The organism is Actinomadura sp. SCN-SB (genome assembly GCF_043906805.1).
GTDB lineage: Bacteria > Actinomycetota > Actinomycetes > Streptosporangiales > Streptosporangiaceae > Spirillospora.
Genome location: NZ_JBIMPP010000045.1, coordinates 1 through 55,222, shown reverse-complemented (window position 1 = coordinate 55,222; position 55,222 = coordinate 1). Strand labels below are relative to the sequence as shown.

The following is a 55,222-nucleotide window of genomic DNA, read 5'->3' as shown; positions in this document are numbered from 1 at the left end:
CGACCGGCCGGGCGAGTACTTCTTCATGGAGATGAACACCCGGCTCCAGGTCGAGCACCCCGTCACCGAGGAGGTCACCGGCCTCGACCTCGTCGAGCTGCAACTCCGGGCGGCGGCCGGTGAGCCGCTCCCCTTCACGCAGGACGAGGTGCGGCTGAACGGCCACGCGATCGAGGCCCGCGTCTACGCCGAGGACCCGTCCCGCGGCTTCCTGCCCACCGGCGGCCGGGTCCTGCTCCTGGACGAGCCGTCCACCGGCGGCTCCGTCCGGGTCGACTCGGGGCTGGCCGAGGGCACCGAGGTGGGCGGGTCGTACGACCCCATGCTGGCCAAGGTGATCGCATGGGGGTCGGATCGCGCCGAGGCGCTGCGCCGCCTGGACAGGGCGCTCGCCTCGTACACGCTGCTGGGCGTCCCGACCAACGTCGCCTTCCTGCGCGAGCTGCTGCGCCACCCCGAGGTGGTCGCCGGACGCCTGGACACCGGCCTCGTCGAACGCTCCCTGGACGAGCCGGCACCGGCCTCCGCCGTCCCGCCGGAGGCGTTCGTCGCCGCCGCGCTGGAACGCATGCTCGCCCTGGAGACCGGCGATCCCGACCCGTGGGCCGTCCCGGACGGCTGGCGTCCCGGCGCCCCGGCCTGGACGTCCTGGATCATCACGCCGGCCGGAGGGGACCCGGTGGAGGTCCGCGTCCAGGGCCGCGCGCACGACGCGCTCGTGACCGTGGGCGGCGAGGCACCGGTGCGGGTATCACTGCGCAAGGGCGGTCCCGCGTCGCTCGTCCTCACCTACGGGGGGCGCACCGTCACGTTCGCGGCGGCGCGCGAGGACCGCACGCTGTGGCTGGGACGGGACGGGAACGCCTGGGCGCTGGCCGAGCACGTCCGGGCCGACGATCCGGCGGCGGCGGTCGTCGCCGGGGACGGGGTGCTGCGCAGCCCCATGCCCGGGACGGTGCTCGCCGTTAAGGCGGCCGAGGGCGACCGGGTGACGGCGGGCCGGCCACTCGTGGTCGTCGAGGCGATGAAGATGGAGCACACGGTCACCGCGCCGATCGCCGGCGTGGTCACGCGGCTGCCGGCCCGCGCCGGCGCCCAGGTCGCCCTGGACGCCGTCCTGGCCGTCATCGAGGGGGAGGCATGAGGGTCCCGATGGAGGGCCTGCCGGAGCGGGTGACGATCTACGAGGTCGGGCCGCGCGACGGGCTGCAGAACGAGAAGACGATCGTCCCGGTCGCCGACAAGGCCGAGTTCGTGGTGCGCCTGGCCGACGCGGGGCTCCGCACGATCGAGACCACGAGCTTCGTCCACCCCGCGTGGGTGCCGCAGCTCGCCGACGCCGAGGACCTGCTGGGCGCGCTGCCGCGCTCGCCGTCGGCGCGCTACCCCGCGCTGGTGCCGAACGAGCGCGGCCTGGACCGGGCGCTGGCCAACGGCGTGACCGAGATCGCCGTGTTCGCCAGCGCCACCGAGTCGTTCGCGCGCCGCAACCTCAACCGGACGGTCGAGGAGTCCCTGGCGATGTTCGCGCCGGTCATCGAGCGCGCCCTCGCCGACGGCCTGTGGGTGCGCGCGTACGTCTCGATGGTTTGCGGCGACCCGTGGGAGGGCGAGGTGCCGATCGACCGGGTCGTGTCCGTCGCGTCCCGTCTCGCGGAGCTGGGCTGCTCGCAGATCAGCCTCGGCGACACCATCGGCGTCGGGACGCCCGGCCAGGTGACCGCGCTGATCGAGGCGATGGTCGCGGCCGGTATCGGCGCCGAGCGGCTGGCCGTCCACTTCCACGACACCTACGGCCAGGCCCTCGCCAACACGCTCGCCGCGCTCCGCGCCGGGGTGACGACCGTGGACGCCTCGGCGGGCGGGATCGGCGGCTGCCCGTACGCGGAGAGCGCCACCGGCAACCTCGCCACCGAGGACCTGGTGTGGATGCTGCACGGGCTCGGCATCGAGACGGGCGTCGACCTGGACAGGCTCGTCGCCACCAGCCGCTGGATGGCCGGGCGCCTCGGCCGGCCCAGCCCGTCCCGCGTCGTCCAGGCCCTGTCCCCGGCGGACGACGGCGGAAGAACGAGTACCGGGGCGAGCACGTGACGGGGGCCGCGACCATGGACGGAGTGCACTCATGATCGACTTCACGCTCACCGAGGAGCAGGAGGAGCTGCGGCGGACGGTCGAGCGGTTCGCCCGGGAGTCGGTGGCCCCGGTGATCGGCGACCTGTACGAGCGGGCGGAGTTCCCGTACGAGATCGTCGCGGCGATGGGGAAGATGGGGCTGTTCGGCCTGCCGTTCCCCGAGGAGCACGGTGGCATGGGCGGGGACTACTTCGCCCTTTGCCTGGCCCTGGAGGAGCTGGCCCGGGTGGACTCGTCGGTGGCGATCACGCTGGAGGCCGCGGTGTCGCTGGGCGCGATGCCGATCCACCGGTTCGGCTCGGAGGCGCAGAAGGCCGAGTGGCTGCCGCGGCTCACGTCCGGCGAGCGGCTGGCGGGGTTCGGGCTGACCGAGCCCGGCGGCGGCTCGGACGTCCCCGGCGGCATGCGCACCACCGCCCGGCTGGACGGCGACCACTGGGTCATCAACGGCTCGAAGTCCTTCATCACCAACGCCGGGACCGACATCACCGCGTTCGTCACCGTCGCGGCGCTCACCGGCGACGGCGAGATCTCCACGATCCTCGTCCCGAACGGCACCCCGGGCTTCACGGTCGGCAGGAAGTACTCCAAGGTGGGCTGGTCTGCGTCCGACACCCGCGAGCTGTCGTTCGACGACGTCCGGGTGCCCGCGGAGAACCTGGTCGGCGAGCGGGGCCGCGGCTACGCGCAGTTCCTGCGGATCCTGGACGAGGGCCGCATCGCGATCGCCGCGCTGTCGGTCGGGCTGGCCCAGGGCTGTGTGGACGAGTGCCTGCGGTACGTGCGGGAGCGGGTCGCCTTCGGCCGGGAGATCGGCCGTTACCAGGCCATCCAGTTCAAGATCGCGGACATGGAGCTGCGCGTCCACACCGCGCGGCTGGCCTACTACGCCGCCGCCGCGCGGATGCTCGCGGGCGAGCCGTTCAAGAAGGAGGCGGCGATCGCCAAGCTGGCCGCGTCCAACGCCGCGATGGACAACGCCCGCGAGGCCACGCAGATCTTCGGCGGCTACGGCTTCATGAACGAGTACCCGGTGGGCCGCTTCTACCGGGACGCCAAGATCCTGGAGGTCGGCGAGGGCACGTCCGAGGTCCAGCGGATGCTGATCGCGCGCGCCCTGGGCCTGCCCGCCTCCGTCTGAGACCCCACGCACGCTCCTCGTGACGCCGCGGCCATATCGCCGCGGCGTCACTGTGTTGCGGCGTCACGGCCACATCGCGCCAACAGACCGGTCGCGCACCGATGAGTTCTCGGGTCAGGATGGGTCTATCCGCATGTAGACGGAAATCGACGATATCGGGGGAATGTAAGGTGTGTCACACTCGCGCGGCACCCGCCTGACCAGGGCCGGAATCCGGCCCTCAACCGGGGGCGATCGGCGGATTGTCGGTGGCTGACGGAATACTCGTCACCAGACAAACCGTTCGCAGTCTCGTCAGCGACTGCAGTACCTTGCTGGCGCACCCCAGCCCTCTGACCTTGCAAGCCTGCCCGCATGTCCGGGCACGACGATTGGAACACACAGTTGAAGGGACCCGCGTCACCACACGCGGCGGACGGCCCCAAGGTCCAGGACTCCGACGGAGGGCTTGATCGCGGCGTGCTCGCAGTGGCCATGGTCGTCGTCCTCGGCGCCATCATGTCCATCCTGGACATCACGGTCGTCAACGTCGCGCTCAAGCACCTGACGGAGGACTTCGACGCGCCGCTGTCCACGATCCAGTGGGTGGCCACCGGCTACACCCTGGCGCTCGCCACGGTCATCCCGGTGACCGGCTGGGCCTCCGCCCGTTTCGGCACCAAGCGGCTGTACATGATCTCGATCGGCCTGTTCGTGGCCGGTTCGGCGCTGGCCGGCATGGCCTGGAGCGCCGAGTCGCTGATCCTGTTCCGGGTGCTCCAGGGCCTCGGCGGCGGCATGATCATGCCCGCCGGCATGACGATCCTGACCCAGGCGGCGGGCCCGTCGCGGGTCGGCAAGGTGATGAGCATCGTCGGCATCCCGATGCTGCTCGGCCCGATCGCCGGCCCGATCCTGGGCGGCTGGCTGGTCGACGACGTCTCCTGGCGCTGGATCTTCTACATCAACGTGCCCCTCGGCGCGCTGGCCCTGGCGCTGGCCTGGCGGATCCTGAAGCGGGACGAGCCGCGCCCGGCCGAGCGGCTGGACTTCCCCGGCCTGCTGCTGCTGTCCCCCGGCCTCGCCGGGCTGATCTACGGCCTGGCCACCGGTGCCGAGAAGTCCGACTTCGGGCGCACCGACGTGCTGATCACCACGATCGGCGGTGTGGTCCTGGTGCTGGGCTTCGTGATCAGGGCGCTGCAGCGAAGCAACACCAACCCGCTGATCGACCTGCGGCTGTTCCGGCGGCGCTCGGTGGCGGCGGCCTCCGGCACGATGGTGCTGTTCGCCTGCGCGTTCTTCGGCGCGATGCTCATCCTGCCGCTGTACTACCAGGTGGTGCGGGGCGAGTCGGCGTTCTCCGCGGGCCTGCTGCTGGCTCCGCAGGGCTTCGGCGCGATGGTCACGATGCCGATCGGCGGTCAGCTCACCGACCGGGTCGGTCCCGGCAAGGTGGTCCTGGGCGGGCTGTCGATCGTGGTGGCGGGCGTGGCGCTGTTCGCCTCGCAGCTCACCGTCGACGCCTCGTACTGGGGCCTGGGCGGCGCGCTGTTCGTGATGGGCCTCGGCATGGGCATGACGATGATGCCGACCATGTCGGCGGCCATGCAGACGCTGGCGCACGACGAGGTGCCGCGGGCCAGCACGGCGCTGAACATCATCCAGCAGGTGGCGGGCTCGATCGGCACCGCGTTCATCGCGGTGCTGCTGACCGCGCAGATGGAGAGCCGCGGCCTCGGCGGTGGCGGCGGGGGCATGGCGGCCGAGGTGCCGTCGGGCGCCCAGATCCCGCCGCAGATGATCGCGGACATCATGAACAAGATGGCCGACGCCTTCCAGACCACCTACTGGTGGTCGCTGGCCCTGCTGGCGCTGGCGTTCCTTCCGGCGCTGCTGCTGCCGCGCAGGAGGCCGGTCGCGAGCGACCTGGACGGCAAGGACGACGCCCCGGTCGACGCCCCGGTGATGATGCACTAGAGGCGGCCGTACGGGCATGCGCCCCGTCCCCTGGAACGAGCTCAGGGGGCGGGGCGCTTCGCCTTTCTCGCCGGTGCCGTCCGCCGACGCCGTCCGTCGGTGCCGTCACCCCGGCGGCCGGTGCCCGCCGTCCGGGCTCTGCCGGGCCTCAGGAGGGCGCTGGGGCGCGATCCGCAGGCCCGGCTTGGCCTGGGTGGTCCTTCCAGTACTCGTCCCGTAGCAGGCGCTTGTAGAGCTTTCCGGTGGGGTGGCGGGGCAGCTCCTCCCGGAAGTCGACGCTGCGGGGGCACTTGTAGTGGGCCAGCCGCTCCCGACAGTACGCGATCAGCTCGTCCGCCAGCTCCGGGCCCGCGGCGGCCGGGTCCTGCGGCTGGACGACGGCCTTCACGGCCTCGCCCATCTCGGGGTCCGGCACCCCGATCACGGCCACGTCGGCGACCGCGGGATGGACGGCCAGGACGTTCTCGGCCTCCTGCGGGTAGATGTTCACCCCGCCGCTGATGATCATGTAGGAACGCCGGTCGGTGAGGTAGAGGAAGCCCTCCTCGTCCACGTAGCCGACATCGCCCAGCGTGGTCCAGCCGTGCCCCCACGGGTCGCGGGACGACTTGGTCTTCTCCTCGTCGCCGTGGTACTCGAACGTGGGCCCGTTGCCGAAGTAGAGGGTCCCCGGGGTGCCGGGCGGCTGCTCGTTGCCCTCGTCGTCGCACACGTGGATCTCGCCGAGCAGGGGACGTCCCACGGTGCCCTTGTGCGCGAGCCAGTCCTGCGAGCCGGTGTAGACGAAGCAGTTGCCCTCGGTGCCGGCGTAGTACTCGTGCAGGATCGGGCCCCACCAGTCGATCATCTGCTCCTTCACCGGGACCGGGCAGGGCGCCGCCGCGTGCACCGCGCACCGCAGGCTCGACAGGTCGTACCGCGCCCGGGTCTCCTCGGGGAGCTTGAGCATGCGGATGAACATGGTCGGCACCCACTGGCTGTGGGTGACCTTGTACTTCTCGATCGCCGCCAGCGCGCCCTCCGCGTCGAACTTCTCCATCACCACGATGGTCGCGCCGATGCGCTGGAAGGTGAGGCAGTAGCGCAAGGGGGCCGCGTGGTAGAGCGGCGCCGGTGAGAGGTAGACCGAGTCCCCGTCCGGCTGGAACAGCAGCGAGATGAGCTGGTAGAGGGGCCCGGCCTCCCCGAGCGGCGCCAGGGACAGCGGTGGCTTGACGCCCTTGGGGCGGCCCGTGGTGCCCGAGGAGTAGAGCATGTCTCCCCCCTCGCACTCGTCGGCGATAGGGGTCACTGGCTGCCGGGCCACTTCTTGCTCGTAGGGCAGGAAGCCCGGCGCGGCGCCGTCCACCATCAGGCGCAGCCGGACATTGGGCGTCCGCTCGGCGATCGACACGGCCGTACGGGCGAGCGCGTGACTGGTGATGAAGACCTTGGCTTCACAGTTGTCGACGATGTAGGCGAGTTCCTCGGGCTGTAGGCGCGAGCTGATGGCCGTGTAGTAGAGCCCCGACCGCTGTGCCGCCCAGGCGATGGGGAGGAACAGCGGATGGTTCTCCAGCATGAAGGCGATGTGGTCGCCGGGTCGCAACCCCTGGGCCCGCAGCAGGTGCGCCAGCCGGTTGGACTCCTCGTCGAGCTCTCGGTACGTGATGACCCGCCCGGAGCCCGCCATGATCACGGCGGGCTTGCCGGGGGCCTGTTCGGCGATCTGCCCCGGATGCATGAAAGTGCACGCTACCGGGCGGATCGCCGAATTGGAATGAGATTCGGTTTACCGATGGACCGAACGGGCTCACACCAGGATGTGATCGAAGTCACCGTCCTTGGCGCCACCGACGAACGCCTCGACCTCCTCTCGCGTGTAGATCAGGACCGGCCCGTCCGGGTACCGGGAATTGCGCACGGCGATCTCCCCCGTCGGGAGCTCCGCCATCTCGACGCAGTTGCCACTCGGGTTGCTCCGGCGGCTCTTCTGCCAGGCGAGCTCGGCCCGGCGGACGTCCGACAGCTTGGCGCCGTCCATCAATCTGCCCCCTCTAAGGCGTACTCCGCCTCCCCGCAGGGAGGCCGCGATCTCGCCCCACCCCAACGCCATGGTACGAGATGCACGTGCATTCGTTCTTGCATTCGTCCATGCAGACGGTCTTGCATCTGCACGACATGGGGAGCAAGATAGCGAACGCCCGCCACGTAACGACCCGCACGCCACTGGGGTTTGACAATGATCGTTGACCAGGCAGACGACGTGGCGGCTCCGGCCGCCCCCAACGGCCAGCGGCATCCTGGCCCGCACCCGCTGCCGGACCACGCTCCCCTGCCGGAACCCCGCACGTCGTTCGCCGAGGACGCCCCGCAGGGCGCTCCCGCGGTCGTGCCAGGGCTGGCCGGCTTGTGGCCCGCGCCGCCGTCGGGCGTGCCGCGCACCGCGCGGCAGGTGCTGCCGGCCGAGAACAGCTCACCCCGGCAGGCGCGCGCGTTCACGCAGGCCACGCTGCGCGAATGGGGCCTGGACGCGACCGCGGAGGACGTCGTCGCCGCCGTGTCCGAGCTGGTCACCAACGCGCTCCAGCACGGGCTGCGCGGGCTGCCGAGGCCGCTGCCGGCAGGCCCGATCCAGCTCGTCCTGCTCGGTCACCCCCGGCGCGTCGTCGCGGCCGTGACCGATCCCGGAGCCCGCACGCCCGAGCCGATCGCGCAGGAGCCGGGCCGTTTCGGCGAGGGCGGGCGCGGCCTGCTGGTCGTCGGCGCGGTCAGCGCCTCGTGGGGCTGGGCCCCGCTCGCCACCGGCGGCAAGGCCGTCTGGGCGGCGTTCGACGTGCGCTCCGCCGCGCCGCGGCCGGTCTGACCCGCGCCCGCGAGGCGTCCCGGGGCGGGTTTCCGTCCCCGGGACGGGCCCCATCGGCTGCACGCGGTTTTCACATGGTGGCGAAACGTGTCCGCCGAAGCCCGGGCGGCCGGTGGCGCCTGCACGCAGGGACAAGGCCCGGAAACCGCACTTCCCACGAAAAACCCGGCAATCCGGACGCCTCGCATCGGCGCCCCGGACGCCCCTCAACTCCGGCCTGGGCCGTCGGGCGCTGGTCATCGTCAGGGCTCCGGGCCCGTCCGCGCCGGCCGCAATATTCAGCAAACATTCAGCGAAGGCCCCGGCCGGCGGCGTCAGCTCATGGCGGCCGGGACCCCGTGGCGCCGCTGCGCCTCCTCCAGTGAGGTCAGGAAGTCCTGCGCCCAGCGATCGACATCGTGCTCGATCACCCGCTTGCGCATGGCGCGCATCCGGCGGGCCTGCTCGGTGGGCCCGGCGTTCAGCGCGGTGAGCAGCGTGTCCTTGAGGCCGTCGATGTCGTACGGGTTCACCAGGTAGGCGCGGCGCAGCTCGGCCGCGGCACCGGTGAACTCACTGAGCACGAGCGTGCCGCGCAGGTCGGAACGGCACGCCACGTACTCCTTGGCGACCAGGTTCATGCCGTCCCGCAGCGGCGTCACCACCATGACGTCGGCGGCCAGGTAGAGCGCGACCAGCTCGTCCCTCGTGTAGGAGGTGTGCATGTAGTGCACCACCGGGAAGCCGATCTCGCCGTACTCGCCGTTGATCCGGCCCACCTGCTGCTCGATCTGGTCGCGCAGGAGCTGGTACTGCTCGACGCGCTCGCGGCTGGGGGTCGCGATCTGCACGAACACGGCCTGGCCCGGCTTGAGGTGCCCGTCCCGGAAGAGCTCGCCGAACGCCTCCAGGCGCTGGGTGATGCCCTTGGTGTAGTCGAGCCGGTCCACCCCCAGCAGGACGGTGGTGTCGCCGAGGTCGGTGCGGAGCTCCTCCGCGCGCTCCCGCACCGACGGGCGCGTGATGAGCTCGTTCAGCTCGGACACGTCCACGGAGATCGGGAACGAGCGGGCGCGGACGACGCGGTTCTCCCAGTACACGTCCTGCTTGTTGTAGCGGGCGTCCAGCAGCCTGCGGCACAGCCGGACGAAGTTGGAAGCGGCGCCGGGCAACTGGAAGCCCACCAGGTCGGCGCCCAGCAGCCCCTCCAGGATCTGCCGGCGCCAGGGCAACTGCCAGAACAGCTCCAGCGGCGGGAACGGGATGTGCAGGAAGAAGCCGATCCGCACGTCGGGACGCAGCCGCCGCAGCATCGCCGGGACGAGCTGGAGCTGGTAGTCCTGCACCCACACGACGGCGCCCTTCGAGGCCACCTCGGACGCGGCCTTGGCGAACCGTTCGTTGACCCGGACGTAGGCGTCCCACATCTCGCGGCTGTATACGGGACGCGCGACCACGTCGTGGTAGAGCGGCCACAGGGTCGCGTTGGAGAAGCCCTCGTAGTAGTACTTCACGTCGTCGGCGGACTGTGGCACGGGGTGGAGGTTCAGCCCGTCGGTCTCGAACGGTTCCAGGACCTCGTCGGGCGCTCCGTGCCAGCCCACCCAGGTGCCCTGCCTGCGCCGCATCACCGGCGCGATGGCGCTCACCAGGCCGCCGGGGCTTCTTCGCCAGGCCGCCCCATCACCGGTCCCGGTTCCGGGGACCCGATCGACCGGAAGCCGGTTGGCCACCACAACGAACTCACTGCCGTGCGACACGCGCGACCGCCTCCTGAAGTAGTAACGACCTCCATGCCCAGAACTACAGCTGTTAGGCCATTGTGTCAGAGTGACGTTAACCGCCGGTTTCCGGATCACGAAAGCCGCTAAGGGACACGCCCTCAACACGACGGTAGAACCTGGTCACGCAGCGTGGCGCGGATGGCCGCCCACCGCCACCGACATCTGGCCCCGAGGTTACGGTCGCGGTCCACTCCCGCACCGTCCCGATGAAGCGACGCACTGACCAGTGCATTCACCGACCATCCATTTCGGACATCATCAATCCCGGATAGGGCACCAGCCAATGGTCGTCGATCACCCTGCGCTACCGTGCCGGCGGGCTTGGGTCGGACCGGTTCATTACAAAGAGCCATCCCCTGGCCGCGCGGTAGCGTGCTGAGTTATGCAGGATTTCGGGGGAAGTGCTGTTGGTGCGCCGCAAGAAGTGGTGCGTCCCACATCCGCCGGTGAGGTCGCCTCCACGCTGCTGCGCGCGGACGGGCGAACCCCTGTGGTCCCTCGTGGACGCGGTCATTCCACCGATGGGCGATCCCTGACCGGCGGCATCTCTATCGACATGCGCGGCCTCGCCACCGTCCACGAGGTTCGGGATGCCGGCGTGAGCGTGGACGCGGGCGCGACCTGGCGCGAGGTGCTGGAGGCGACGCTGCCGCACGGCCTCACCCCTCCCGTCCTCACCGACTACCTCGACCTGACCGTCGGCGGGACCCTGTCCGCCGGGGGCGTGGGCGGGACGTCCCACGTCCACGGCACCCAGGCGGGCAACGTGGCCGAGCTGGAGGTCGTCACGCGGGACGGGCGGATCGCGCGGTGCTCGCCCTCGCTCGATCGGCGGCTGTTCGACGCGGTGAGGGGCGGTTCGGGACGGCACGGGATCATCACCAGGGCGGTCCTCCGGCTCGTGCCGGCCCCGCGCGACGTCCTGGTCTGCACGGTGCCGTGTCAGGACGCCACGGCGCTCCTGCGCGTCCAGACCACGGCACCGGCCGACCATCTCTCCGGCCAGGCCAAGCCGTCCGAGACCGGGTGGCGGTACGAGGCGAAGGCGGTGCTGTTCGACGGGAAGGAGCCGCCGCGAGGGCTCGGCCCGAGCGAGGTCGAGACGGCGACGTACCGGGAGTTCGCCGACCGGATGACCCCGGACGTGGACGAGCTGATCGCCCTCGGCGAGTGGCGGCGGCCCCACCCCTGGGCGATCGCCTTCCTGCCGGGGCGGGTCGCGGCCGGGTTCATCGAGAGCACCCTCGCCGCGATGGAGCCCGGGGACATCGGCCTCAGCGGTGTCGTCCTCGTCAAGGCGCTGAAGGGCACCGGCGACACGGGGACGCCGGGCCTGGCGAACGTGGCCGATCCGGTGCAGTTCGGGCTGCTGCGCACCGCCTCGCCCGGCTGCCCCTCCCCCGCGGCCATGGCGTCCGCCAACGAGCGTTTCCACGAACGCGCCCGCGCGGCGGGTGGCGTCCCCTACCCAGCCCCGGTCGGCGGCCAGAGCGGCCAGACCGGCTAGACCGGGTAGGCGGACTGGTAGGCCAGGCGGCGGTCGGCGTCCTCGGCGATCTGCTGGAGCCGGTCGTCCAGCGCCACGTACGCCTGCCAGGGAGCCTCGCCGGACGCGACCGCCAGCCGGTCGGTGACGAGCTGTTCCAGGTCGCGGACGCGCTTGGCCTTCCAGACCTTGTCGGCCAGGCTGACCAGCAGGTCGTCGATGCCGATGCCGTCCTCGTGCCAGGAGGAGTGGGTGCGGGCGAAGCGTGCCAGCCGCTCGTCCACCCCGTACGAGAGAAGCAGCTGGTACCCGGCGAACTCGTGCGCCTGACCCGGCCCCGACAGCTCGCCGGGATGCAGCGCCTTGCCGATGTCGTGCGTGGCGGCGCCGAACGCGACCGCGCCCGGGTCGGCTCCGGCGGCCGGATAGCGGTCGCCGACCCAGCCCGACAGGTCGCACGCGACGTCGTGCACCGCGCGCAGGTGCGCGGCCAGCCGCGGTGGCGCCTGAACGGCCTCCAGCAGGACGACGACGGTGCCGGGCAGGGGGCGGAAGCCCGGCTCCTCCAGGGCACGGTGAAGCGCGGGGGATATGTCCATGGTCATGGGGGCCGCCTATCGGGCGAGGGTGAGCGCCAGCACTTCCGCGCCCGGCAGGTCGGCGACGGACTTGCCGGGGAGCAGCAGCTTGGAACGGCGCAGGCCACTGCCGATGACGACCTGGGGCGCGTCCGCCACCGCCTCGTCCACCAGGACCGGCCAGCCGGCGGGCAGCCCGACCGGGGTGATGCCGCCGTACTCCATCGAGGTCAGGGAGGTCGCGTCCGCCATCGGCGCGAACGACACCTTGCGCGCGCCGAGCCGCTTGCGGACGACGCCGTTCACGTCGGCGCGGTCGGTGGCCAGGACCACGCAGGCCGCGTGGGAGACCTCGCCGCCGCGCTTGGCCGCGACGATCACGCAGTTGGCGCTCGCCTCCAGCGGCACCTCGTACCGTTCGCAGAACGCCGCGGTGTCGGCGAGCTCGGGGTCGATCTCGGCGACCTTCGCCTCGGGCCGCCGCCCGATGGCCGCGGCGACCGGGCCGGCGAGCAGGTCGGCCCGCCCGGCGGCCAGCTGCCAGTCCAGAGTCCCCATCGCGTTCGCCGTCATCCGATGCCCCTTCCGTTTCGCGCGTCGTTACGCGTACGCGCGTTCCACCTTGCCATGAACGCGAGGGCCTTTAACCCGCGAGGACCTTCAACACGGTGGCATTGACGGTGGCGGACGGCGCTGCCACAGTGGCACAGTGGCTCATCCACTGAGCCACTGGCGACCGTACCGTAGCGAAGGGCGGGCCGTGACCACCCCGTTGCCCCGTGACACCCTCGTCGACACCCTGGCCGCGCGGCTGCGGGACGACATCCTCAGCGGCCGCTACCCTCCCGGGTCCTACCTGCCGCCCGAGCGCGAGCTGGCCACCGCGTACCAGGTCACCCGCACGTCGGTGAAGCACGCGCTGGTCCGTCTCGGGCAGGCGGGGCTGGTGGAGACCAGGCACGGTGTCGGCACCCGCGTCCGCGACTACGAGCGGCTGGGCGGCCCCGAGCTGCTGCCGATGCTGGTCGGCACCGCGGGCCCGGAGTGGGCGGCGGAGATCTTCCAGGTGCGGCGCGAGGTGGGCGCGCAGGTCGCCGCCACGGCCGCCGCGCACGCCGGGCCCGAGCACCGGGACCGGCTGCGCGCGCTGGCGGGCGAGCTGCGCGCGGCGCCGGACGCGGACACCGCCCAGCTCGCCGAGTGCGAGATCCACCGGGTGATCGCCGCGGCCACCGGCAACCGGGTGTACGGGTTCCTGGTGAACGCGCTGCTCAACGCCTATCTGGCGGTGCGGGAGCGGTTCGCGGGCGCCTTCACCGACCCGCCGGGCGCCGCGGACCGGATCGCCCCGCTGGTGGCGGCCCTGTGCGCGGGGGACGCGGTCCGGGCCCGCGAGGCCGCCGACGCCTACTACGCCGAGACCGAGTCCCTGATGCTGGGGAGGGCCGATGAACAGCAGCCGCCGCACGACGTTCAGTGAGGTCATGGAGGGGACGGTGCGCCTGAAGGGCGAGCGGGAGGAACCCGTGCGCCCGATGAGGATGAAGCTGGACGCCGACCTGCCCGAAGTGCTGCTTCCCTGGAGGACGTTGGAGGGAAGCGTGTCCGGCCGCGTGACCGTTCCCGGCTGGGCGGACGACCGCGCCGCGACGGGGCGGCTGCACGTCGCGCCGGTCACCGCACGCCGGATCCGCTACACCCTGGACCTCACGGCGCTGGACGGGCGGCGCCTCCACCTGGACGGCTGGAAGTCGCTCACGCCATGGCGGCCACTGCACTCCCTGACGTTCCTGCCGGTCACGGTCACCGATGAGGACGGGACGGTGGTCGGTGAGGCCAGGTTGCGTTTCGACCTGCGCCGCGACCTTGCCCGGTTCCTGGCGTCCTTCCGGTTCCCCGAGGCGGCCCGCGTTCCGGATCCGTTCGGGCTCCCCGTGCTGATGAGGTCGCGATGGCGGCATCAGTCCGGCCGGCTTGAGGTGTGGTACACGACGCTGACCGACCCCGCGACCGGCACCGGGATCTGGCTCCACCACGAACTCGTGGCGTCCGGTAAGGGCGAGGCTCGGGCGCACGGGTGGGCGGCGGTCTTCCCTCCCGGTGAGACCCCGGTGTTCGGGCGGTTCGGTCCGTACGGCTGGCAGGACGCGGACAGGCCGGGCTTCACCGCGGGACCGGTGGAGCACGTGCCGGGATGGCTTACGGGAAAGGCGGGTGACCTTTCGTGGGAGCTGTCGGAGTCGGGCATCGGCGAGCCGCTTTACACCTTCCCGCGCTGGGCCTGGGAGCGGGAGGTGCTTCCCGCCGCGCAGATCGTTTCCATGCCGGCCGCCACGTACAACGGCGTGGTGCGGTTCGGTGACCGGAAGCTCGAGGTGCGCGGCGGGCGCGGCGGCTCGGCCCGGATCTACGGGCACGGCAACGCGGAGCGCTGGGCGTGGCTGCACGCCGATCTGGGCGGCGGCGACGTGTGCGAGGTCGTGGCCGCGGTCTCCACCCGCCCGCTGATGAACCGGCTGCCCGCGCTCCCGTTCGTCCGGCTGCGCGTGGACGGCGAGGACTGGCCCGCGGGCGACCCACTGCTGGCCGCGTTCCGGCTGCGCTGTGAGCCCATGCTGCCCACCTGGACGGTCCACGGCCGGGTCGGCGATCGCCGCGTCCACATCCAGGTCCACCAGCGTCCCGAGGAGACGGTGGCGGTCGACTACGCCGATCCGGACGGGCGCCCGGCGGTCTGCCACAACACCGAGCGCGCCGATGTGGTCATCACGCTGTCACGGCGGACGGCGGAGCGCGGCTGGAGCGTCGAACGCGAATGGCGCCTGGACGGCACCGGCCACGCGGAAGTGGGTTTCCGGCCCCACGGCGAGGCCGCCCGCAGAGGCGACACGTGAACGCCTTGACCGGGACGGTGGCGGCCGTCCTGGGCTTGGAGGACGAGGACGACGTGCGGCGCGTCGCCACCCGCGCCCGCGACGCCTTCCCCACACCGGCCGCGCGCCTGGGGCTCACCGCGGGCGCCGGGGCCGTGGACGTGCTGTCCCGCCTCCTCACGGGGCGCCCCCTGGACGCGCTGGACGCCGACCGGCGCGAGGCGTTGTGCAAGGTGCTGGAAGGGCGGCCGGCGGCGGTCCGGCTGCTGGAGACGCTGAAGATCCCCCTGCTTCAGGCGGCGGCCACGGAGCTTCTGCCCGCTCCCCCGCGCGTGCCGTACGAGGGGGCGCGGCCGGACGCGGACCTGGACTGCACGCCGTCCAGCGCATGGCCGTCCAGGACGACCGCCGACGCGATCGTCATCGGGTCGGGAGCGGGCGGGGCGATGGCGGCGCGCACGCTGGCCCGCGCGGGCCTGTCCGTGGTGGTCGTGGAGGAGGGACGCCGCTTCGTCGCCGCCGACTTCCGCGACCGCCCGCCGCTCGAACGCTTCACCCGGCTCTACCGGGACGCGGGCGCCTCGTTCGCGCTCGGCCGTCCCCCTGTCCTGCTGCCCGAGGGACGCGCCGTGGGGGGCACGACGGTCGTCAACAGCGGCACCTGCTACCGGACGCCCCCGCACGTCCAGCGCCGCTGGTCGCGGCTCGGCGTTCCCATGGACGGCTTCGACGCCTACCTGGACGAGGTGGAGGCGACCCTGCACGTCGCTCCGCAGCCCATCGACGTGCTGGGACGCAACGGGCTGCTCGCGCTGGAGGGCGCGCGGCGGCTGGGCTGGAAGGCCGCGCCGCTGCGCCGCAACGCCCCCGGCTGCGCGGGCAGCGGCCAGTGCGCCGCCGGGTGCCCGCGCAACGCGAAGAACGGCGTCCACCTGAACGCGCTTCCCCAGGCGTGCGCGGCCGGAGCCCGCATCATCACGCACGCGAAGGTCGAACGCATCCTGGTGGAACGCGGTCGTGCCACCGGCGCCAGGGCCCGGCGCCCGGACGGGACGCACCTGGAGATCCTCGCGTCCCGGATCGTCGTGGCCGCGGGCGCGACGCAGACGCCACCGCTGCTGCGCCGCTCCGGTCTGGGCGGGCATCCCGGGCTCGGGCGCGGCATGGCCGTCCACCCGGCCACGAGCATGGCCGGGCGGTTCGACGAGCCGGTGGTGTCCTGGTCGGGCGTGATGCAGAGCGCCGGGATCGAGGAGGCGCACGGCGACGGGATCCTGATCGAGGCGACCGCGAGCCCGCACGGCATGAGCTCGTTCGTGCTGCCCGGCACGGGACGGGAGCTGCGGCGGCGGCTGGCGGAGTCCGGCCGGCTCGCGGTGCTCGGCGCGATGATCGCCGACGGCCCGTCCGGGCGCGTGTACGGGCGGCGGCGCCCGCTCCCCCGCTACGACCTCTCCGCCCGGGACGCGGCACGGCTCCGCCGGGCGCTGGTCGCCATGGGCCGGATCCTGCTCGCCGCCGGGGCACGCGAGGTGCTCACCGGCCTGCCCCGCCACCCGATCGCCCGTACCGAGGAAGAGGTGTCGGAGGCCGTCGCCTCCGCCCCGGTCACCGACCTGCACCTGGCCGGTTTCCACCCGACCGGCACGGCCCGGATGGGCGGCGCCGGCACGCCCGCCGACCCGCAGGGGCGGCTGCGCGGAGTACGCGGTGTGCACCTGGTGGACGCGTCGGTCCTGCCGACCTGCCCGGAGGTGAACCCGCAGCTCACCATCATGGCGATGGCCCTCAGGAACGCCGACGCGGCGCTCGCGGACGGATGAGGCGGGTCAGCCGCGGGTGATGGCGGGGCCGAAGAGGGCGCGCAGGCGGTCGACCTCTTCGACCGGGGCGCGGTCGGTCAGGTAGCCGGGGGCCTCGCGGCTCCACACGCCCGCGGCGAGCAGGTCCGCCTGCAGGTTCGCGGTGGCGAGCGCCAGGCCGTTGGAGTCGATCAGCGGGAGGCCGGCGACCCGGCGGATCCCGGCACGCCACAGCAGCTCGCAGGGAATGCCCTCACCCGAGACGATCGCCTGCGCGCCCGCCTCGCGCAGCTCCGCCGCCGCCCCCTCGATCTTCTCCAGCAGGGCGGGCAGGGCGTCGTCCGGGAGCCCCTTCTCGATGAGCGTGCGCCCCTCCGGCAGGTAGCGGAAACCCACGCACAACTCGGCGCAGCCGTAGCGGGCCTGGTTGGCCCGCAGCGCCTCCTCCAGCGCCGGGACGAACCCGACCACGCCGAACCGCAGCCCCTGGGAGCGCAGGAAGTCGAAGGTCGCCTGCCCGTACCCGACGACCGGAATCGACACCAGCGAGCGCGCCGCGTCCAGACCGGGGTCCTGGCTGGTGCCGATCACGTACGCCGCGAAGCCGCGGCGCTCGGCCTCCACCGCCCGCTCGGCGAAGTACCAGGAGAAGAAGACTTCGAGCTGGCCGTACTTCACGTGGTCGGCGGGCATCCGTGTCGCGTACGCCTCGGAGGGCAGCGCGTGGAACTCCACGGCCGCGCGGTCGCCGAGGATGTCGCGGGCGTGCCGCTCGTACCCTTCGTCCAGCCAGGGATTGCGGCCGACGACCGTGTGCTTCTGAAACCAGATCCTGTTCAACGGTTCACCTCTCCTCGACGGTCAGGCCACGATCTGGCGCTCGCGCAGGCTCGCCACCTCCGCCGGGTCGAGGCCGAGTTCGTCGACGAGCAGCCCCTCGGTGTCGGCGCCCAGCGGGCGCCCGGTGAAGCGGATCCGGCCCGGCGTGCGCGACATCCGCCACATGACGTTGTGCATCAGCATCGTCCCGAAGTCCGGGTCGGGGACGCTGGTCAGCATCTCCGTCTCCCGGACGTGCGGGTCGCCGACGATGTCCGCCGCGCTGTAGACGGGGGCGACGGCAGCGCCCGCGTCGGTGAACTCCGCGATGACCTCCTCGCGGGTGCGCTCGCCGATCCAGTCGCCGACCAGCTTGTCGAGCAGGTCGGCGTGTTCCGCGCGGCCATGGCCGGTCGCGAACCACGGCTGCTCGATCACCTCCGGATGGCCGACGAGCCGCAGCACCCGCTCGGCGATCTGCTGCGCGCTGGTCGACACCGCGACCCAGTGCCCGTCCGCGGTCCGGTAGGTGTTGCGGGGCGCGTTGTTCGTCGACCGGTTGCCGTGCCGCTCCTCGACCACGCCGAGCTGGTCGTACACGGTGGGCGCCGGTCCGACCGCCGTCATCAGCGGTTCCAGCAGGCTCATGTCGATGACCTGGCCGCGCCGTTCCGGGTCGCGGTCGCGGTGCCACAGCGCCATCGCCGTCGCCGACGAGGCGGCGATCCCGCAGATGCTGTCGGCGAGCCCGAACGCGGGCAGCGTGGGCGGCCCGTCCGGCTCGCCGGTCATGTACGCGAAGCCGCTCATCGCCTCGGCGAGCGTGCCGAACCCGGCCCGCCCGGCGTACGGGCCGCGCTGCCCGAAGCCGGTGACCCGGACGATGATCAGGCTCGGGTTGACCTCGTGCAGCCGGTCCGGCCCCAGGCCCCAGCGCTCCAGCGTCCCCGGGCGGAAGTTCTCGATCAGCACGTCCGACCGCGCCGCCAGCTTGAGCAGGATCTCGGCGCCCTCGGGGACGGACAGTTTGAGGGCGAGCGCCCGCTTGTTCCGCGAGATCTCCTTCCACCAGATCGGCGTGCCGTCCTTGGACCTGCCGTGGCCGCGCATCCCGTCGCCGGTCACCGGATGCTCGATCTTCACGACGTCCGCGCCGAAGTCGCCGAGGATCTGCGCGCACAGCGGCCCGGCGAGAATGGTCGAGGCGTCGATGACCCGCAGTCCGTGGAGTGGACCGTCCTGCATTCGTTTCCCCCTGTAGAAGACCGGACGCGGCGGTGGCCCGCCGCCGTCAGTGCTCGGACGCCGTCCTGCGTTCGTCCCCGGCCCTGGACGGGCCGCGGCCCAGGTCGGCGGAGATCGCGGCGGCCGTCGCGATCACCTGCTCGCCGAGCGACCTGCTGCGGGTGCGGGTGAACATGTGCTGCACCCCGCACACCGAGATCGACCCGATCGCCTGGCCCGCGGGGCCGTGGATCGCCGCCGCGACGCTCGCCGCGCCCGACTGCCGTTCGCCGGAGCTGACCGCGTAGCCCAGCGCCCGGATCCGGCGGATCTCCTCGCGCAGCTCGTCCGCCGAGGTGATGGTGGCGTCGGTGACGCTGTCGAGCCGGTGGTGCGCGATGTAGTCGTCGACCTCGGTGTCGGGCAGCGCCGCCAGGATCGCCTTGGACGACGACCCCGCGTGCAACGGGTGGCTGGTGCCGAGCGCGACCGACATGCGGATCTCGTGCGACGACAGCACCTGGTCGACGTACACCCGCGACCAGCCCTGGCGCAGCGAGAGCGTGGTCGTCTCCCCGGTGCGCTCCGACAGCGAGACCAGGTGGCGGTGCGCGATCGCCGGGACGTCCAGCTCGCGCAGCGCCGCCAGGCCGATGCTCAGCGCGCCGGGGCCGAGCCGGTAGACCTTCGTCGTCTCGTCGAAGCGCAGGAACCGGCCGGCGACCAACTCGCGCAGGATCCGGTGGGTCACCGCCTTCGACAGGCCGATCTCCCGGGCGAGCACGGAGACCCCCTGGGCCTCCGGCGACCGGCTGATCGCGTCGATCACGGCCAGGGCGCGGGCGATGCCCGACCGGGAGGGGCCGTCCTTGGTCTCGGCCTCGATCCGGGTGTCGGAGTCGTCGGTGGTCATGAGGTCCTCGGCGGGGTGGGCGGGACGGGCGGCGGGGACGTCACGCACCGATGACCCTGTTCTCCTCGGCCCAGAACGCCAGCCGCCGCTGGGCGAGCCGGATCAGGAAGTGCGCGATGAGCCCGAGCACGGAGAGCACCACCAGCACCGCGAACATGCCCGCGATGTCGAAGTTGAAGTTGCTCTGCAGCAGCAGGTAGCCCAGCCCCTCCTTGGCGCCGATGAACTCGCCGACGACCGCGCCGAGGATCGCGAACACGATCCCGATGTCGAGCCCGGCGAAGATGAACGGCACCGCCGTGGGCAGCCGCACCATGCGGAAGATCTGGAAGCGCCCGGCGCCGAACACCGTGAGCATCTGGATCCGGTCCGCGTCGGCGGAGCGCAGCCCCTCGATGACGTTGACCAGCATCGGGAAGAACGAGATGACCGCCGCCATCACGATCTTGCTGCTGATCCCGAAGCCGAACCAGACGACGAACAGCGGCGCCAGCGCCACCTTGGGCACGGTCTGGAAGGCCACGATGTACGGCATGAGCGTTCGCTCGACCAGCCGGACCTGCGAGATCAGCGTGCCCAGCAGCATCGCCACGCCGACCCCGATCGCGTACCCGAGCAGCGCCTCCTGGAGGGTCACCCGCAGGTGCCCCCAGAACTGGCCGTCGGTGAGCTGGGCTTCGAGCGCCGTGTAGATCTGCGAGGGCCGCGGCAGGGTGTACTCGTCGATCCCGAGCGGCCGGGCCAGGAACTCCCAGCCGAGCATCACGATCGCGAAGACCGCCGGGACGAGCACGATCTCCGGCCGCTCCCGCGGATCGAGCCGGCGGCGGGACCCGGCCGCGCTCTGGGGCGGGGCCGCGTCCGGCAGGGCCGCCGGGCCCGTGGACGTGTTCTGTGTCGATGCCATGGGGGACCTCGTCAATCGATGGCGCCGGTGGCGCTGAAGTGCTCGCGGATCCGCTTCACGTGGACGCCCGCGGCGTCCGAGGACACCATGCCGAGGTCGCGGGGGCGGCCGAGGTCGATGTCCACGATCTCGGCGATGCGGCCGGGCCGGGGGCTGAGCACGATGACACGGTCGGACAGGAAGACCGCCTCGGAGATCGAGTGCGTGACGAACACGATCGTCTGCCCGCTCTCCCGCCAGATGCGCAGCAACTCCACGTTCATATACTCGCGGGTCATCGCGTCCAGGGCGCCGAACGGCTCGTCCATGAGGAGCACCGCGGGGTTGTGCACGAGCGCCCGGCAGATCCCGGCGCGCTGCTGCATGCCACCGCTCAGCTCGTGCGGATACTTGTCGGCGAAGTCCTCCAAGCCGACCATCCGCAGCAGTTCCTCGGCGCGCGCCCGGTACTCGCGGACGTTCAGCCGCTGCACCTGGACGGGGACCATGACGTTCTGCAGGATGGTCCGCCACGGCAGCAGGGTGGCGGCCTGGAAGACCATCCCGACCTCGGGCAACGGGCCGGTGACGTCGCGGTTCGCCACCCGCACCGTTCCCTCGGTCTTCGGTATCAGCCCGGCCAGGATCTTCAGCAGGGTCGTCTTCCCGCACCCCGAGGGCCCGACGACCGAGACGAACTCACCACGCCGGATGGTGAAGTCGATGTCGGACAGCGCGTGGGTCGGTTCCGATCTGCGCGGCCGGTACACCTTCTGCAGGCCGGCCACCTCGATCCAGGAGTCCTCGTCGGCCTCCGGGGCCTTAGCGGCCTTCGCGGCCTGGTGGTGGCCGAGGATTCTGCTGGCCATGAACTCTCCTTCGGACGGTCTGGGGGCGGGGTGCCGCTACGCCGGGGCGTACGCCTTCGCCTTGGCGATCACCTGGGCGGCGTCGAACTGGTTGGCGCCCGCGAGCAGGCTGGGGTCCCAGACGTCGGAGACCGGGATGTCCTTGGTGATCTGACCCGCGGCCCGCGTGTAGGCCATGGTCTTCTGCCACTCGGCGTCACCGATCGCGCCCCAGTTGGAGAAGGACTCCGGTTCGCCCTGGGCCGGGGTGGCGCTGTCGAGGAAGCTGTTCAGCACCTTCGTGTCGGCCGCCAGCCGCTGCTCGACCGTCTGGCCGGACAGCATCGCCGGGAACGTCTTGAACCCGATCCGCATGGCGCCCTCCGGCTGGACCGAGGAGAACAGCAGACCCTGGTAGGCGGCCCGCAGGTAGAGGGTCAGCTCCTCCTTCTTCTCTTTGATCGTGTCCTCGCGGGCGGCGAAGGTGAGCGAGCGGATGCCCTGGAAGGCGGCGCCGTTCGGCAGGTACCGCAGCTTGGTGCCGGAGTTCTCGATCGCCGCGTACGGCGCCGTGTACAGGGCCAGCGCGTCCACCTTGCCGCTGTTCAGCGCGGACGCGGCCGGGGTGCCGATGCCGACCGGCAGCAGGTCGATGTCCTTCTGCCCGTCCAGGCCCGCGTCCTTGGCGAACGCGCGGGCGTACGGGGCCGAGCCCGACGCGAGGCTGATCACGCCGATCTTCTTGCCCTTGAGGTCGGCACCGGACCTGATCGGGCTGTCCGGCTTGACGGCGATCCGCCACGGCCAGTTCTGCACGAGCCCGCCGATCGCCTTGATCGGCACGCCCTTCTCCCGGGCGGCCAGGATGGAGCCCATGTCGGCCGCCGTGATGTCGGCGCTGCGCGAGGTCACCGCCTGGATCGCGGCCGACGACCCGTCCGCGTTGATGGTCTTGACCTTCAGCGTCGCGTCGAGGAAGCCCTGGTCCTTGGCCACGGCGTAGGTTGCGACGTCCTCCTTCGGCGCGTTGACCGCGCCGGCGAACGCGACGGTGATCTCCTTGTCGGCCGAACCGCCGCCGGACGATCCGCCGCAGGCGGTGAGGGCGAGCGCGACGGCGGACACGACCAGTGCCGCCACGCTCGGACGGAGGGTGCTCTTCATGTTCGGGACCTCGATCGAATGGGTTGACAGGGGGTCTCGCCGAGCTCCGCCCTACGTGGGCGTCCCGGGATGCTCGGCCGCCGGCGATGCCGCGATGCCGGCGAGCGCGAGGTCGTTGTACACGTGCTGTTCGACGATCAGCCCGTCGCGTAGGACGAACACGTCCACGTACCGCACGCCGGAGAAGGGCCGTCCGGCCAGGTCCTCGCCGTAGAGGGTGCCGAGCGAGGTGACGGTCGTCAGCCCGCCGTCCGCGGCTCCCTCGAAGTAGCGCTCCCGTTCCTTGCGGACCCAGCGGTAACGGGTGGCCGACGCCGCGGCCATCTCCGGGAGCGAGGAGTGCACCCGGTTTCCCGGGAACACCAGGCGCGCGCCCGGGGCGAGCAGCGCGCCCGCCTCGTCCAGCTCGCGGTCTTCGCAGAGCCGCAGATAGCGGTCGACGAGGGCACTCGCCGCCCCTGGACGGTGGGAGCCGGTTTCACCCATGGATCGCACTCTCATTTGTTCGGCTGAGCGATACGTCGTTCGGTTAGACGGAACGAACGTAGACGGAACTGTAAGGAAGCGCTCCTCAGCGCGTCAATAGCCGGAAACCGTGACTTCAGCCCGGTCGCACGCCCGCCGGACGGCGTGGACGGCCGCGCGGAGTGCGCGGCGGACGCATGGAAACCTCACGGGGGGTACGGGTTACGCCAAGGAAGGGAAACCGAACCCCCAAGGAGTTGAGACATCATGGGCCGCATCGCAGCAGCCCTCCAGGCCGTGATCGGCACCCTCGCCAGCATCGTCACGCTGCCGTTCAGGGTGCTGTCACGCCTGATCGGCGGCGGCGCGGGCCGCCGTCCCGCCCGTCGTCCCCGCCGTCGCGGTCGCCGGGCGGTCTGACGTCCCGGCGCCATGGCACGGCGCTTGAGCGCGGCCCGGCTAGTGGGCGAGGTCCGCGGGGATGAACGACACGGTGTCGCCCGCCTCCAGCGGCGACTCCGCGTCCCCGTGGACGCGTTCGCCGTTGACCACGGCCACGACGTGCTCGTCCAGGGTCAGCCCGACGCGCTCGGCGGCGGCGCCCACGGTCGCGGCCAGAACCCGTCGCGGCCCGGCGGCGCCGTTTCCTGTGGCGAGTGCGCCGTGACGTACCACGACGACCTCGGGCGCGGGGCGTTCGCGCGCCGCGCGGTAGTCGCCGGGGGTGTTGACGTTGAAGACCGAGTCCAGCGCGGGGTCGGCTCCCGCCAGCCGGGCGTCGGCGAGCAGCGCGTTCTCGTCGAGCCGGCGCACGGCGACCTCCTCGAACAGATGCGCCGGCTTCGCCCGTCCCGCGTCGACCAGCTTCCCGGCCCTCGGCGCGAGGGCGGTGCGGTAACCGGCGGCCATCGGCTGCCGGAAGCCGCCGACGACGGGCAGCACGACATCGGGGGCGGGAGCGGTGTCGAAGCCGCGGAGGACCGCGGTGACGAAGGCGGAGTGCAGGAAGGGCAGGTCGGTGGAGCAGACGAACGCCACGTCGGCGTGCCCGGCCGCCGCCGCCAGGCCGACGGCCAGCCCGACCATGGGCCCGCCGCCCTCCTCCGGGTCCTCGCGGACGAGCACGCGCGGGCCGAGGGCGGGAAGGTCCTGACCGGGGGCGCGCACGACGATCACCGGGCCGTGGACGGCGCGGGCGACGACACCCGTCACGCGGCGCAGGAGGGTCGAGGAGTGCCATTCCAGGGCCGCCTTCGGCGTGCCCATCCGCGTCGAGCGCCCGCCGGCGAGTACGACGCCGGCCGCGGCCCGCACGCCGCCGGTGCGGTCCGTCATGGCGATGGTCCTTCCACGTCGAGGCGGCCGTTTCCAGGGTGTCGCACCGCGCGGGCGCTGGACGGGTGCGACACCCTGAATCCGGATCAGCCGCCGAAGAGTTGCAGGGCGGCCTTGATGGCGTTGTAGACCCCGTACGCGAGCGGGATCCCGACGATCGTCCAGGCGATGACGAGCTGTGCCTTGTACTTGCCGGACGCGTGCTCCTCCGTACCGGGAGCCGGTGCGGATGCGGGTGCGGTCATGGGTGCGTGCTCCTCGTCCCTAAGTTTCCCCTACGTTCCTGCGACATCTACGACTGCCGGGCGTCACCCGCGGTGGCCTTCTCGGGTGCCTCCGCGGGATGGTGACCGGCCTCCGCCGCCGCCACGACGGCCGCGTCCTCGTGCCAGCGTTCGGAGACGGGCTTGATGAGCAGGTTCGCGACGAAGCCGATCGCCAGGACGCCGACCATGATGAACAGCGCCGGCCGGTAGTCGGAGGCGACCAGCTCTCCCGGGGTGCCCTGGGCGTCCAGGACCCGGTTGACGATCAGCGGGCCGAGGACGCCGGCCGTGGACCAGGCGGTGAGCAGGCGCCCGTGGATGGCGCCCACCTGGTACGTGCCGAACAGGTCACGCAGATACGCGGGGACCGTGGAGAAGCCGCCTCCGTAGTAGGAGAGGATGACCACGCAGATGAGGACGAACAGCGCGGTGGAGCTCGATCCCGCCAGCGCCAGCAGCAGGTAGAGGGCGAGACCCACGCCGAGGTACATCACATAGGTGGGCTTGCGGCCCATGTAGTCCGAGGTGGACGACCAGACGAAGCGGCCCGTCATGTTGGCCACCGACAGGACGCCGACGAAGCCCGCGGCGACGGTCGCGTTCACCGTCGAGGTGTTGGTGGCCGCGTCCCGGAAGAAGTCCTGGATCATCGGGCCCGCCTGTTCGAGGATCCCGATGCCGGCGGTGACGTTGCACAGCAGCACCGTCCACAGCAGCCAGAACTGCGGCGTCTTGATCGCGTTGCCGGCCGCGACGTGGCCCGTGGTCACCAGCGGCTTGGCCGCGACCTTGGCCGGGTCGAAATGCGGCGGCCTCCACCCCGGCGCCGGGACCCGGACGGTGAACACCCCCAGCATCATGACCAGGAAGTAGGCCACTCCCAGGGTGAGGAACAGCTTCATCACCGCGTCGCCGCCCGGCTCGTCACCGCCGTAGAAGGACAGCAGCTCGCGCGACAGCGGCGCGGCGACCGCGGCACCGCCGCCGAAGCCCATGATGGCCATGCCGGTGGCGAGGCCGGGCCGGTCGGGGAACCACTTGATCAACGTCGACACCGGCGAGATGTAGCCCAGGCCGAGGCCGATGCCGCCGACGAACCCGTAGCCGAGGTAGACCAGCCACAGCTGCTCGGTCGCGATCCCCACCGCGCCGATCAGGAACCCCGACGCCCAGCAGCACGCCGAGGTGAACATCGTCTTGCGCGGCCCGACCCTGTCCACCCAGGTGCCGAAGATCGCCGCTGACACGCCGAGCATCACGATGGCGATGGAGAAGATCACTCCGATGGCGGTCAGGCTGGTGTCGAAGTGGGCGACGAGCGGCTCCTTGTACACGCTCGTGGCGTACGCCTGCCCGATGCAAAGATGGATGGCCAGGGCGGCCGGAGGGATCAGCCACCTGCTGTAGCCGGGCGGGGCGACCGTATGCGCCCGGTCGAGAAAGGTCAACGCAGCCACTGCGCACCTCCTGGTGAGTGGGGTGTGGCGGACTCCGTCTCAACTGACCCGAAGGCTGAGCGACGCCGCGCGAGGCGCTTGCCGGAGCACGTCAGCGACACTGATCAAGGCCAATCCCCCCGAGGGGTGAGCGGACGGTGGACAGCCGGCCCGGAGCGCCGGCGGGGCCCAGGTCGGCGGACAGGTCTCGCCCACGACCGCCGAACGTCCCGAGCCCCTGTCTTCATATCCCCGGGACCACGGAAGTGGAAGACGGTTTTCCCCTGGTGGAAATGTGATCACGCGGACGGCCGGTCAGCCGTGCGTGATCCTGCTCGCCACCTGCTCCAGCTCGTGCGGGAGGTCCACCTGGCGGGCGATGTCGACCAGCGCCCGCGCGAGCAGCGGCTCGGGTCCGCCGCCCGCCAGGACGAGCCCGACGTGATACGTGCGCTCCGGCGGCGGCAGCGGGATCACGCGGGCGCCGTCGGGCACGCCGTAACCGTGCAGCCAGGCGTGCGGGATGACGCTCGACAGGCGCATGGACGCGACATGCGCGTAGATCGCCGAGACGGTGTCGGCCTCGACCACGGGCTCGGCCACGGCACCGGCCTCGGCGAAGTACCCGTCCAGGATCCGCCGGTTCTGCATCACCGGCGGCAGGAGGCACAGCGGCGCCGCCGCGGCCTGCGCCCAGGTGATCGACCGCTGCCCGGCGAGCTCGCCCCCGTCCGCGGTCAGGAACATGTAGCGCTCCCGATAGAGCGGCACCACGCGCACCCGGCCGAGCGGCTCGCCGTCGACGTAGGTCATGCCCACGTCGATGTCGAAGTCGTTGAGCCCGCTCACGATCTCGCGGGACGACATCGACCGCAGCGAGAACCGGACGAGCGGATACCTCCGCCGCATCGGGGTGGTCAGCAGCGCCGCGACGCTCAGCGCCGTGGGGATCGCGCCGATCCGCAGGACGCCGGACAGTCCGCCCCTTCTGCTTTCGAGCGTGCGCTTCAGCTGTTCCCGTTCGGCGAGCACGTGCCGCGCCCACCGCAGCACCTCGGTCCCCTCAGGGGTGAACCCCTCGAAACGCTGCGCGCGCTGGACGATCTGCACCCCGAGCTCGGTCTCCAGCTTCCGGATGCCCGCCGACAGGGCGGGCTGGGAGACGTCGCACGCCTCGGCGGCACGGCCGAAATGGCCTTCGCGCGCCAAGGCGGCGAGGTACTCCAACTGACGCAGCAGCACGCCGTCATAGATACCAGAACCCCACGAACCCGTCACTGATAACCAAAGCTGATGAGATCGCACGGAAGCCGTCCGGGCCTCGGCGGAGGGCCACCGGCGCGGGCGTCAGGACGAGCCGCCGTCGCGGGGCAGCGGGTCATCGCCCGGCGGGGCCTGCGGGGTGGTGGCGTCGCCGTCGGTCACCGGAAGCCACAGCACGAACGTGCTGCCCACGCCCGGGGTGGAGAACAGCCGCACATGGCCGCCGTGCGCCTCCACGATGTGCCGGACGATGGCCAGCCCGAGCCCCGTGCGGCGGTCACGGGAACGGCGGGCGTCCTGGCCACGCCAGAACCGGTCGAACACCCGGGCCTGCGCGTCGGCGTCCAGTCCCGGCCCCTCGTCCTGGACGGCGATCCACTGCCAGCCGCCGGACCGGCCCGCCGCCACCCTGATCCGCGAACCGGCGGGCGCCAGCCGCACCGCGTTGGACAGCAGGTTGCCCACGGCGCGGCGCAGCGCGTCATGGTCGCCGATGATCAGCAGGCCGCGGCTCAGGTCGCGCTCGATGGCGATGCGGCGGGCGGCGGCCAGCGAGTCGAACTCCTCGGCGGCCTCGCGGGCGACCACCGCCAGGTCCACGTCGGTGTCGTGGAAGGCGGGGGCCGACCGGCGCGCGGTGGCCAGCAGGTCCTCCACCAGCCGCGTCATCCGGGTGGTCGCGCGGTCCACGACCTGGACGGCACGGCGGCGGTCGGCGTCCTCGGCGTCCGGCGCGGTCAGCACGGTGTCCAGGTTGGCCCGGATGATCGCCAGCGGGCTGCGCAGCTCGTGCGAGGCGTCGTCGATGAGCTGCCGCTGCGCGCCGAACGCCTCGTCCAGCCGGTCCAGCATCGAGTCGATCGTGTCGGCGAGGTAGCGCAGCTCGTCCTTCGGCCCGCTCAGCCGGATCCGCCGCGACAGGTCGGTGGCCTGGATCTCCTCGGCGGTGCGGGCGATGGCCCTGACCGGCTTGAGCGCCCGTCCCGACAGCACCCAGCCGATGCCCAGGCTGGCCAGGAACAGGCCCGCCAGCATGATCAGCGAGTAGTGCCGGAGCGCCTGCTGGGTCTCGTAGTTGACCGCCTGCTCCACCTGCTGGAGCTTGACGACGTCCACCTCGCCCTGCTTGATCTCCGTGCCGTCGGGCAGGCGGAAGTACTTGTCGGCGCGGTAGGTCTGGGTGATCGGCTCGGCCTCGGTGCTGGCCGCCACCGCCGTGTAGATGCCGCCCAGCACCATCGCGGTCAGGACGAACAGCAGCGTCGAGTACATCACCGTGAGCCGGAACCGGATCGAGTGGACGAAGGCCGGGAGCCGCCGCCCGCCGGGCAGCAGGCGGCGTGGCGTACGGGGCGGGCGGGACGGCAGGCGCAGGCGCATGATCAGTCGGACATCTCTCGTACTCGCGCGGCGGTGCCGTGCTCGGGGCCGTTCGGATCCGTGCCGTTCGGGGTGGGCCCGTCGTGCTCGCGCAGGCGGTAGCCCTGGCGGACGACGGTCTCGATGAGCTGCTCCTCGCCGTCCACGGTCAGCTTGCGGCGCAGCGTCCCGATGGTGACCCGGACGGTGTTGGTGAACGGGTCGGCGTTCTCGTCCCAGACGTGCTCCAGGAGGTCCTCGGAGGAGACCACCTGCCCGGGACGGCTCATCAGGTAGCGCAGCACCGCGAACTCCTTGGGCGTGAGCTGCAACCGCCGGTCGCCCCTGAAGACCTCGTGCCGCCCGGTGTCCAGGCGGAGCGGGCCGACCCGCCACACCGCCGAGGCCGCGCCTCCGGGCCGGACCGTGTCGCGGCGCAGCAGCGCGCGGACGCGGGCCAGCAGCTCGGGGAACGCGAACGGCTTGACCAGGTAGTCGTCGGCGCCCAGGTCGAGCCCGCGCACCCGGTCGGCGAGGCGGTCCCTGGCGGTCAGCATCAGGATGCGCAGGCCGGGGTCGCTCTCCCCGTTCAGCTCGCCCTGCCGGATCGACCGGCACAGGTCGAACCCGTCCCCGTCCGGCAGCGACAGGTCCAGGATCATCAGGTCGTAGGAGGCCGCGTACAGCTTCTCGGACGCCTGCTCGACGTCGTAGGCCACGTCGACCGCGTAGTCGGCACGGACCAGCCCGTACCGGAGCGCCTCGACGAGGTCCTCCTCGTCCTCGACCACGAGGATCCGCATCGAGCCTCCTCAGTCCCGTCGTGGCGCGGACGCCATCGCCTTGTGTCGGCTCTGCACCCGGCGCCTCCATCGTGTCAGCGGATGATCCGCCTGGCACCGTCCACGGCCGTGTCCACCGGGATCGCGAAGCCGATGCCGATGGATCCGCCACCGCCGCCCCGGCTCAGCGTGGCGATCGCGGTGTTCACGCCGATCACCTCGCCGCGCGCGTTCACCAGCGGCCCGCCGGAGTTGCCGGGGTTGATGGACGCGTCGGTCTGCACCGCCCTGCGCCGCTGGCCGTCGCCGAGCCTCACCTCGCGGTTCAGCGCGCTGACGATGCCGCCGGTGACCGTTCCGGCCAGGCCGAGCGGGGAGCCCAGCGCCATCACCGGATCACCGACCCGCACGTCCGCCGAGCGCCCGAACACCAGCGGGGACGGGCTGTCGGACGGGCTGATCGCCAGCACCGCCAGGTCCTGCGCCCGGTCCTCGCCGAGCACCCGCGCGGTCAGCCGGCGGCGGTCCGACAGCACCACGTCGACCTCGGCGGCGCCCTCCACCACGTGCGCGTTGGTCAGGATGTGGCCGTTCCGGTCGATCACGAAGCCGGAGCCGGTGCCTCCGCCGCCCGTCCCCGTCCGCGTCTCCACCGAGACCACGCTCGGCTGCACCCGCGCCGCGACGTCGCTGAGGTCGCCCGGCCCGTTGGCGGGACCGGCCGTGGACTGGGTGATCGGGGCGACGGCGCGGCCCGCGCTCACCCATCCGGTCACGGCGCCCACGGCCCCGCCCGCCAGGGCCGCCGCCAGCAGCCCCGCGGTCAGCAGCCGCGGGCCCCTCCCGACCGTCGTGGTGGCCGTGCCGCGCGCCGTCCAGGGGTCGGACGTGACGGTGAACGCCGCCGGCCGCCCGCCGTCCGGGCGCGGGAGGCCGGCGGAGGGCGACAGCCAGGCGGCGGGCAGCCGCGCCGGCTGGAAGTCCGGGCCGCGCGGCTCGCCGAGCCCGTAGCGCGAGTCCTCGCCGTGCTGACTCATGGAACTCCTCAAGCCTCAGGGAAGTCGTGAGAACCACAGCAGGGACGCGGCGGCGGTCACGCAGGCCAGCAGCAGCCCCGCCCCGATGAACCACACCCACACCTCACGGGTCTCGGTCCGGTACCCGATGCTGCTGCCGATGTCCTGGTAGACCTGCCGCAGCTCGCCGCCCGTCGCCGCCTCGTAGAACCGGCCGCCGGTCTCCCGGGCGAGCCGTTCCAACGCGGGCCCGTCCACCGGCACCGGGACCGCGGCGCCGTTGTTGTAGAACACGCCGTCGGGCGTCCCGTAGGCGATCGTCGAGACCGGGATTCGCGCCTGGTTCGCCCGCTCGGCCGCCACCTGCGGGTTCCGTCCCGCCGTGTTGGTGCCGTCGGACAGCAGCACGATCCGGCCGGGCGGCGCGGACTCCCCGTACTGCGCGCCGAACGAGCTGATCGCCTCCAGGGACGCGATCACGCCCTCCCCGATCGCGGTCCGCGGTCCCAGCGTCAGGCCCTCGATCCCGGCCCGCAGCGCGCGCCGGTCGGTGGTCGGCTGGACGTTCACGGTCGCGGTGCCGGAGAACGACACCAGGCCCACGTTGAAGCGGGACGGCACCCCGTCCAGGAACGACACCGCCGCCCGTTTGGCCGCCTCCAGCCGGTTCGGCGGGACGTCGTCGGCCTCCATCGACGCGGACACGTCCAGCGCCAGCATGATCGTCGCCTGCTCGCGCGGCACCCGCACCTCGGTGGCCGGACGCGCGAAACCCGTCACGAACAGCCCCATCATCAGCAGGAACGCCGCCGCCGGAACGTGCCGCCGCCAGCCGGGGGCCACCGGCGCCACCTTCTCCAGCAACGCCAGGTTGGTGAACCGCACCGCGTACCGCCCGCGCCGCACCTGCACCGCCACGTACAGGCCCACCAGCGCGAGCAACGCGAGCAGCAGGAGGAGCCTGGAAGGCGCCAGGAAGTTCACGCCGCACCTCCCCCGGGCGCTTCGGTCGGCGCCGCCGTCATGCCGGACCGGCGCGGTGGCGGGTTGGCCGCATGCGCGATCCGGCGCTGGGTGAGGACGTGCTCGACGATGTCGCGGATCCAGTCCCGGTCGGTGCGCAGCCGCAGGTGGGCCGCGCCCGCCCGGCGCAGCGCCGCCGCGATCGCGGCCCGCTGCTCCCGGGCCGCCTCGGCGTACCGGAGCCGCAGCCGCGGGTTCGCGGTGGAGATCTCCCTGCGGCGGCCCGACTCCGGATCGACGACCGCGAGCAGCCCCACGTCCGGCAGGGCCAGCTCGCGCGGATCGACGATCTCGACCGCCAGCACCTGGTGCCGGTGGGCGAGCCGGGTGAGCCTCCGCTCCCAGGACGCCACGTCCTCCAGGAAGTCCGAGACGACCACGGCCAGGCCGCGCCTGCGTCCGGCCGTCCGCAGCATGAAGCCGATCCCCTCGCCCAGCGTGTCCCCGCCCTGCTCGCCCGGCTCCGACCGGGGCAGGGCCAGCAGCGACCGCAGCAGGGCCAGCAGGTGCGCGCGGCCCGTCCGCGCCGGGACGTGCCGCAGCCCGCTCGGATGCAGCACCTGCGCGCCGATCCGGTTGCCCGTCCGCTCGGTCAGGAACGCCACGGCGGCGACCGCGGCGACGGCCAGGTCCCGCTTCTCCGCGCGGCCCGTCCCGAAGTCCATGCTCGCGGTGGCGTCCACCAGCGCCCAGGTCTCCAGCTCCCGGTCGGCGATCCGGTCCCGGACGTGCGGGACGGTCGTGCGGGCGGTCAGGTTCCAGTCCATGGCGCGCACGTCGTCGCCCGCCTGGTACTCCCGGCCCTCCGCCGCCTCGCTTCCCTGGCCCGGCAGCAACCCCAGATGATCGCCTTGCAGCAACCCGTCGAGCCGCCGCACGATCACCAGTTCGAGCCGTTTCAACGCCCGCTCCGGCGCCAGTTCGCGGAACCCCACGGGGATGCCCCGTTCCGGGGCGCCCGGCGGTGTCACGCCGCGGCCTCCTTCCCGGACGGCGGCCCCTGGGCACCGGGAGCCTGTTCGGCGTCGATATCGGCCCCCGCCACTTGGCTGTCCTCGCGCGGGGCGATCCGGGGCGCGGGGATGGACGACACCACGCGGGCGACGATCGTCCTGGCGTCCACCCCGTCGGCCAAAGCGTCGAAGGACAGGACGAGGCGGTGCGCCATCACGTCCACCGCGAGGTCCCGCACGTCCGCCGGGAGCACGTAGTCGCGGCCGCGCAGCAGCGCGAGCGCGCGGGCCGCGGCGACCAGGCCCAGGGTCGCCCTCGGCCCCGCCCCGAAGGCGATCAGCCGCGCGACGTCCTCCACCCCGTAGGCCAGCGGGTCCCGCGTGGCCGCCACCAGCCGTACCGCGTACCGGGCCACCTCGTCGTGGACGAACACCAGCTCCGCCGAGCGCCGCAGCCTCGACAGCATCTCCGTGTCGAGGACCGCGTGGGGCTCGGGCGGGTCCACGCTCATCCGGTAGAGCACCGCCAGCTCCTGCGCCTCCGTCGGATAGCCGACGTCGATCTTCAGCAGGAAGCGGTCGCGCTGCGCCTCGGGGAGCTGGTACACGCCCTCGGACTCGATCGGGTTCTGCGTCGCCAGCACCAGGAACGGCGCCGGGACGGGGAACGTCCGGCCGCCGATGCTGACCTGCCGCTCGGCCATGACCTCCAGCAGCGCCGACTGCACCTTGGCCGGGGCCCGGTTGATCTCGTCCGCCAGCACCACGTTGGCCATCACCGGGCCGAGCTCGATGTCGAAGGTCTCGGTGGACGGCCGGTAGATGCGGGTTCCCATGATGTCCGAGGGCACCAGGTCGGGGGTGAACTGGATCCGCGCGAAGGTCCCGCCCGCCACGGTGGCCAGCGTCTCGGCGGCCAGCGTCTTCGCGACGCCGGGCACGCCCTCCAGCAGGCAGTGGCCCCCGGCCAGGACCGCGACCAGCATGCGCTCGATCATGCGGTCCTGGCCGACGATGATCCTCTTCATCTCGAAGAGGGCCCGCTCGGCGAGCGCGCTGTCGGCGTCCGGGGACGGCGGGGTCATCGGCCGTCCGCCGCCTGCGCGGGATCGGCGCCACCGGAACGCTCGGGGCAGTCCTCGCCCGGCGCCTTGCCGGTCCACCCGGCGTTGCCGTGGGACACCGCCGGGTCGCCATCCTGGTGTCCGGTGACGATCCGCAGCTCGGTCCGGCCGCCGCCCGGATCGGCGAGCGCCACGCCGCCCAGCCCGAGCGCCGCGGCCCCGGCGACCCCCGCCACCGCGACGGCGATCCTGGTTCGTCCGCTGAGAGCCATAGCTCGTATCCCTCCGTGACTGTCATGCCGCCGCCCGGCGTTCCGGGCCGGCAGCACCGATCACACCAATCCGGAGCGAAAGCGGAATTAAGGACCGAGCCCGGCCCTCACGGACGATCGGAGAGGCCCCTCGCGGAGAGGCCCGGAGCGGCGCCCCGGCGGGCCGTGACGGACCGTGACGGGACGGTCCGTGGACGGGGGTTTCGGACATGCCGGACGCCGGGAACGTGACGAAGATTCTTTTGTGATCGACTTTTCCGTAAAGAGCCTTTCTTGTAGCGTGCGCAGCGTTTTGTGAAGCGAATTCATGATCGGACAACCTCCCGGCAAGATCATGAAAGGACCCCACGATGGCCACGGCGACAGGCTTGGCCGCCACCGCGTTCCTCGGCCTGCTGGCGCTGCTGGCCGTCGCGCGGCGCGGTCGCGGCCGCCCCCGCACGCCGGCGACCACCCCCGCCGCTCCCACCGACCATCCCGAATCGCTCACCGCGGTCCTGGACTCCGGCTCCGAGGAGTACCTGGCCTGGCTCGCCGACCACCACTGGCCCGCCGACGAGTACCTCGACCTGGAGCTGGAGTGGCGGAACGAGCTGGCCGTGAGCGACCTCCCCGACCTGCCGGGGCTCCCCGGCCATCCGGGGCTGCCCGGCCACCACGGCCTGGCCGACCTGCACGGGCACCTGGACCTCGCCGAGACCTATGAGACGCCGATGTGCCCGCACTGCGGCCAGCGCCGCGAGGACGTGTGGCCCTGCCCCCAGTGCGGCAGGCTCCTGCACTCCTCCTGCGGTCACGGAATGCGGCGGCGGCGCCTGGCCCACCCGTACCGGACGCACGCCACCAACCACCAGGCGGTCATCGCCGAATGGCTCTGCACGGGCTGCCTGTCGGTCGTCGGGCTCGATGTCGACCATGGGGACGAGGCGGACGACGACCTCCGGCGCTGACCGGGCCGCCGGGGCGGGCCGCGCCACAACGGGAAAGTAAAGAATTCCCCATCGACTTGCCTATTACGGTCAGCACTCGGCAGGCTTCATCGTGTCCTAAACTGGGACGCAGTGGAGGTAGATGCCGATGTCCGTTGAACGCGCGACGACGTGCCCGCACGACCCGCCCTGCCCCACGCCCAACGACACGGACCGGGAGGCCGCGCGCATTGTGGCGGCCCACCCCGAACAAGGGTGGAGCCTGCTCTGCAACGGCATCGTCCTCTTCGAGGACACCGGTGAGCTGCTCCCGGACGGCCGTGTCATCGACCCGCACCGTCCCGTCCAGAATCCGGCCCAGGATCCCGCCCGGAAGCCGGCTCGGAAGCCCGTCCGGAATTCGGTTCAGGACCCGGCGCCCGCCTGACCGGCTGCGGGCGCGATGGCGACCGGAACGCCGTTGAGGTGCGCCATCCCCGCGAGCGGTTCCAGGTCGCCTGGCCTGGGTGAGGCCAGGACGTTCACGTTCGCGCCGCCCGCCGCGTTGGCGACTCGCCATCCGCCGCCCTGATGGCCCCACCCGTGCGGTACGGCCACAGCGCCCTGCGTCATCTCATCGGTCACGACGACGGGCAGCTCGACGGCCCCATGCTCGGACGTGATCCTGCACAGAGCACCGTCCTCAAGCCCGTACTCGGCGGCGTCCTTGGGATTGACGCGGGCCGCGTGCCGGCGCTTGCCCCGCATCAGCCCCGGGACGTTGTGCATCCAGGAGTTGTGCGAACGCAGCTCCCGCATCCCTATCAGCCTTAGCGGGTACGCCTCGCCCCGTGCTCGCGGTCCGGCGGGCTCGGCGGCGAGACGCCCGATCTCGGCGACGATCTCAGGCGGGTCCAGGCGCACCCGCTTGTCCTTGTGGAGGATCCTGCGGCGCAACGTCCCGGTGCGGTGATGCTCGCCCAGGACGATGCCGTGCGGATGCTTCCTGAGCTTGCGGATGCTCAGGCCGCCTCGCCGCAGCCCGTACCAATCCCCTCTCGGCCCAGTGCGGAGCAGCAGGTCCACCAGGAACCGCGGCGACGGCCGTATGCCCATGTGGTACGCGAGCCGTTGCAGGCCGAGCGCGCCCAGGGCCAGGCCCATGCGGCGTGCGAGGTCGTCGATGATCTGCCACTCCTGGCGGGCCTCTCCTCGCGGCGGGACCACCGCGTCCGTCCAGGTCACGTAGGGCGTCAGATGGTTCTGCAGGAACGGCAGCGGGAAATCCTCCCGTTCCAGGAAGGTCGTGGCCGGCAGCACGTAGTCGGCCTTGCGCCCGGTGTCCGTCACGTACAGGTCGATGCAGACCAGCAGGTCCAGCTCGTCGAGCGCCGCCTCAAGGGCCGCGCTCCCCGGCACGGTCCGGACGGGATTGCCCGCCGACACCAGCAGCGCCCGCATCCGTCCGGGCCCCGGCGTCGTGATCTCCTCGGCCATCACCCCGGCGGGGAAGGTGCCCAGCACGTCCGGGTACCCGCCCACCCGTGACCGCGTCTTCCCGTACGTGGCCAGCCCCGTCACCCGCAGCAGCTCGTCGAGCCGCATGGGCGCCGCCCCGAAGATCCCTCCGCCGGGCCGGTCGAGGTTGCCCGTCACCAGCGTCACCGCGTCGATCAGGAACGCGGTGAGCGTCCCGTACCGTCCCAGGCAGGTGCCCGTCCGGCCGTACACCACCGCCCGTTCGGCGGAGGCCAGATTCCGCGCGAGGTCCCGCACCGTCCGCGCGGGCACTCCGCTGCGTTCCTGCGTGCTCTCGGGCGAGAAGTCCTTCGCCACCTCGCGCAGCGTTCCCGCACCGCGGGCCTGCACCGCGCAGGCTTCGGCGTCCTCCAGCCCCTCCTCGAAGATCACGTTGAGGAGGGACAGCAGCAGCCAGGCGTCACCGTCGGGCGTCACCGGCAGATGCTCGTACGCCCGCGCCGTCTCGGTCCGCCGGGGATCGGCCACCACCACCCGGCCGCCGCGCCGGACGATCGCCGTCAGGTCCTCTTTGATCCGCGGCGCGCTGATGATGCTCCCGTGCGAGACCAGCGGGTTGGCGCCGAGCATCAGCAGCAGGTCGGTCCGTTTGAGATCCGGGATCGGCACCAGCGTGGGCGCCCCGTACAGCAGCGCGCTGGCCGCGAACCGGTTGTTGACGTCCTGCGACCCGGCCGAATAGAGGTGCGGCGACTTGAGGGCGGCCATGAAGGCGCTCAGCCACAGCGGATGACTGTAGGAGAACGTCGCGGGGTTGCCGAAGTACCAGCCGATCGCGTCCCCGCCGTGCTGGTCGCGGATGCGCCGCAGCCTGGACGCGATGTCATCGAGCGCCTCGTCCCACCCCACCTCCTCGAACTCCCCGTCGGCCCGCCTCCGCAACGGCCGCACCACCCGGTCCGGGTCGTTCTGGATCTCCGCCATCGCGATGCCCTTGGGGCACGCGAACCCCTTGGAGAGGGGATGCTCCCGATCCGCCCGGATCCGCCGCACCGCCCCGTCCTCGGCGGTCACCTCCAGCCCGCACAGGGGCTCGCAGATCCGGCAGTAAGTGGACGCTTGCGTACGACCCATGCGCCGATTATGCCCCGAACCGCTCGTTCGCACCCGCGCCGGCTGGGACGCGCGTCGCCCTCGCCCCTGTGAAGGACGACGCGTGGTGGCGTCCCGCTCTACGGAGGACGCTACGCGGGGGGTCTGACATTGCCGGGACGGGCCGAGGCGGCTCAGGAGATCACGTAGCGGTCGTACCCGAGCCGCGCGAGCCGCTCGTGGGCCGCCCAAGCCGCCTCGTCGACATCCATCGGAGCCTGGAAACCGCGTTCCGCGTACACCACCATGCGTTGCAAGTCGCCGACCATGAGTTCCAAGACCTGACGCGGGTCGTCGTCGAGGTAGGCGTCGTACGCGACCTCCGGGGCGGACGTCAGCCACTCCACACCCGGCCATTGACGGAGGGCCGTCGCCAGGGAGCGCCTCGTCATGTACGGCTTCGCCACAAGGATCCCCCGGCTCACCTGCACTCCGCGTTCGGTGAGCAAGCGGCGCGTCGCGGTGATGTTCTCACCCGTGTTGGTCGCCGTCTCCTCAAGAAGGAGGGCCTCGTCCGGTACGCCGTGGTCCCGCATCACATGGGCGAACGCCTTCGCCTCCGTCTCCGCCCATTCGGATGTAACTTTTCCGTTTCCGCCCGTGGCGACCACCAAGGGCGCCCAGCCCTCGTGCCAGAGCCGCGCGGCCTGCACGGCGACACGCATGTCGTGGCAGCCCATGGCCACGATGACCTCGCTCGGCGCCATCGGCGTGACGTAGACCAGGTAGTCCCAAACGAGCCGTCCCAGTTCCCGGGCCTCCGGCCAAGGGGGACCAAACTTCACGGCATCACTCTCCCCCGCGCGCGGCATGTCGTTGCCCTTCCGAAACATCCGGCTAGTAGCTTTCAACTGCTTTGCTCCTTACGAAAGGCTCTTACGGAAGGACAGCGTGGTGTGATCGCGGCCCTCGTCCTCGCCTCCCTGGGCGGCCTGCTCGTCCTGAGCCTGCCACTCGCGCTGCCGCGCACGCGCCGCCGCTCCCGCGAGCGCCGTCCATCACGACCCGCCGACACCGAGTCCTCGTTGCCCGTCCCAGCCGCGCCCGGTCCCGCCGACCTTGGTTCCTATCCCGAATCGCTCACGGCCGAGCTGGATCCCTTGGACGAGGAGTACCTCGCCTTCCTCGCCAACGAACTCTGGCCCGAGGACGAGTACCTCGACATGGAACCCAGCATCGACCAGGACAACGAGGCAGAGGGAGGCGGCGGCATGTGCCGCTGACCCTGTGCGCCACCCGACCCGGCGCCTTCTCCACATCCGGCCACCGGTAAACGCGGCTCTCCGACGGGGCGTCCCGCTTAGAAAACGGGGACCGCCACGCCAACGACCACATCCTTGCCGGTGAACGCTCCCAGCACGCCCGGCCCGGTCTCCGCGAAGCCATGCGTGACGAGGAGCGGAGAAGCGATGACGGTTCAGCCGCACACCACCCCTTACATCGGCGCAGATGTGGACCCTGGTGAGACCGCCCATCTCCTGAAGGTGCTCGGTTTCCTCGTGAAGGGCGAAGAGCGCCTTCTGGCCTTGGTGACGACCATCAAGGCACTGCCCAAGCTCACCCACGTCGCCGTCACCGACACCCGCGTGATCGGCTTCTCCGCACCCGACCTCAGCCGCGAGGGCCCACGTCAGGAACTCCCGCTCGCCGCCATCACCGAGGTCGAGACCCGCAAGTCGTACCAGCAGCGCTGGTTCCTGGTCGTGAAGCAGGGCTCCGGCGAGGAATCCGACTTCGGCGACGTGCACGACGCGGATGCTCCTCACATCCTGCACCTCATACGAACCCAAACAGCCACGCCCACGCCACCCGCTCCAGTGCCGAGTGCCGCCGCGCCGCCACCCCAACCGGGCAACACCTCGGGCTGGCTCTACAACCCGCCCCCAGGATGGCCCGCCCCACCCACCGGCTGGACGCCACCGCCCGGCTGGCAGCCCGACCCGTCATGGCCGCCCGCACCTCCGGGCTGGCAGTTCTGGACGCCCGCCGCACCGCCCGTTCCCTGGCCGTACGTCGGCGCGAAACTGAAGCCCGACCAAGTGCGCGACCTCCTCACCAGGCTCGCCCGACACCTCCACCAGGACGAAACACTTCTCGCGCTCACGAGAACCGCGAAGATGCGCCCGGCGCTGAACCATCTCGTCATCACCGAACGCCGGATCGCGGCCTTCTCCATTCACGATCTGAACACCTCCGGGTTCGCGCTGACCGCCGAACTCGGCACGATCTCCGCGGTCGAACTGCGCTCCGGATTCACCCACACGCCCAAACTGGTCGCCCATCTGCACAACGCCGCCGACGTCGACTTCGGCGACCTCAACGACACCGACGCGGCCACCGTTCTCCAACTCGCCGAACGCCTGGTCACCCGCAGACGTCCCATGCGATCCGCCGCCCCGGCGGCTTCACCTCCCGCGCGACCCGAGCGCCGTCCCGCCTTCGGCGGAAAGAAGCAGCGCATCGAGGAACTGGAAGCCGAGAACGCCCGCCTCCTCCAGGAATTGCAGCGAGTGGGCGCGCTGGAGCCGCTACAGCTCGCCGAGGAGAACGAGCGGCACCGCCGGCAGGCCGCCGCCCTGGCCGACGAGATCAGGACCAAGCGACGAGAGCTCGACCGGATCCGCGAGAGCATCGTCGAAACCCAGGACGTCGTGCTCCTCCAGGAAGCCGGAGTCTACGAATACCAGCACCCGCTCGCCGACGCCGTCGCCTACAAGGCCGAACTCGCGAAGATCAAGGACAGGATCAAGACGATGGCGCGCGGTGACCGAGCCGTCGTCGGCGCCACCGACTGGTCCGTGAACGGCTCGCTCGCGCAGGGCCGGAAAATGGTGCGCGACTTCTCCAAGCTCATGCTGCGCGCCTACAACGCCGAGGCCGACAACCTCATCCGGACGATGCGCCCGTACAAGCTGCGGTCCTCGGTCGAACGGCTGGACAAGACGGCCCAGACCATCGAACGGCTCGGCAAGACGATGAACATCCGGGTCAGCGCCGACTACCGCAGGCTCCGGGTCAAGGAACTGCGGCTCACCGCCGACCACCTCGCCAAGACCGAGGAGGAGAAGGACCGGATCCGGGCCGAACGCGAACGGCAGCGCGAAGAGGAGAAGGCCCGCAAGGAGTTCGAACGCGAAAAGGCACGCCTCCTCAAGGAACAGTCACAAGTGCAGACCGCCCTGGCGCGTCTGGAGGCGAACGGCGACACCGCGGGCGCCGCCGAGCTGCGCGCCAAACTCGCCGACGTGACCAACGCCATCACCGATGTCGAGGGACGCGCCGCCAACACCCGGACCGGCCATGTCTACGTGATCTCCAACATCGGCGCGTTCGGCGAGCGCATGGTCAAGATCGGCATGACCCGCCGTCTCGATCCCACCGAACGGGTCCGCGAACTCGGCGACGCCTCGGTCCCCTTCCACTTCGACGTGCACGCCCTCATCTTCAGCGACGACGCCGTCGGCCTGGAGAACCGCCTCCACCAGGAATTCGCGGACCGGCGCGTCAACCGGGTCAACCAGCGCCGCGAGTTCTTCTACGCCACCCCGTCCGAGGTCCGCGCCGTCCTGGAACGCATAGCCGGCAACCACCTGCTCGAATACACCGAGACCCCGGAAGCCCAGGAGTGGCGTTCCAGCAACCCGGCCCCCTGAACGGAAACGGCCGCCGTCAGGAATCGGCGTGCCGCGCCAATACACCGCTGGTGCTCGACCGCAGCGCGGGGTAGTACCCGTTGGCGTGGCCGCGGGCCGTCGGGTGGTAGGAGTCGCCGATCGGATAGGTCAGCGAATGCAGCCACCCGTCCCCGGAGCACAGCTCATGCCCGGCGAACTCGTCCCGGACGTCCGAGAAAGTGAACCCCGCCCGTGAGACGGCTCCGCTGATGGAGGTGTTGAGGGTGTCGGCGGCCCGGTTGAGCGCGGCCCTCTTGGTCTGGCTGAGCCCGATGCACCCGCTGCTGTTCTGGATGTAGAGCCGCGGGTAACCGAGCACCACGACACGCGCCGAAGGCGACCTGGAACGAATCGACGAATACAGCGTGTCGAGCCGTCCGGGAAGCGTGTTGCGCATGAAGCTCTCCGCGTTCGCCACCGCGGCCTCGCAGCTCGCCGTCGACTGGAGCACGCACGTCTCCATCACTCTCGCGAAGCCCGCGTCATTACCCCCCACGGTGATGCTGACCAGGGTCGTGGACGCCTCCAGCGCGCTCAGCTGCCCACTCGTCACGGAGGAGGTGGTCGCACCGGAACACGCCGCGAACTTGAACGAGTCGGGCGACCGGTCCGCCGCCCACAGCCGCGGATAGGCATTGGCGCTGCGCAGGCAGTTACCGGAAGCGGGGTCGTAGTTTCCCGCCCCCGTCCCGGAGGAGTAGGAATCCCCGAGGGCGACGTAGTTGGTCGCGGCCGCGGCGGCCGACCCCGCCCCCGCGACCAAACCCGTAGTAACGGTAATGGCACCGACAGTGATCGCCCAAAGGCGGGAGACATACATTTCGCGCTCCGTGGGGCGTAGCGATGTGTCCTACATCACTCATACCCCGTGCGTGTTTTGATGAAGCCTCAACCTGATCAGCAACTTTCGTCATCTTTCGCCATTGAATCGCCCTTTATCCCACTTCCACGTAGATGATCCGAATAAGATCATGACCTCCCCCCAACAACCCCAAATTACGGCCCATCCCTACCACCCCAACCGACCCGACCGTTTCCAAGGCCCCCAGCCCGCTCACCGCCAGGGGCGACCGCGACATGGCCACCGCTCGGCACGGTCAGGCTGAACACCGGCCATCAAGAACATGGCGGCCCCCACCCACGACAAGACCTACCGAGCCAAGTTTCGACAACTTCGGCGAAGCGCTCCGGGGCATCGTCGTGAACCCAGTGTCCACGGCCGGGAAACTCGTGAAGCTCGGGTTCGATCTCGACGAGATGATGGAATCCATGGATCGGACAGTTTCGTCCTCCCGGCACAGATGGCCAGGGAAATGGCGTCCCGGCGCGCGCAACTCCAGGGAGGCCGGACCCGAGCATGCCGGCGAGCGGGGCGAACATCCGGGCCCGGCCGAAAGGGCCATGCACGGTGAGCAATGGCCTACCGGACCCACCGAAGTCAAAATAGACGAGGCGCAACCCCCGAATCTCGACGTGCCGCTCAACGGCCATTCACTCCTTATAGCGTCGAGACGACGGCACAGCCGCCCGCATTGGCGTCCGGCAGCGTACCGCCGGACGGGGCTACGCCTGAGGTAATGGCAGGCGTTCCCTCGACCCGCCAGGCTGGAGAGAGCCAAGACCACCATGCTCCAGCCAACGGAGGCGACGATGACCGCCTATGCCCTCGCCAACCTGCGTCCCCGGCCAACGCTGCACGATGACGTCTTCACCTACATGGAGCGAATCCAGGACACCCTCGACCCGTACGGTGGCCACTTCCTCGTCCACGGCACGGCACCGGAACCGATCGAAGGCCGGACGAAGGGCACTTACGTCCTGATCGAGTTCCCGGACATGGACAAGGCCCGCGCCTGGTACGCCTCGGACGCCTACCAGGCGATCCTCCCCATGCGAACCGACCACATCGAAGGAACCGCCGTCCTCCTCCAGGGCGTCCCCCCAAACTACGACCCCGCCAAAACCGCCGCCTCCCTACGCGCCGCACAACAGCCAGGCGATGGTTCGCTCTAGACGGCCCCACGCCGCGGCCCGTCGTGGCAAGCGAAAGCGCAGGTTGACGCCGCGGTCACGCAGCCGGCAGCACCCACGATCGCCGGGCTCCAGCCGACATCCCAGCACCCGCCCAATATGCAATCAGCGCCCGATCGGTGGGCGTGGATGCAGGCGGCGGTCAGGTCGTGGGCGGAACCGGGAGCGCCGCCGAGACTCAGATCAGGCAGCAGAGCCGGCGCGTCACTCACCCCCGCGCAGCGCCCGTGAGATTCCGCGCTGGGAACAGGACGCTGGTCGCCCCCTGTCAGGGCGCGACCGCCGCGCCCGCAAGGACCGGGGACGAGGCGTTGCCGGTCTCGGTGACGTCGGCGACTACGCAGGTCAGATCGTCCGGGCTCCCTGTACGGCAGGCCCCTCGATCAGGGCCGACACCGCGGTCGCAGGGTCTACGTGGTCTCGCAGGGCGTAACAGATCTCCTCGGCTTCGATCGTGAACGCCAGTCCGTCGCTGGCGAGCCTGTACCGGTCGCCGGGCTCCCACTGTCGTGCCCTGAATTGCGGTTCGACAGCCTCTTGAGTGTCGCCGATATGCGCCATGCCGAGCCCGTCGCCGCTGGAAACCAGAAGTGTCAGTGTGGTGCGCAACGGACGTCCCGGCACGGCGCGCTCCACCAGCGCACGCTGTGCGCCTTTGACCGCCTCCCGTGCGGCCCGCTCGGCGAGCTGACCACCCCGAAGGCTGGAGGACGGTTGGGCGGCGAAGTCCGCGATGGTGTGGATCACAGTGGACGCCGCGACGTCCCCGCCTGGTTCCATGCCGTCCGCAACGGCCAAGATCAGGGCGGAAGCGTAAGCGGCATCGCAGTTGACCGATCGCTTCGTGCCGCGGCCCGATCCCGCGGCAAAGGAGAATCGCATGCATAGTGTGACGCCAAACCACGCCAAGATAGTTGGCGGCGACGCTACCGGACATGTGCCTGAGTCGAACCGCCCGAAGGTCTGTGTTCCCGCAGCATCGGATGTGTCCGGCCATTCGCGGGAGTTCCGCTTGAGCGAACGGCGTCACTCAACAGGCAGTCGGCTGGTCAGGCGAGGCGCGTCGCGTGGGGGCGGCCCTCGTCCACGACGAGTTCCATACCTGGCCGCAGCGTGCCGAGGACCTCTGCCCCGCGCACCGTGCGGCATGCCACGTGCCCGAGGCGGGCCCTCAAGGCCAGCGCGGAAGTGAAGACCTCCACTCGCGGTGATGATTCCTCTTGGTTGGATCCATCCAAAGTGTAAACAGTGGAGTTCTGGAGCACGCCGCGCAGCTCCAATTTGTCGCGACCGCCAGTGCTCGACTCACGGACGATGCGGAGGAGGGCCAGGTCTGCCTCCCGCAGGTTTCGTGCCGGGAGCAGGGGCGTCATGCCATCGACGTAGAGAATGAATTCCCTGGCCGACTGCTCGCGTTCGATAAGGGGCGCAAGGTCGACCGGCTCCCATCGCGACGTCTCGAACCTGGCAGAGCTCCACGATCGCGCGTCCGGATGCCGTGTCGAGACATCCAGCCACGACAGGCCGTCGTCGAGTCTCCAGATCAGTTGCCGCAGCCGCGTGCCGTCTATCGCGCTGTTTCCTACGCCGTAGATCCGCCAGGCCTCCGATAGGGACAGCCATTCGAACCCGCTGTAAAACCCTCCACTATGATCTTGTTCTCGGGGTATCGCGACTTGAAAAAGAACGGTTCACCGACATCCAGCACGCGGAATGCGGCCCGGCTGGACGGTCGCCAGAAGTTGACCTCGTTCTGAACCGGTCGCTCGGCGAGGAAAGCAGCCCACTCCGCATCGGTCACACCAACATAAGCCTTCATCCCGCACATAATCGTATATTGCGGACAAGTTCGGCAAGTGCGGCTTTCCGGGTGCGCTCTGCCTGCGGATCGGGCGGACGCTTCCTGGGCTCAAGGTGCGGGCTCGGTGCGTCGGGCGTGGGGTCGGTCGGTGTGCGTGGTCATGTCCGGGGGTGGTCAAGGGAAGGTCGAAGGCGGTTGGTGGGGGTTTTTCGCTTCTAGGATGTGTTCACTTCTTGTCAGGCCGGCGGAAAGGGGGCCGGGTGTGGCTCGGCTGGCTGTGGCTCGGTCGTTCATGCCGGAGTACGCCCGGCTGGAGCCCAAGGTGCGGAAGGGTGTGGAGGCGGCGTTCGCGAAGTTCGCCGAGCATTCGCATGCGGGACTGCATCTGGAGAAGATCAACGGGGCCCTGGATCCGCGGATCCGGACGATACGGATCGATCAGTACTGGCGCGGGGTGGTGCTGGCGCCGGAGCGAGGGGACGTCTACTGCCTGCTGTCGGTGCTCGGGCACGACGAGGCGATCACGTACGCCAAAAGCCGGAAGTTCACGGTCAACCAGGCGATCGGTGTTCTGGAGGTGCGGGACCAGGAGGCGTTGGACCGGCTGGAGCCCGCGCTGGAGAAGGCGGCCGAGACCAGCGAATACCGGTTGTTCGAGCACGTCTTCGACAAGGACCTCATCAGGCTGGGGATCGATGAGGACCTGGTGCCGCTCGTCCGGCTGATCACGCGGGAGGAGCATCTGCAGGCGCTGGAGAAGCTGCTTCCGGAGGCGCAGTACGTCGCGCTGCTGGCATTGGCGCAGGGAATGACGGTCCACCAAGCGTGGGGCGAGGTGGCGGCGTGCCTGGCCGTGGAGCAGCCACCGGCCATGATCGACACGACCGACCTGGTGACGGCCATGCGGCGAACGCCGGGGCAGGTCGTCTTCGTGGACGGGCCCGAGGACCTGCGGGACGTTCTCGCGCACCCGTTCGACACCTGGCGGGTGTTCCTGCATCCCATCCAGCGGAAGGTGGCGCTGCGGGAGTCGTACAGCGGTCCGGCGCAGGTGACCGGTGGGGCCGGAACGGGGAAGACCGTGACGGCCCTGCATCGGGCGCGGCACCTGGCGATGGCCGGAAAGGACGTGCGGATCCTGCTGACGACGTTCACCAAGAACCTGGCGGAGACGCTCGACCGGCAACTGGGGCTGCTCATCGAGGACGAGGCGGTGCGCGACCGGGTCGAGGTCAAGCACATCGACAGCGTCTCGTACGGGATCGTCGCGCGGCATCACCGGCCAGCGATCGCCGGGACCGACGTGGTGGACCCGCTCTGGGAGGAAGCGGCGGAGGGACTGCCGTACTCGCCGACCTTCCTCCGGCGGGAATGGGAGCACGTCATCCTGGCCCAGGACCTGGCGACCGAGGAGGAGTACCTGACGTGCACGCGCACCGGGCGCGGCGTCCCGCTTGCCAGGACGCAGCGGTCCCTGGTGTGGAAGGCGGTCGCCGGGGTGATCGAGAGGCTGGCGTCGGCGCGCAAGTCGGCGTTCCCGCAGCTGGCGAACGAGGCGGCGGAGCTGGTGGACGCGCCCGAGTACGACCACATCATCATCGACGAGGCGCAGGACATGCATCCGACGCACTGGCGCCTGCTGCGACGCCTGGTGGCGAGCGGACCGGACGACCTGTTCATCGTCGGCGACCCGCACCAGCGCATCTACGACAGCCATGTGTCGCTGGCGAGCCTCGGCATCAATGTGCGGGGCCGCAGCACGAAGCTGAAGCTGAACTACAGGACCACGCAGGAGATCCTGAGCTGGGCGGTGCCGCTGCTGGGTCTCACACCGGCGCAGGGACTCGACGACTCGGCCGACACGCTCGACGGCTACCGGTCGCCCATGCACGGGCGGCGGCCGTCCGTCGTCGCCTACGACGATCCGGACGCGGAGCTGGACGGGCTCGTGCGGCAGGTGCGGGAGTGGCTGGACGACGGGGTGGAGCCGACCGCGATCGGCGTGGCGGCCCGTACCCGCTATCTGCTGGCCAGGGCGACCGCGCGCCTGAAGGAGGCCGGGATCAAGGCGTACCAGGTCGGCGGCAGGTCCCGGGGCGTTCGCGTCGGAACGATGCACAAGATGAAGGGCCTGGAGTTCCGGTGCGTCGCGGTGATCGGCGTGGACGCCGGGACGTTGCCGGCGCCGTCGGCCATCACCCGTGAGGACGAGGACCCGAAGGCGCACGCGCAGGACGTCCAGAAGGAACGGTGCCTGCTGTTCGTGGCGTGCACCCGGGCGCGCGACCACCTGTACGTGTCGTACGCGGGTGAGCCCAGCGAATTCCTTCCGGTCCCGAAGGTCTAGGCGGGGATGTCGGCCAGGAGGTCTTCGAGTATCGGTACCTGCGGGTGGTCGCCGCTCTGGTCGAGCATCGAGGCCAGATCCAGCCTGAGGTTCAGCGCTTCGAGATCGTCGCCCAGCGAGATCCTCGCGGGCAGCTCGGTGGCCTGGGTGTAGCGGCCCTCGGCGGCCAGGTCGGCGGCCTCCCCCCCTGCCTTGGCGATCCGCTTCCGGGTGGGCGGCGCCGGCTTGGTCCGGGGGGAGCAGCGCGGGAGGCGGCGACCTCCCGGGCGGCCTGGATGCGCTCCGCCGACGCACCGCTTCATCACCGCGTGGGGTTTGGGGATCTTCTAGCCTGGCGGGATGCGGGATATTGGGGAGTTGGCGGTGCGGCTTCGGGAGTTCGCGGCGGAGCGCGACTGGGAGCAGTTCCACACGCCCAAGAATCTGGCGATGGCGTTGAGCGGGGAGGTCGGTGAGCTGGTCGCCGAGTTGCAGTGGCTGACGCCGGAGGAGTCCTGGCGGGTGCGGGACGATCCCGAGGCCGCCGCCAGGATCCGTGCCGAGCTGGGTGACGTGTTCATCTACCTGACCAGGCTCGCCGACCTGCTCCAGGTCGATCTGCTGGACGCGGCGGCGGACAAGCTGGAGGACAGCCGCCGGCGTTATGACCCCGAGAGGTATCGGGGCTCGGCCAGGAAGGCTCCGTGACCTATTCGTACTCGGTGCCGCCCTTGCGGGTCAGGTAGGCGGGTGAGACGAACTTGGCGATGGCGCGGCCGCCGGTGATGGGGCTGTGGCGTTCCTTCGCCGGGCGGACGACCAGGCCCTCGCGCAGGTGGGCGGACGTTCCCGACACGGTTTCGCGTCCGCTGGCCAGCTCGATCAGGACGCGTTCGGTGTACGGGCCCTCGTACAGGCGGGGGACGCCGGGCAGGTCGACCTTGGCCAGGACGTCGGCCAGTTCGTCGGGGTTCAGCCAGCGGACGGCGCCGTCCGGGCCGGCCAGGGCGATGTCGAACACCGCGTAGCCGACGCGGTCGCCGGTGGCGTTGGCGCCGTACGCGAGGTCCTGGACGCCGCGTCCGAAGACCTCGCCGAAGACGCCCACGCGGTCGGCGCCGAGGAGATCGGCGACGCGGCGGGCGGCGTCGGGCACGCCGTAGGTCTCGACGGCGCGCCAGTAGAGGTTCTTCGGGTCGTGCGCCAGCGCGAGCCGCTTGGCGCCGAAGCCCTTGGACGACACGAACGTCTCGTCCCCGATCAGGGAGAACAGGCAGGCCGAGCCGTGGATCTTCTCGGTGGCGACGACCGGCTCGCCGGGCTCGAACATGGCGGGGTAGCGCTTGATGTCCTCGATCTCGATCCAGGGGAGCAGGTCGGGGGCGGGCACCACCTCGCCGGCCATGTGCACCGGGACGGGCGGCACCCACTTGGTGACGCCGAGTTCGGCGGAGAAGTCCCGTCCCTGGGCGTGGGCCTCGGCCAGGTCGATGCCGTCGACGGCCTTGGGCAGGCACACGATGCCCTGGGACAGTTCGCCGCGCAGCCGCACCGCCTTGACGCGGTTCTTGCCGGAGCCCGCCAGTTTGCCGACCAGGCCGAGTTCGGCGATCAGGTCGTCGGGGAGGACGGAGCCTTCGGGGATGTAGAGCGCCCAGTCGCCGGTCCGGAACTGGCCCTTGCCGACGACCGCGCGGTAGAGCCCGACCTGGGCGAGTTCGAGAGCGTCCGCGTTGTCGTGCGGATGGATCGTGAGCCGTTCGGCGGTCACTCGCAGCGTCGACATTCCCGTCCCTTCCCACAAACCTGCGGCAAGGGTGCCAATGTCCGGGCGCGGCAAGCAAAGCATTTACCGAAGGGCACGCACCGGTCCGGTGCGTGCCCTCCCCCGGAAGTCAGCCGGCGAGGATCTCGTCGGCCGAGGTGACGACGTGGTCGACGAAGCCGTAGTCGCGGGCCTCCTCGGCGGTGTAGTAGTGGTCGCGGTCGGAGTCGGCCTCGATCCGCTCCACCGGCTGCCCGGTGTGGAAGGCGATGCGCTCCTGCACGAGCCGCTTGACGTAGCGCATCTGCTCGGCCTGGATGCGGATGTCGGACGCCGTCCCGGCGATGCCACCGGACGGCTGGTGCATCAGGATGCTGGCGTGGGGCAGCGCGTACCGCTTCCCGGGCGCGCCCGCGCACAGCAGGAACTGGCCCATGGACGCGGTGAACCCCATCGACAGCGTGGCCACGTCGTTCGGGACGAACTGCATCACGTCGTAGATCGCCAGCCCGGCCGTCACGGAGCCGCCGGGTGAGTTGATGTAGAGGTGGATGTCGCGGTGCCGGTCCTCGGCGGACAGCAGCAGCATCTGGGCGCAGATCCGGTTGGCGATGTCGTCGTCCACCTGCTGCCCCAGCACGATGATGCGGGCGCGCAGCAACCGCTGGAACACGTCGTCTCCCACCAGGGAGGGTGCGGGGGCTTCGGCGGTACGCATCAGCATGGTCAGGTCGTTGACGGTCATGGCGCCAGATAACCGGCGGGCGCGGCGGGGCGTCCAACAACCGGCCGGGCCGCTTTGACAACCAAGGGTTGTCAATCACACCCTGGGCGGTATGGAACCCGATCTCCAGGGGATGCGCGCCTTCGTCGCCGCCGCCGAGGAACTGCATTTCGGACAAGCGGCGGAACGGCTGTCGCTGACCCAGCAGGCGTTGTCCAAGCGGATACGCCGACTGGAGAACGCCCTGGTCACACCCCTTTTCACGCGGACGACGCGCCGGGTCGAGCTGACCGCGGCGGGGCGCCGGTTCCTGCCGCTGGCCCGGGACGCCGTGGCCGCGTACGACCTGGCCGTCACCGCCATGCGGGAGAACCCGGCCGAGCCGCTGCGCGTGGACGTGTTCGCTGAGCGCTTCACGCCGCTGCGGATCCTGCGTGAGACCGCCGAGCGCGTCCCGGGGCTGAACGTGGAGCCCAGCATGCGGCAGGGGCTGGCCAACGCCCTCCCCGCCGTGTGGAACGGCGAGCTGGACGCCGCGTTCGGCCGCGTCCATCCCAGTGCGCTCGGGCCTCTACGGGACGAGCGGCGCCGGTCGTCTCCGGACGGCTGGCCCGACGAACTGGCGTACCGGCCCGTCCACCTCGTCCCGTTGGACGCGTTCGCGTTCACCGGGCATGCCCTGGCCGACCGGAAGACGCTGCCCATCGCGGAGATCAGGCGATGGGGCATCGCGATGCCGCATCCCGGGGGCGCCCGCGAGTGGCACGACTACCTGGTGCGGCTGAGCGAGGAGCTGCGCGTCCCGGTCCGGTACGGGGAGGTCGCGATCGGCGTCCGGGACAGCGCGGCCCAGTTGCGGCGGGAGACCCATGCGGTGGCGCTGGGCGAGCGCGGCATGGATCTGCCGCGCGACCCGGGGCTGCGGCAGATCCCGCTGATCGACCCGGTGCCGCTGCACCTGTGGTCGGTCGTCTGGCGGCGCGGCAACCGCGATCCCCGGCTGGTCCGGCTGCTCCAGGCGCTGCCGCGCCCGGAGGCCGGGCCGGGTGTGGGCACCTGGCTTCCGGCCTCCGACCGCGCCGTCCTGGACGCCTGGCTGCGAGCCCGCGACGCGCCGCCCGGTTAGAGCAGCCGCGCCGGGGTGACCTCCTGGCGGTGGACGATCACGTCGAACCACTGCTCCAGCGTGCCGCCGGTGATGTGGGAGGCGTCGTTGCCGATGAAACCGCGGGTCTTGATGGGGGCCGTCAGCCAGCGTCTCACCGGTGCCGGGGCGGGGGGCGTCGGCGTCCGGGCGCAGGTCGAGGAGGAACTGGTCGAAGCGGGTCACCTGTCCGAAGGGACGCTCGAACCAGTCGTCCGCCGGGGGCGGCACGTCCACGGGGTCGCCGTTCTCCGCGGGGAGCGTCCCGTGGTCGAAGGTGAAGCCGATCGAGCGGTAGTCCGTCCCGTACCAGCGGCGCAGGTACGAGCCGACGCCGGCGAACGCCATGTCGGGGTCCGGCGGCTGGGTGATGCGCAGGTCCGGGGCGACGGCGGTGTGCGGGCTGGCGGCCCAGTACACGACCTTGCCGTCGCCGTACGAGCGCCACCAGCGCAGGTTCTCCGCCGCGCGGGCGTCCCGGTAGACGAGCGCGTCCGCGAAGGGGATGTAGTAGTTCATGTAGAAGGACAGGATCTGGCGGGCGGCGTGCAGCGCCAGCGAGTATTCCCTGTCGCCGGGCCGATGCGGCAGCGCCTTGACCAGGTCGTACGTCTGCTGGGCGTGCTGGACGTAGGGCTTCTTGTCGGTCACGCCCATGTACCACTTGGCGTGTTCCCAGGCGTCGTCGTCCTCTTCCGGGCGGATCTCCTTCAGGTGCTCGCTCAGTTCGGGGACGAGCGACGGGGCGACTCTTTCCACGTGCGCGCTGACGATGTCGTAGGCGGGGCGCCAGGTCGTGTAGTACTCCACGCCCACGAACCGGACCTTGTCGCTCTCGGCCCGTCCTGCGTTGAAGTCGCGCAGCCAGTTCAGGACGTCCGCGCACTCGCGTGTGGCCCAGGCGCCGCTCGTCCTGCGCAGGAGCGCGTTCACGTCTCCTTTGCCGGTACGGATGTACTCGTCGATCTCCAGGCCGAGTGTCCAGTCGTCCTCCCAGGCGATGGACCGGAACCCCATGCGCTCCACCAGGTAGCGCAGGGCGCGGTGCTTGAGCGTGGTCACCTCCCGTACGCCGTGGGCGGGCTCTCCCAGTCCCACGATGGAGGCGTTCCCTACGGATCGGCGTAGGGATTCGAGGTCATCCAGTGGGGCCGAGGGGTCGTGGGTGCCGATCCGGTGCGCGTTCCGCTAGATCCATTGCGTCACCGCACGCGAGTCGTCCCGTACGACGGCCTGCGCCACGGCGGCAGGGGGTGAGGCGAGGCCGATACCCGAGAAGGCGACGGCCACGCCCAAGGCGGGGGCGGCGATGCGCAGTGCGTAGCGCGTTTGCATCATGGGTTTCCTTCCGGCGAGATGGTGCGACGCCGCAACCGTCGCCGGATGATGTGCTCCCCCGCGTCCCCCGGTGGGAGGCTTCTCCCCTACTCCGGTCGCCGTAGGACCTAGAGGGATGCGGTCCAGGCCGCGAGGCGCTCCAGGAAGATGGTCGCTACCGCAGGTTGAGGCTCGGTCAGCAGCGACACGTGGAAGGCATGCGGCATGCCCTCGTAGACGTCCAACGCGACGGGCGTACCCGCAGCCGCGGCCGCATGCGCGTAGCCGTGGCTGTCGTCCAGGAGGACTTCTCCTGCGCCGACCACGATGAGCGATGGCGGAAGGCCCGACAGGTCGCCGTGCAGCGGTGATTGCGGGACCTGGTCGGGGGCGGAGCCGTTCAGGTACTGGGCCACGATTCGTTCCAGGACGGGACGGTTCAGCATGTCGTCGGCCGCAGGGGCGTCGATCGACCGTCCGGACAGGGTCAGGTCGGTGATGGCGGAGACCGCCACCACGCCCGACGGGAAGGGGATCCGCTCCGCGCGCATCGTGTGGAGCGCCGACAGCACCAGCGTCCCGCCCGCCGACTCGCCCAGCAGCACGACGCGGCTCGCGGGGACGTCCTGGTCGAGCAGGCTCCGGTACGCCCCGAGCACGTCGTCGTGCGCCGCCGGGAAGGGGTGGGCGGGCGCGAGGCGGTAGTCCACCGCGAACACCGGACGACCGGTCGCCTTGGAGAGCCAGTACGCCATGACGCGCTCGAACTCGGGGTTGTGCTGCTCGAAACCGCCTCCGTGCACGTACAGCGTCACCCCTGCGTCCGCCGCCGTACGGCCCGTGGCGTTCATCCACTGCCCCGGCACGCCGTCGGTGTGCGGGAGCGCGGGCGAGCCGTCGGCGTCGTCGGGCAGCGGCGGCCCACCGGCCGTCAGGCTGCCGATCGCGGCGACAACGGTCGCGAGGTCATCCGGCCCGGTGACGCGGGTGACGACCGGGCCCTCCGGCTCACGAGACGGGAACGCGTTCATGATCGGTTGAACTACCCGCCGACCGGCCTTTGTTCCCCCGCGAGCCCTACCGCCTCATGGGAGGGACGGCCCCTGCCGTGCCCCAACCGCGGCGTTGGAGCGGCCTTGGGCCATGAGTTCCATGTTCGCGTGGGGTGAGGCGTCCCAGCGGTTCGTCCCGTACGCCTGCGGCCAGCAGCTTGGCGATCACTCACAGGTCAGCGGACCACGTCGATGAACTGCCCGGCGTTGGACACCCGGTCCTTGAGCAGGTAGCCGACCGCTCCGGAGCCGTCGGCCGACAGTTCCTGCGCGTACAGATGCTGGACGTGCTGGGACAGCACGAGCACCTGACGGCCGGGGCGCGCGAGGGGCGGCCGGCGCGGCCCGCAGGCCCTCGTCGGTGTTGGTCGGCGGCAGCCGTACGTCCACGACGGCCACGTCAGGGCGCTCACCGGCCAGCGCCCGCTCCAGCTCGGACCCGGTCTCGACCGCGGCGGCGTGTACGTCCCCCGCTTCCTGCTACCAAACTTCCTGGCCCGCATCGGGCAGTACATGCCACCAGGGGTGGAGGCGTTGCAGGAAGCGTGGATGGGAACCGGGCCGCAGGCGCCATAGCGGCCCGCCTTTTCCGCTGGGAATGAGAACGCTGGCTAAGACTTCGCGTTGGACGACGACTTCGGCTGGGTGGGTTGGAGGGCGTTCAGGGCGGCGTTGAGGAGGCCCTTGGCACTGGCGGCCAGGACGGTCGTCCAGTCGAAGTAGTCGCGCCAGAGCGTGATCTTGCCGTCGTGGACCTCGAAGGTGCCGCAGACCCAGAACTCGGCGCGCCACGAATTGATGGCGAGGGCGTCGGTGCGTTCGGTGAGGACGGTGGAGCCGTTCTGCGCGATGCGGTGGACGCGGGCCTCGAAGCCGGTGCCGTAGCGGGCCATGGCCCTCATCTGCCGCTCGAACGCCTTGATGCCGCGGGCCGGGGGCAGGGGGACGTTCTGGTAGACGATCCGCGGATCGGCGTAGGTGAGGGCGCGGTCGACGTCCAGGTCTTCGAGGGCCGACAGGAAGGCGGTCACGATCTCGGTCGACATGGGAACCTCCGATGGCGCATTGCACGGAGCGCTTCACGCTATACGCCGCACCGTCGCCACCGATACACCCGAAAAGCCGCCGGGTCAGCGCGGCGGGCCGTCCGCCTCCGGCTGGTCGGTGGGCGCGGGGCGGAGCGCGTACGCGGCGAGAGCGTCGGAGATGCCGCGAAGCGTTGGGCAATGCCGAGTGCCGCAGGCGCGGCACGCGCCGTCGCCGTGGGCGTCCTTGCCGGGCCGGTGGACCGCCAGCACGGCGGTCAGTGCCGCCCCGCAGGCCAGCACTAATCCGCGCGCCTCGCGGACGAGATCCCGGCTGTGAAGGTCGGCGCCCAGGGTTTCCGCGCATCGCCCGAGGACCAGTGGGTCGGCGCGCATCGCGGCCGTCATCGCCGCCTGAACCTGCTGTTCGACCTGGGTGTGGACGTCCTCGAAGGCCGGTGTCACTCCGTCCACTCCCCTACGAAGGTGACGGTGACCTTCCGGCCGTGCTCGTCGCCGTGCCAGCCCCAGCTCTCGGCGACGCACGCGATGGTGAGCAGGCCGCGCCCGCCCTCGGCGAGCCGATCCGCGTCACGGACGACGGGCTCGGACGGGCCGCCCTGGTCCCCGACCGCGATCACCACACCGCCGCAGCCACGGAGGACCTCGACCGTGAACGCGCCGCCTTCCTGGCCGGACCTGGTGTGCCGGAGAGCGTTCCCGACGAGTTCGCCCGCCGCGAGCTGGACGTCGTCAAGATAGGGGCAGCCGGACAGCAGGCAGCCCACGAAGCCGCGTGCCGCGCGGGCCTGCTCGGTACGGCCGGGAAAGGTCCGCCGCCAGTACAGCGGCACCGCGGGCTCGGCGGCGGGAAGGAGCGCCAGGGACATAGGGACACCTCGGGGTCTGGATCGCCTTGCGGAGCGCTCGCAAGCGCGTTGCGTCACCGTCACATCGTCACAAGATCGGGCCATGCGAACCCGACGAATCGCCATGCTGCCCGTTCTGACCAGGGAATCAGCACTTTCGCGCCACGCACAACCGAACTTCGCACGTGCGATCGGGGACGTGCGTCGTTTGCACATCCGAACGCGGCATGTGCGAATCCCGCACGTGCGGATTTCTCAAGCGGCGACGTGACGTGCGGAGCCGT

At 71.1% G+C, this 55,222-nt stretch carries 53 protein-coding genes and 4 pseudogenes (1 of these 57 cut by a window edge); 18 read left to right on the top strand and 39 right to left on the bottom strand.

Features of this window, described 5'->3' with window-relative positions; genetic code table 11:
- The 4 genes from ACGWYJ_RS25840 to ACGWYJ_RS25825 all read left to right on the top strand — a co-directional run.
- Positions 1-1,144: the 3' portion of a biotin carboxylase N-terminal domain-containing protein gene (locus tag ACGWYJ_RS25840; protein WP_395108914.1), read on the top strand. 821 nt of this gene lie to the left of the window's left edge; only the last 1,144 of its 1,965 coding nucleotides appear in the window; the start codon falls outside the window, past its left edge; the stop codon is at positions 1,142-1,144.
- Complete coding sequence (locus ACGWYJ_RS25835) at positions 1,141-2,094, top strand: hydroxymethylglutaryl-CoA lyase (protein WP_395108913.1); 954 nt, start codon at positions 1,141-1,143, stop codon at positions 2,092-2,094. The genes ACGWYJ_RS25840 and ACGWYJ_RS25835 overlap by 4 nt, the downstream gene beginning before the upstream one ends.
- A gap of 31 nt (positions 2,095-2,125) precedes the next feature.
- Positions 2,126-3,277: an acyl-CoA dehydrogenase family protein gene (locus tag ACGWYJ_RS25830; RefSeq protein WP_395108912.1), complete on the top strand. Its 1,152-nt coding sequence runs from the start codon at positions 2,126-2,128 to the stop codon at positions 3,275-3,277.
- 459 nt (positions 3,278-3,736) lie between these two features.
- Positions 3,737-5,236 carry a DHA2 family efflux MFS transporter permease subunit gene (locus ACGWYJ_RS25825; protein WP_395108911.1) on the top strand — a complete coding sequence of 500 codons (1,500 nt, stop codon included), beginning with the start codon at positions 3,737-3,739 and terminating at the stop codon, positions 5,234-5,236.
- Positions 5,237-5,384: 148 nt separating this feature from the next.
- On the opposite strand, the gene ACGWYJ_RS25820 is transcribed toward ACGWYJ_RS25825, so the two are convergent.
- Positions 5,385-6,959: an acyl-CoA synthetase gene (locus tag ACGWYJ_RS25820; protein WP_395108910.1), complete on the bottom strand. Its 1,575-nt coding sequence runs from the start codon at positions 6,957-6,959 to the stop codon at positions 5,385-5,387.
- 69 nt (positions 6,960-7,028) lie between these two features.
- The gene (locus tag ACGWYJ_RS25815; RefSeq protein ID WP_285695753.1) at positions 7,029-7,259 is read right to left on the bottom strand and encodes a DUF397 domain-containing protein; all 231 of its coding nucleotides are present in this window, start codon (positions 7,257-7,259) and stop codon (positions 7,029-7,031) included.
- Between the two features lie 198 nt (positions 7,260-7,457).
- Between ACGWYJ_RS25815 and ACGWYJ_RS25810 the strand changes: the two genes are divergently transcribed.
- On the top strand, positions 7,458-8,081 hold the full coding sequence (locus tag ACGWYJ_RS25810) for an ATP-binding protein (protein WP_395108909.1): 624 nt from the start codon (positions 7,458-7,460) through the stop codon (positions 8,079-8,081).
- 314 nt (positions 8,082-8,395) lie between these two features.
- On the opposite strand, the gene ACGWYJ_RS25805 is transcribed toward ACGWYJ_RS25810, so the two are convergent.
- Entirely contained in the window at positions 8,396-9,820 is a 1,425-nt protein-coding gene (locus ACGWYJ_RS25805; RefSeq protein WP_395108908.1) for a trehalose-6-phosphate synthase, read from the bottom strand.
- A gap of 406 nt (positions 9,821-10,226) precedes the next feature.
- Between ACGWYJ_RS25805 and ACGWYJ_RS25800 the strand changes: the two genes are divergently transcribed.
- On the top strand, positions 10,227-11,351 hold the full coding sequence (locus tag ACGWYJ_RS25800) for an FAD-binding protein (protein WP_395108907.1): 1,125 nt from the start codon (positions 10,227-10,229) through the stop codon (positions 11,349-11,351).
- Here ACGWYJ_RS25800 and ACGWYJ_RS25795 read toward each other — a convergent pair.
- Positions 11,348-11,935, bottom strand: a complete 588-nt coding sequence (locus ACGWYJ_RS25795) for an HD domain-containing protein (RefSeq protein WP_395108906.1) — start codon at positions 11,933-11,935, stop codon at positions 11,348-11,350. The genes ACGWYJ_RS25800 and ACGWYJ_RS25795 overlap by 4 nt on opposite strands.
- A 9-nt stretch (positions 11,936-11,944) precedes the next feature.
- Positions 11,945-12,481 carry a YbaK/EbsC family protein gene (locus tag ACGWYJ_RS25790; RefSeq protein WP_395108905.1) on the bottom strand — a complete coding sequence of 179 codons (537 nt, stop codon included), beginning with the start codon at positions 12,479-12,481 and terminating at the stop codon, positions 11,945-11,947.
- Between the two features lie 187 nt (positions 12,482-12,668).
- Here ACGWYJ_RS25790 and ACGWYJ_RS25785 point away from each other — a divergent pair, with 187 nt between their 5' ends.
- The 3 genes from ACGWYJ_RS25785 to ACGWYJ_RS25775 are packed head-to-tail and all read left to right on the top strand — an operon-like array spanning position 12,669 to position 16,604.
- On the top strand, positions 12,669-13,388 hold the full coding sequence (locus ACGWYJ_RS25785) for a FadR/GntR family transcriptional regulator (protein ID WP_395108904.1): 720 nt from the start codon (positions 12,669-12,671) through the stop codon (positions 13,386-13,388).
- Positions 13,357-14,802, top strand: coding sequence for a hypothetical protein (locus ACGWYJ_RS25780; protein ID WP_395108903.1), 1,446 nt, complete (start codon positions 13,357-13,359; stop codon positions 14,800-14,802). Before ACGWYJ_RS25785 ends, ACGWYJ_RS25780 begins: the two co-directional genes overlap by 32 nt.
- Complete coding sequence (locus tag ACGWYJ_RS25775) at positions 14,799-16,604, top strand: GMC family oxidoreductase N-terminal domain-containing protein (protein WP_395108902.1); 1,806 nt, start codon at positions 14,799-14,801, stop codon at positions 16,602-16,604. Before ACGWYJ_RS25780 ends, ACGWYJ_RS25775 begins: the two co-directional genes overlap by 4 nt.
- A gap of 6 nt (positions 16,605-16,610) precedes the next feature.
- Here ACGWYJ_RS25775 and ACGWYJ_RS25770 read toward each other — a convergent pair whose 3' ends face one another.
- From ACGWYJ_RS25770 to ACGWYJ_RS25740, 7 genes are read right to left on the bottom strand one after another with little or no spacing between them, the layout of a single operon-like run.
- The gene (locus ACGWYJ_RS25770; protein WP_395108901.1) at positions 16,611-17,423 is read right to left on the bottom strand and encodes an aspartate/glutamate racemase family protein; all 813 of its coding nucleotides are present in this window, start codon (positions 17,421-17,423) and stop codon (positions 16,611-16,613) included.
- Between the two features lie 21 nt (positions 17,424-17,444).
- Positions 17,445-18,647: a CaiB/BaiF CoA transferase family protein gene (locus tag ACGWYJ_RS25765; protein ID WP_395108900.1), complete on the bottom strand. Its 1,203-nt coding sequence runs from the start codon at positions 18,645-18,647 to the stop codon at positions 17,445-17,447.
- A 46-nt stretch (positions 18,648-18,693) separates the two neighbouring features.
- Entirely contained in the window at positions 18,694-19,587 is an 894-nt protein-coding gene (locus tag ACGWYJ_RS25760; RefSeq protein WP_395108899.1) for an IclR family transcriptional regulator, read from the bottom strand.
- Complete coding sequence (locus ACGWYJ_RS25755; protein ID WP_395108898.1) at positions 19,580-20,446, bottom strand: ABC transporter permease; 867 nt, start codon at positions 20,444-20,446, stop codon at positions 19,580-19,582. Before ACGWYJ_RS25755 ends, ACGWYJ_RS25760 begins: the two co-directional genes overlap by 8 nt.
- An 11-nt stretch (positions 20,447-20,457) precedes the next feature.
- Entirely contained in the window at positions 20,458-21,294 is an 837-nt protein-coding gene (locus tag ACGWYJ_RS25750) for an ABC transporter ATP-binding protein (RefSeq protein WP_395108897.1), read from the bottom strand.
- A gap of 36 nt (positions 21,295-21,330) precedes the next feature.
- On the bottom strand, positions 21,331-22,437 hold the full coding sequence (locus tag ACGWYJ_RS25745) for an ABC transporter substrate-binding protein (RefSeq protein WP_395108896.1): 1,107 nt from the start codon (positions 22,435-22,437) through the stop codon (positions 21,331-21,333).
- Positions 22,438-22,488: 51 nt separating this feature from the next.
- Positions 22,489-22,923: a nuclear transport factor 2 family protein gene (locus ACGWYJ_RS25740; RefSeq protein WP_395108895.1), complete on the bottom strand. Its 435-nt coding sequence runs from the start codon at positions 22,921-22,923 to the stop codon at positions 22,489-22,491.
- A gap of 246 nt (positions 22,924-23,169) precedes the next feature.
- Between ACGWYJ_RS25740 and ACGWYJ_RS25735 the strand changes: the two genes are divergently transcribed.
- Positions 23,170-23,322, top strand: coding sequence for an LPFR motif small protein (locus ACGWYJ_RS25735; RefSeq protein ID WP_395108894.1), 153 nt, complete (start codon positions 23,170-23,172; stop codon positions 23,320-23,322).
- Positions 23,323-23,361: 39 nt separating this feature from the next.
- On the opposite strand, the gene ACGWYJ_RS25730 is transcribed toward ACGWYJ_RS25735, so the two are convergent.
- The 11 genes and pseudogenes from ACGWYJ_RS25730 to ACGWYJ_RS25680 all read right to left on the bottom strand — a co-directional run bounded on the left by ACGWYJ_RS25730 (position 23,362) and on the right by ACGWYJ_RS25680 (position 33,671).
- Positions 23,362-24,237 carry an NTP transferase domain-containing protein gene (locus tag ACGWYJ_RS25730; RefSeq protein WP_395108893.1) on the bottom strand — a complete coding sequence of 292 codons (876 nt, stop codon included), beginning with the start codon at positions 24,235-24,237 and terminating at the stop codon, positions 23,362-23,364.
- A gap of 86 nt (positions 24,238-24,323) precedes the next feature.
- Positions 24,324-24,482 carry a hypothetical protein gene (locus ACGWYJ_RS25725; protein WP_395108892.1) on the bottom strand — a complete coding sequence of 53 codons (159 nt, stop codon included), beginning with the start codon at positions 24,480-24,482 and terminating at the stop codon, positions 24,324-24,326.
- Positions 24,483-24,529: 47 nt separating this feature from the next.
- The gene (locus tag ACGWYJ_RS25720; RefSeq protein ID WP_395108922.1) at positions 24,530-25,951 is read right to left on the bottom strand and encodes an OFA family MFS transporter; all 1,422 of its coding nucleotides are present in this window, start codon (positions 25,949-25,951) and stop codon (positions 24,530-24,532) included.
- A 303-nt stretch (positions 25,952-26,254) separates the two neighbouring features.
- Entirely contained in the window at positions 26,255-27,181 is a 927-nt protein-coding gene (locus ACGWYJ_RS25715) for a LysR family transcriptional regulator (protein ID WP_395108891.1), read from the bottom strand.
- Between the two features lie 105 nt (positions 27,182-27,286).
- Entirely contained in the window at positions 27,287-28,582 is a 1,296-nt protein-coding gene (locus tag ACGWYJ_RS25710; RefSeq protein ID WP_395108890.1) for a sensor histidine kinase, read from the bottom strand.
- Between the two features lie 92 nt (positions 28,583-28,674).
- Positions 28,675-29,364: pseudogene (locus ACGWYJ_RS25705) on the bottom strand (response regulator transcription factor); the annotation flags it as partial.
- 74 nt (positions 29,365-29,438) lie between these two features.
- Positions 29,439-30,380, bottom strand: a complete 942-nt coding sequence (locus tag ACGWYJ_RS25700) for a S1C family serine protease (RefSeq protein ID WP_395108889.1) — start codon at positions 30,378-30,380, stop codon at positions 29,439-29,441.
- Between the two features lie 15 nt (positions 30,381-30,395).
- Entirely contained in the window at positions 30,396-31,343 is a 948-nt protein-coding gene (locus tag ACGWYJ_RS25695; protein WP_395108888.1) for a VWA domain-containing protein, read from the bottom strand.
- The gene (locus tag ACGWYJ_RS25690) at positions 31,340-32,353 is read right to left on the bottom strand and encodes a DUF58 domain-containing protein (RefSeq protein WP_395108887.1); all 1,014 of its coding nucleotides are present in this window, start codon (positions 32,351-32,353) and stop codon (positions 31,340-31,342) included. Before ACGWYJ_RS25690 ends, ACGWYJ_RS25695 begins: the two co-directional genes overlap by 4 nt.
- Positions 32,350-33,420: an AAA family ATPase gene (locus ACGWYJ_RS25685; RefSeq protein ID WP_395108886.1), complete on the bottom strand. Its 1,071-nt coding sequence runs from the start codon at positions 33,418-33,420 to the stop codon at positions 32,350-32,352. The genes ACGWYJ_RS25690 and ACGWYJ_RS25685 overlap by 4 nt, the downstream gene beginning before the upstream one ends.
- A complete protein-coding gene (locus tag ACGWYJ_RS25680) occupies positions 33,417-33,671 on the bottom strand; it encodes a hypothetical protein (protein WP_395108885.1) in 255 nt (84 codons plus the stop codon). The genes ACGWYJ_RS25685 and ACGWYJ_RS25680 overlap by 4 nt, the downstream gene beginning before the upstream one ends.
- Before the next feature lie 350 nt (positions 33,672-34,021).
- On the opposite strand from ACGWYJ_RS25680, the gene ACGWYJ_RS25675 reads away from it, so the two are divergent.
- Positions 34,022-34,621: a hypothetical protein gene (locus ACGWYJ_RS25675; RefSeq protein WP_395108884.1), complete on the top strand. Its 600-nt coding sequence runs from the start codon at positions 34,022-34,024 to the stop codon at positions 34,619-34,621.
- A gap of 127 nt (positions 34,622-34,748) precedes the next feature.
- Positions 34,749-34,943: pseudogene (locus ACGWYJ_RS25670) on the top strand (DUF5999 family protein); the annotation flags it as partial.
- Between the two features lie 62 nt (positions 34,944-35,005).
- Here the strand turns inward: ACGWYJ_RS25670 and ACGWYJ_RS25665 are convergent.
- Together ACGWYJ_RS25665 and ACGWYJ_RS25660 are read right to left on the bottom strand one after the other, a co-directional pair.
- Positions 35,006-37,192 (bottom strand): molybdopterin-dependent oxidoreductase, encoded by a 2,187-nt coding sequence (locus ACGWYJ_RS25665; RefSeq protein ID WP_395108883.1) that lies wholly within the window; start codon positions 37,190-37,192, stop codon positions 35,006-35,008.
- Between the two features lie 152 nt (positions 37,193-37,344).
- Positions 37,345-37,995 (bottom strand): YdcF family protein, encoded by a 651-nt coding sequence (locus ACGWYJ_RS25660; protein WP_395108882.1) that lies wholly within the window; start codon positions 37,993-37,995, stop codon positions 37,345-37,347.
- A gap of 111 nt (positions 37,996-38,106) precedes the next feature.
- Between ACGWYJ_RS25660 and ACGWYJ_RS25655 the strand changes: the two genes are divergently transcribed.
- The gene (locus tag ACGWYJ_RS25655) at positions 38,107-38,433 is read left to right on the top strand and encodes a hypothetical protein (RefSeq protein WP_395108881.1); all 327 of its coding nucleotides are present in this window, start codon (positions 38,107-38,109) and stop codon (positions 38,431-38,433) included.
- A gap of 186 nt (positions 38,434-38,619) precedes the next feature.
- Positions 38,620-40,863: a DUF4041 domain-containing protein gene (locus ACGWYJ_RS25650; protein ID WP_395108880.1), complete on the top strand. Its 2,244-nt coding sequence runs from the start codon at positions 38,620-38,622 to the stop codon at positions 40,861-40,863.
- Between the two features lie 16 nt (positions 40,864-40,879).
- Here ACGWYJ_RS25650 and ACGWYJ_RS25645 read toward each other — a convergent pair whose 3' ends face one another.
- The gene (locus ACGWYJ_RS25645) at positions 40,880-41,647 is read right to left on the bottom strand and encodes an SGNH/GDSL hydrolase family protein (protein WP_395108879.1); all 768 of its coding nucleotides are present in this window, start codon (positions 41,645-41,647) and stop codon (positions 40,880-40,882) included.
- An 887-nt stretch (positions 41,648-42,534) separates the two neighbouring features.
- On the opposite strand from ACGWYJ_RS25645, the gene ACGWYJ_RS25640 reads away from it, so the two are divergent.
- The gene (locus ACGWYJ_RS25640; RefSeq protein ID WP_395108878.1) at positions 42,535-42,897 is read left to right on the top strand and encodes a DUF1330 domain-containing protein; all 363 of its coding nucleotides are present in this window, start codon (positions 42,535-42,537) and stop codon (positions 42,895-42,897) included.
- A gap of 363 nt (positions 42,898-43,260) precedes the next feature.
- Here the strand turns inward: ACGWYJ_RS25640 and ACGWYJ_RS25635 are convergent, their stop codons facing one another.
- Entirely contained in the window at positions 43,261-43,797 is a 537-nt protein-coding gene (locus tag ACGWYJ_RS25635; RefSeq protein WP_395108877.1) for a PP2C family protein-serine/threonine phosphatase, read from the bottom strand.
- A gap of 167 nt (positions 43,798-43,964) precedes the next feature.
- Positions 43,965-44,288: a hypothetical protein gene (locus ACGWYJ_RS25630; protein WP_395108876.1), complete on the bottom strand. Its 324-nt coding sequence runs from the start codon at positions 44,286-44,288 to the stop codon at positions 43,965-43,967.
- A gap of 690 nt (positions 44,289-44,978) precedes the next feature.
- Between ACGWYJ_RS25630 and ACGWYJ_RS25625 the strand changes: the two genes are divergently transcribed.
- A complete protein-coding gene (locus ACGWYJ_RS25625) occupies positions 44,979-47,063 on the top strand; it encodes a UvrD-helicase domain-containing protein (protein ID WP_395108875.1) in 2,085 nt (694 codons plus the stop codon).
- On the opposite strand, the gene ACGWYJ_RS25620 is transcribed toward ACGWYJ_RS25625, so the two are convergent.
- Complete coding sequence (locus ACGWYJ_RS25620) at positions 47,060-47,368, bottom strand: hypothetical protein (protein WP_395108874.1); 309 nt, start codon at positions 47,366-47,368, stop codon at positions 47,060-47,062. The two genes, ACGWYJ_RS25625 and ACGWYJ_RS25620, sit on opposite strands and share 4 nt — an antisense overlap.
- A 34-nt stretch (positions 47,369-47,402) precedes the next feature.
- On the opposite strand from ACGWYJ_RS25620, the gene ACGWYJ_RS25615 reads away from it, so the two are divergent.
- A complete protein-coding gene (locus ACGWYJ_RS25615; RefSeq protein WP_395108873.1) occupies positions 47,403-47,750 on the top strand; it encodes a nucleotide pyrophosphohydrolase in 348 nt (115 codons plus the stop codon).
- A 1-nt stretch (position 47,751) separates the two neighbouring features.
- On the opposite strand, the gene ACGWYJ_RS25610 is transcribed toward ACGWYJ_RS25615, so the two are convergent.
- Together ACGWYJ_RS25610 and ACGWYJ_RS25605 are read right to left on the bottom strand one after the other, a co-directional pair.
- Positions 47,752-48,828 (bottom strand): RNA ligase (ATP), encoded by a 1,077-nt coding sequence (locus ACGWYJ_RS25610; RefSeq protein ID WP_395108872.1) that lies wholly within the window; start codon positions 48,826-48,828, stop codon positions 47,752-47,754.
- Positions 48,829-48,937: 109 nt separating this feature from the next.
- Positions 48,938-49,531, bottom strand: coding sequence for an ATP-dependent Clp protease proteolytic subunit (locus tag ACGWYJ_RS25605; RefSeq protein ID WP_395108921.1), 594 nt, complete (start codon positions 49,529-49,531; stop codon positions 48,938-48,940).
- A gap of 112 nt (positions 49,532-49,643) precedes the next feature.
- Between ACGWYJ_RS25605 and ACGWYJ_RS25600 the strand changes: the two genes are divergently transcribed.
- Complete coding sequence (locus ACGWYJ_RS25600) at positions 49,644-50,657, top strand: LysR family transcriptional regulator (RefSeq protein WP_395108871.1); 1,014 nt, start codon at positions 49,644-49,646, stop codon at positions 50,655-50,657.
- Here ACGWYJ_RS25600 and ACGWYJ_RS25595 read toward each other — a convergent pair.
- From ACGWYJ_RS25595 to ACGWYJ_RS25560, 8 genes and pseudogenes are all read right to left on the bottom strand, one after another.
- Positions 50,654-50,794: a hypothetical protein gene (locus ACGWYJ_RS25595; RefSeq protein ID WP_395108924.1), complete on the bottom strand. Its 141-nt coding sequence runs from the start codon at positions 50,792-50,794 to the stop codon at positions 50,654-50,656. The two genes, ACGWYJ_RS25600 and ACGWYJ_RS25595, sit on opposite strands and share 4 nt — an antisense overlap.
- 79 nt (positions 50,795-50,873) lie before the next feature.
- Positions 50,874-51,692 (bottom strand): annotated as a pseudogene (locus tag ACGWYJ_RS25590) (erythromycin esterase family protein); the annotation flags it as partial.
- Between the two features lie 171 nt (positions 51,693-51,863).
- Positions 51,864-52,013, bottom strand: a complete 150-nt coding sequence (locus ACGWYJ_RS25585; protein ID WP_395108870.1) for a hypothetical protein — start codon at positions 52,011-52,013, stop codon at positions 51,864-51,866.
- A 107-nt stretch (positions 52,014-52,120) separates the two neighbouring features.
- Complete coding sequence (locus ACGWYJ_RS25580; protein WP_395108869.1) at positions 52,121-53,023, bottom strand: alpha/beta hydrolase; 903 nt, start codon at positions 53,021-53,023, stop codon at positions 52,121-52,123.
- 75 nt (positions 53,024-53,098) lie between these two features.
- Positions 53,099-53,500, bottom strand: a pseudogene (locus tag ACGWYJ_RS25575) (DNA-binding response regulator); the annotation flags it as partial.
- A gap of 155 nt (positions 53,501-53,655) precedes the next feature.
- Positions 53,656-54,090 (bottom strand): limonene-1,2-epoxide hydrolase family protein, encoded by a 435-nt coding sequence (locus ACGWYJ_RS25570; RefSeq protein ID WP_395108868.1) that lies wholly within the window; start codon positions 54,088-54,090, stop codon positions 53,656-53,658.
- Positions 54,091-54,174: 84 nt separating this feature from the next.
- Positions 54,175-54,534 (bottom strand): hypothetical protein, encoded by a 360-nt coding sequence (locus tag ACGWYJ_RS25565; protein WP_395108867.1) that lies wholly within the window; start codon positions 54,532-54,534, stop codon positions 54,175-54,177.
- Positions 54,531-54,959: an ATP-binding protein gene (locus ACGWYJ_RS25560; RefSeq protein ID WP_395108866.1), complete on the bottom strand. Its 429-nt coding sequence runs from the start codon at positions 54,957-54,959 to the stop codon at positions 54,531-54,533. Before ACGWYJ_RS25560 ends, ACGWYJ_RS25565 begins: the two co-directional genes overlap by 4 nt.
- Positions 54,960-55,222 lie beyond the last annotated feature (263 nt).

Bases quoted from the DNA above. Each gene is read 5' to 3' on its own strand.
- ACGWYJ_RS25835 (WP_395108913.1), top strand. From the start codon at position 1,141: ATGAGGGTCCCGATGGAGGGCCTGCCGGAGCGGGTGACGATCTACGAG.
- ACGWYJ_RS25830 (WP_395108912.1), top strand. From the start codon at position 2,126: ATGATCGACTTCACGCTCACCGAGGAGCAGGAGGAGCTGCGGCGGACG.
- ACGWYJ_RS25820 (WP_395108910.1), bottom strand. From the start codon at position 6,959: ATGCATCCGGGGCAGATCGCCGAACAGGCCCCCGGCAAGCCCGCCGTG.
- ACGWYJ_RS25815 (WP_285695753.1), bottom strand. From the start codon at position 7,259: ATGGACGGCGCCAAGCTGTCGGACGTCCGCCGGGCCGAGCTCGCCTGG.
- ACGWYJ_RS25810 (WP_395108909.1), top strand. From the start codon at position 7,458: ATGATCGTTGACCAGGCAGACGACGTGGCGGCTCCGGCCGCCCCCAAC.
- ACGWYJ_RS25800 (WP_395108907.1), top strand. From the start codon at position 10,227: ATGCAGGATTTCGGGGGAAGTGCTGTTGGTGCGCCGCAAGAAGTGGTG.
- ACGWYJ_RS25795 (WP_395108906.1), bottom strand. From the start codon at position 11,935: ATGACCATGGACATATCCCCCGCGCTTCACCGTGCCCTGGAGGAGCCG.
- ACGWYJ_RS25790 (WP_395108905.1), bottom strand. From the start codon at position 12,481: ATGACGGCGAACGCGATGGGGACTCTGGACTGGCAGCTGGCCGCCGGG.
- ACGWYJ_RS25780 (WP_395108903.1), top strand. From the start codon at position 13,357: ATGAACAGCAGCCGCCGCACGACGTTCAGTGAGGTCATGGAGGGGACG.
- ACGWYJ_RS25765 (WP_395108900.1), bottom strand. From the start codon at position 18,647: ATGCAGGACGGTCCACTCCACGGACTGCGGGTCATCGACGCCTCGACC.
- ACGWYJ_RS25755 (WP_395108898.1), bottom strand. From the start codon at position 20,446: ATGGCATCGACACAGAACACGTCCACGGGCCCGGCGGCCCTGCCGGAC.
- ACGWYJ_RS25750 (WP_395108897.1), bottom strand. From the start codon at position 21,294: ATGGCCAGCAGAATCCTCGGCCACCACCAGGCCGCGAAGGCCGCTAAG.
- ACGWYJ_RS25745 (WP_395108896.1), bottom strand. From the start codon at position 22,437: ATGAAGAGCACCCTCCGTCCGAGCGTGGCGGCACTGGTCGTGTCCGCC.
- ACGWYJ_RS25740 (WP_395108895.1), bottom strand. From the start codon at position 22,923: ATGGGTGAAACCGGCTCCCACCGTCCAGGGGCGGCGAGTGCCCTCGTC.
- ACGWYJ_RS25735 (WP_395108894.1), top strand. From the start codon at position 23,170: ATGGGCCGCATCGCAGCAGCCCTCCAGGCCGTGATCGGCACCCTCGCC.
- ACGWYJ_RS25730 (WP_395108893.1), bottom strand. From the start codon at position 24,237: ATGACGGACCGCACCGGCGGCGTGCGGGCCGCGGCCGGCGTCGTACTC.
- ACGWYJ_RS25725 (WP_395108892.1), bottom strand. From the start codon at position 24,482: ATGACCGCACCCGCATCCGCACCGGCTCCCGGTACGGAGGAGCACGCG.
- ACGWYJ_RS25710 (WP_395108890.1), bottom strand. From the start codon at position 28,582: ATGCGCCTGCGCCTGCCGTCCCGCCCGCCCCGTACGCCACGCCGCCTG.
- ACGWYJ_RS25700 (WP_395108889.1), bottom strand. From the start codon at position 30,380: ATGAGTCAGCACGGCGAGGACTCGCGCTACGGGCTCGGCGAGCCGCGC.
- ACGWYJ_RS25685 (WP_395108886.1), bottom strand. From the start codon at position 33,420: ATGACCCCGCCGTCCCCGGACGCCGACAGCGCGCTCGCCGAGCGGGCC.
- ACGWYJ_RS25680 (WP_395108885.1), bottom strand. From the start codon at position 33,671: ATGGCTCTCAGCGGACGAACCAGGATCGCCGTCGCGGTGGCGGGGGTC.
- ACGWYJ_RS25675 (WP_395108884.1), top strand. From the start codon at position 34,022: ATGGCCACGGCGACAGGCTTGGCCGCCACCGCGTTCCTCGGCCTGCTG.
- ACGWYJ_RS25665 (WP_395108883.1), bottom strand. From the start codon at position 37,192: ATGGGTCGTACGCAAGCGTCCACTTACTGCCGGATCTGCGAGCCCCTG.
- ACGWYJ_RS25650 (WP_395108880.1), top strand. From the start codon at position 38,620: ATGACGGTTCAGCCGCACACCACCCCTTACATCGGCGCAGATGTGGAC.
- ACGWYJ_RS25640 (WP_395108878.1), top strand. From the start codon at position 42,535: ATGACCGCCTATGCCCTCGCCAACCTGCGTCCCCGGCCAACGCTGCAC.
- ACGWYJ_RS25635 (WP_395108877.1), bottom strand. From the start codon at position 43,797: ATGCGATTCTCCTTTGCCGCGGGATCGGGCCGCGGCACGAAGCGATCG.
- ACGWYJ_RS25630 (WP_395108876.1), bottom strand. From the start codon at position 44,288: ATGACGCCCCTGCTCCCGGCACGAAACCTGCGGGAGGCAGACCTGGCC.
- ACGWYJ_RS25615 (WP_395108873.1), top strand. From the start codon at position 47,403: ATGCGGGATATTGGGGAGTTGGCGGTGCGGCTTCGGGAGTTCGCGGCG.
- ACGWYJ_RS25610 (WP_395108872.1), bottom strand. From the start codon at position 48,828: ATGTCGACGCTGCGAGTGACCGCCGAACGGCTCACGATCCATCCGCAC.
- ACGWYJ_RS25605 (WP_395108921.1), bottom strand. From the start codon at position 49,531: ATGCTGATGCGTACCGCCGAAGCCCCCGCACCCTCCCTGGTGGGAGAC.
- ACGWYJ_RS25600 (WP_395108871.1), top strand. From the start codon at position 49,644: ATGGAACCCGATCTCCAGGGGATGCGCGCCTTCGTCGCCGCCGCCGAG.
- ACGWYJ_RS25585 (WP_395108870.1), bottom strand. From the start codon at position 52,013: ATGATGCAAACGCGCTACGCACTGCGCATCGCCGCCCCCGCCTTGGGC.
- ACGWYJ_RS25580 (WP_395108869.1), bottom strand. From the start codon at position 53,023: ATGAACGCGTTCCCGTCTCGTGAGCCGGAGGGCCCGGTCGTCACCCGC.
- ACGWYJ_RS25570 (WP_395108868.1), bottom strand. From the start codon at position 54,090: ATGTCGACCGAGATCGTGACCGCCTTCCTGTCGGCCCTCGAAGACCTG.
- ACGWYJ_RS25560 (WP_395108866.1), bottom strand. From the start codon at position 54,959: ATGTCCCTGGCGCTCCTTCCCGCCGCCGAGCCCGCGGTGCCGCTGTAC.